47 protein-coding genes and 1 riboswitch are annotated in these 45,520 nt (G+C 32.5%); of the genes, 33 read left to right on the forward strand and 14 right to left on the reverse strand.

Annotated features, from left to right (window positions below; genetic code table 11):
* From LQ598_RS12230 to LQ598_RS12235, 3 genes are all read left to right on the forward strand, one after another.
* The coding region (locus tag LQ598_RS12230) for a YPDG domain-containing protein (RefSeq protein WP_239745625.1) at positions 1-2,128 on the forward strand (2,128 nt) is incomplete at its 5' end.
* Positions 2,129-2,151: 23 nt separating this feature from the next.
* On the forward strand, positions 2,152-2,208 hold the full coding sequence (locus LQ598_RS13960) for a hypothetical protein (protein ID WP_481817249.1): 57 nt from the start codon (positions 2,152-2,154) through the stop codon (positions 2,206-2,208).
* A gap of 34 nt (positions 2,209-2,242) precedes the next feature.
* Positions 2,243-3,841, forward strand: coding sequence for a poly(glycerol-phosphate) alpha-glucosyltransferase (locus tag LQ598_RS12235; protein WP_208165334.1), 1,599 nt, complete (start codon positions 2,243-2,245; stop codon positions 3,839-3,841).
* 110 nt (positions 3,842-3,951) lie between these two features.
* Here the strand turns inward: LQ598_RS12235 and LQ598_RS12240 are convergent, their stop codons facing one another.
* The gene (locus tag LQ598_RS12240; RefSeq protein WP_016911854.1) at positions 3,952-4,641 is read right to left on the reverse strand and encodes a queuosine precursor transporter; all 690 of its coding nucleotides are present in this window, start codon (positions 4,639-4,641) and stop codon (positions 3,952-3,954) included.
* A 152-nt stretch (positions 4,642-4,793) separates the two neighbouring features.
* Between LQ598_RS12240 and LQ598_RS12245 the strand changes: the two genes are divergently transcribed.
* The 4 genes from LQ598_RS12245 to LQ598_RS12260 are packed head-to-tail and all read left to right on the forward strand — an operon-like array spanning position 4,794 to position 7,370.
* On the forward strand, positions 4,794-4,988 hold the full coding sequence (locus LQ598_RS12245) for a zinc-finger domain-containing protein (RefSeq protein WP_083840520.1): 195 nt from the start codon (positions 4,794-4,796) through the stop codon (positions 4,986-4,988).
* A gap of 10 nt (positions 4,989-4,998) precedes the next feature.
* Entirely contained in the window at positions 4,999-6,123 is a 1,125-nt protein-coding gene (locus LQ598_RS12250; RefSeq protein ID WP_016911855.1) for a virulence factor, read from the forward strand.
* 4 nt (positions 6,124-6,127) lie between these two features.
* Positions 6,128-6,565 (forward strand): bacilliredoxin BrxA, encoded by a 438-nt coding sequence (brxA, locus tag LQ598_RS12255; protein ID WP_016911856.1) that lies wholly within the window; start codon positions 6,128-6,130, stop codon positions 6,563-6,565.
* The gene (locus LQ598_RS12260) at positions 6,549-7,370 is read left to right on the forward strand and encodes a class I SAM-dependent methyltransferase (RefSeq protein ID WP_107537417.1); all 822 of its coding nucleotides are present in this window, start codon (positions 6,549-6,551) and stop codon (positions 7,368-7,370) included. The genes brxA and LQ598_RS12260 overlap by 17 nt, the downstream gene beginning before the upstream one ends.
* Before the next feature lie 178 nt (positions 7,371-7,548).
* Here the strand turns inward: LQ598_RS12260 and LQ598_RS13835 are convergent, their stop codons facing one another.
* Complete coding sequence (locus LQ598_RS13835) at positions 7,549-7,671, reverse strand: hypothetical protein (protein WP_259340103.1); 123 nt, start codon at positions 7,669-7,671, stop codon at positions 7,549-7,551.
* 123 nt (positions 7,672-7,794) lie between these two features.
* On the opposite strand from LQ598_RS13835, the gene LQ598_RS12265 reads away from it, so the two are divergent.
* From LQ598_RS12265 to LQ598_RS12375, 23 genes are all read left to right on the forward strand, one after another.
* Positions 7,795-8,748, forward strand: a complete 954-nt coding sequence (locus LQ598_RS12265; protein WP_107537217.1) for a thymidylate synthase — start codon at positions 7,795-7,797, stop codon at positions 8,746-8,748.
* Positions 8,749-8,760: 12 nt separating this feature from the next.
* On the forward strand, positions 8,761-9,240 hold the full coding sequence (locus tag LQ598_RS12270) for a dihydrofolate reductase (RefSeq protein WP_107537216.1): 480 nt from the start codon (positions 8,761-8,763) through the stop codon (positions 9,238-9,240).
* Between the two features lies 1 nt (position 9,241).
* Complete coding sequence (locus LQ598_RS12275) at positions 9,242-9,991, forward strand: lysophospholipid acyltransferase family protein (protein WP_107537215.1); 750 nt, start codon at positions 9,242-9,244, stop codon at positions 9,989-9,991.
* Positions 9,978-10,820, forward strand: a complete 843-nt coding sequence (locus LQ598_RS12280) for a DegV family protein (RefSeq protein WP_107537214.1) — start codon at positions 9,978-9,980, stop codon at positions 10,818-10,820. Before LQ598_RS12275 ends, LQ598_RS12280 begins: the two co-directional genes overlap by 14 nt.
* The gene (locus tag LQ598_RS12285; protein ID WP_103323634.1) at positions 10,810-11,376 is read left to right on the forward strand and encodes a DUF2140 family protein; all 567 of its coding nucleotides are present in this window, start codon (positions 10,810-10,812) and stop codon (positions 11,374-11,376) included. Before LQ598_RS12280 ends, LQ598_RS12285 begins: the two co-directional genes overlap by 11 nt.
* 24 nt (positions 11,377-11,400) lie before the next feature.
* On the forward strand, positions 11,401-11,919 hold the full coding sequence (gene msrA, locus LQ598_RS12290; RefSeq protein WP_107537213.1) for a peptide-methionine (S)-S-oxide reductase MsrA: 519 nt from the start codon (positions 11,401-11,403) through the stop codon (positions 11,917-11,919).
* A 1-nt stretch (position 11,920) separates the two neighbouring features.
* Positions 11,921-12,349, forward strand: coding sequence for a peptide-methionine (R)-S-oxide reductase MsrB (gene msrB / locus LQ598_RS12295; protein ID WP_016911864.1), 429 nt, complete (start codon positions 11,921-11,923; stop codon positions 12,347-12,349).
* Positions 12,350-12,363: 14 nt separating this feature from the next.
* Positions 12,364-12,867 carry a PTS sugar transporter subunit IIA gene (locus LQ598_RS12300; RefSeq protein WP_016911865.1) on the forward strand — a complete coding sequence of 168 codons (504 nt, stop codon included), beginning with the start codon at positions 12,364-12,366 and terminating at the stop codon, positions 12,865-12,867.
* A complete protein-coding gene (locus LQ598_RS12305) occupies positions 12,868-13,089 on the forward strand; it encodes a YozE family protein (protein ID WP_016911866.1) in 222 nt (73 codons plus the stop codon). It abuts the gene before it with no gap.
* A 95-nt stretch (positions 13,090-13,184) separates the two neighbouring features.
* Positions 13,185-14,612, forward strand: a complete 1,428-nt coding sequence (locus LQ598_RS12310) for a S41 family peptidase (RefSeq protein ID WP_107537212.1) — start codon at positions 13,185-13,187, stop codon at positions 14,610-14,612.
* Positions 14,613-14,627: 15 nt separating this feature from the next.
* A complete protein-coding gene (locus LQ598_RS12315) occupies positions 14,628-15,143 on the forward strand; it encodes a GNAT family N-acetyltransferase (protein ID WP_236005708.1) in 516 nt (171 codons plus the stop codon).
* A 3-nt stretch (positions 15,144-15,146) separates the two neighbouring features.
* Entirely contained in the window at positions 15,147-16,214 is a 1,068-nt protein-coding gene (locus tag LQ598_RS12320; protein WP_016911869.1) for an undecaprenyldiphospho-muramoylpentapeptide beta-N-acetylglucosaminyltransferase, read from the forward strand.
* 13 nt (positions 16,215-16,227) lie between these two features.
* Positions 16,228-16,836, forward strand: a complete 609-nt coding sequence (locus LQ598_RS12325) for a phosphatase PAP2 family protein (protein WP_107537518.1) — start codon at positions 16,228-16,230, stop codon at positions 16,834-16,836.
* A 415-nt stretch (positions 16,837-17,251) separates the two neighbouring features.
* Positions 17,252-17,926: a response regulator transcription factor gene (locus tag LQ598_RS12330; protein ID WP_016911870.1), complete on the forward strand. Its 675-nt coding sequence runs from the start codon at positions 17,252-17,254 to the stop codon at positions 17,924-17,926.
* On the forward strand, positions 17,923-19,299 hold the full coding sequence (locus tag LQ598_RS12335) for a HAMP domain-containing sensor histidine kinase (protein WP_016911871.1): 1,377 nt from the start codon (positions 17,923-17,925) through the stop codon (positions 19,297-19,299). Before LQ598_RS12330 ends, LQ598_RS12335 begins: the two co-directional genes overlap by 4 nt.
* A gap of 92 nt (positions 19,300-19,391) precedes the next feature.
* Positions 19,392-22,178: a 2-oxoglutarate dehydrogenase E1 component gene (locus LQ598_RS12340; RefSeq protein ID WP_016911872.1), complete on the forward strand. Its 2,787-nt coding sequence runs from the start codon at positions 19,392-19,394 to the stop codon at positions 22,176-22,178.
* Between the two features lie 13 nt (positions 22,179-22,191).
* Entirely contained in the window at positions 22,192-23,457 is a 1,266-nt protein-coding gene (gene odhB / locus LQ598_RS12345; RefSeq protein WP_119595881.1) for a 2-oxoglutarate dehydrogenase complex dihydrolipoyllysine-residue succinyltransferase, read from the forward strand.
* A gap of 624 nt (positions 23,458-24,081) precedes the next feature.
* Entirely contained in the window at positions 24,082-24,897 is an 816-nt protein-coding gene (locus LQ598_RS12350) for a VOC family protein (RefSeq protein ID WP_107537321.1), read from the forward strand.
* A gap of 15 nt (positions 24,898-24,912) precedes the next feature.
* Positions 24,913-25,116, forward strand: a complete 204-nt coding sequence (locus tag LQ598_RS12355; protein WP_016912576.1) for a DUF6501 family protein — start codon at positions 24,913-24,915, stop codon at positions 25,114-25,116.
* Between the two features lie 95 nt (positions 25,117-25,211).
* Positions 25,212-26,009 carry an ATP-binding protein gene (locus LQ598_RS12360; protein ID WP_016912577.1) on the forward strand — a complete coding sequence of 266 codons (798 nt, stop codon included), beginning with the start codon at positions 25,212-25,214 and terminating at the stop codon, positions 26,007-26,009.
* Between the two features lie 10 nt (positions 26,010-26,019).
* On the forward strand, positions 26,020-27,906 hold the full coding sequence (locus LQ598_RS12365) for a vWA domain-containing protein (RefSeq protein ID WP_016912578.1): 1,887 nt from the start codon (positions 26,020-26,022) through the stop codon (positions 27,904-27,906).
* A 114-nt stretch (positions 27,907-28,020) separates the two neighbouring features.
* Entirely contained in the window at positions 28,021-29,358 is a 1,338-nt protein-coding gene (gene brnQ / locus LQ598_RS12370) for a branched-chain amino acid transport system II carrier protein (protein WP_107537273.1), read from the forward strand.
* A gap of 86 nt (positions 29,359-29,444) precedes the next feature.
* Positions 29,445-30,647, forward strand: coding sequence for a DUF819 family protein (locus LQ598_RS12375; protein ID WP_239745628.1), 1,203 nt, complete (start codon positions 29,445-29,447; stop codon positions 30,645-30,647).
* A gap of 60 nt (positions 30,648-30,707) precedes the next feature.
* On the opposite strand, the gene LQ598_RS12380 is transcribed toward LQ598_RS12375, so the two are convergent.
* Genes LQ598_RS12380 through LQ598_RS12390 form a run of 3 tightly spaced genes read right to left on the reverse strand, consistent with a single transcriptional unit; the run spans position 30,708 to position 32,901 of the window.
* Positions 30,708-31,910, reverse strand: coding sequence for a toxic anion resistance protein (locus LQ598_RS12380; protein WP_103322308.1), 1,203 nt, complete (start codon positions 31,908-31,910; stop codon positions 30,708-30,710).
* Complete coding sequence (locus LQ598_RS12385) at positions 31,903-32,616, reverse strand: 5-bromo-4-chloroindolyl phosphate hydrolysis family protein (protein ID WP_016912582.1); 714 nt, start codon at positions 32,614-32,616, stop codon at positions 31,903-31,905. Before LQ598_RS12385 ends, LQ598_RS12380 begins: the two co-directional genes overlap by 8 nt.
* Positions 32,617-32,631: 15 nt before the next feature.
* Positions 32,632-32,901, reverse strand: coding sequence for an acylphosphatase (locus LQ598_RS12390; protein ID WP_016912583.1), 270 nt, complete (start codon positions 32,899-32,901; stop codon positions 32,632-32,634).
* A 147-nt stretch (positions 32,902-33,048) separates the two neighbouring features.
* Here LQ598_RS12390 and LQ598_RS12395 point away from each other — a divergent pair, with 147 nt between their 5' ends.
* Together LQ598_RS12395 and cspA are read left to right on the forward strand one after the other, a co-directional pair.
* Positions 33,049-33,351, forward strand: coding sequence for a DUF1033 family protein (locus LQ598_RS12395; RefSeq protein ID WP_119596242.1), 303 nt, complete (start codon positions 33,049-33,051; stop codon positions 33,349-33,351).
* A 168-nt stretch (positions 33,352-33,519) separates the two neighbouring features.
* Positions 33,520-33,720, forward strand: a complete 201-nt coding sequence (gene cspA, locus LQ598_RS12400; RefSeq protein ID WP_016912585.1) for a cold shock protein CspA — start codon at positions 33,520-33,522, stop codon at positions 33,718-33,720.
* Positions 33,721-34,090: 370 nt separating this feature from the next.
* Here cspA and lysA read toward each other — a convergent pair whose 3' ends face one another.
* The 9 genes from lysA to LQ598_RS12445 all read right to left on the reverse strand — a co-directional run bounded on the left by lysA (position 34,091) and on the right by LQ598_RS12445 (position 44,275).
* Entirely contained in the window at positions 34,091-35,356 is a 1,266-nt protein-coding gene (gene lysA / locus LQ598_RS12405; RefSeq protein WP_103322310.1) for a diaminopimelate decarboxylase, read from the reverse strand.
* Positions 35,353-36,426: an alanine racemase gene (locus LQ598_RS12410; RefSeq protein WP_107537044.1), complete on the reverse strand. Its 1,074-nt coding sequence runs from the start codon at positions 36,424-36,426 to the stop codon at positions 35,353-35,355. Before LQ598_RS12410 ends, lysA begins: the two co-directional genes overlap by 4 nt.
* Entirely contained in the window at positions 36,426-37,574 is a 1,149-nt protein-coding gene (locus LQ598_RS12415) for a M20 metallopeptidase family protein (protein WP_107537045.1), read from the reverse strand. Before LQ598_RS12415 ends, LQ598_RS12410 begins: the two co-directional genes overlap by 1 nt.
* A gap of 70 nt (positions 37,575-37,644) precedes the next feature.
* Positions 37,645-38,361 carry a 2,3,4,5-tetrahydropyridine-2,6-dicarboxylate N-acetyltransferase gene (dapD, locus tag LQ598_RS12420; protein WP_016911451.1) on the reverse strand — a complete coding sequence of 239 codons (717 nt, stop codon included), beginning with the start codon at positions 38,359-38,361 and terminating at the stop codon, positions 37,645-37,647.
* Position 38,362: 1 nt separating this feature from the next.
* Positions 38,363-39,100 carry a 4-hydroxy-tetrahydrodipicolinate reductase gene (gene dapB, locus LQ598_RS12425; protein WP_016911452.1) on the reverse strand — a complete coding sequence of 246 codons (738 nt, stop codon included), beginning with the start codon at positions 39,098-39,100 and terminating at the stop codon, positions 38,363-38,365.
* The gene (gene dapA / locus LQ598_RS12430) at positions 39,097-39,987 is read right to left on the reverse strand and encodes a 4-hydroxy-tetrahydrodipicolinate synthase (RefSeq protein WP_016911453.1); all 891 of its coding nucleotides are present in this window, start codon (positions 39,985-39,987) and stop codon (positions 39,097-39,099) included. The genes dapB and dapA overlap by 4 nt, the downstream gene beginning before the upstream one ends.
* Positions 39,988-40,004: 17 nt before the next feature.
* On the reverse strand, positions 40,005-40,988 hold the full coding sequence (locus LQ598_RS12435) for an aspartate-semialdehyde dehydrogenase (protein WP_016911454.1): 984 nt from the start codon (positions 40,986-40,988) through the stop codon (positions 40,005-40,007).
* Positions 40,989-41,008: 20 nt separating this feature from the next.
* A complete protein-coding gene (locus LQ598_RS12440; RefSeq protein WP_107537047.1) occupies positions 41,009-42,211 on the reverse strand; it encodes an aspartate kinase in 1,203 nt (400 codons plus the stop codon).
* A gap of 87 nt (positions 42,212-42,298) precedes the next feature.
* A riboswitch (Lysine riboswitch) is annotated at positions 42,299-42,474 on the reverse strand.
* Positions 42,475-42,676: 202 nt separating this feature from the next.
* Complete coding sequence (locus tag LQ598_RS12445) at positions 42,677-44,275, reverse strand: ABC-F family ATP-binding cassette domain-containing protein (protein WP_016911456.1); 1,599 nt, start codon at positions 44,273-44,275, stop codon at positions 42,677-42,679.
* Between the two features lie 143 nt (positions 44,276-44,418).
* On the opposite strand from LQ598_RS12445, the gene LQ598_RS12450 reads away from it, so the two are divergent.
* Entirely contained in the window at positions 44,419-45,321 is a 903-nt protein-coding gene (locus LQ598_RS12450) for a CvfB family protein (RefSeq protein WP_016911457.1), read from the forward strand.
* Positions 45,322-45,520 lie beyond the last annotated feature (199 nt).

Consider the following 45,520-nt stretch of genomic DNA (forward strand, 5'->3'; position numbering starts at 1 on the left):
AACTAAACCTGTAATTTCTACAGATTTAACTGGTAAAGCTGGTACAACTGACCCAGTTGACGTGAATGCAGAGCCGGGGACTAAAGTAGAATTGTTTGATAAAGATGGCAACAAGTTAGGCGAAGGTGAAGCTGGTAAAGATGGCATTGCTCATATTACACCTACAAACCCAATACCAGAAGGTAACGTAACGGCTAAAGCGACAGATAAAGCAGAAACACCTAATACGTCTGATGCATCTGATCCAATTAAAGCAACAGATACTACTCCACCTGCGAAACCTGTTATTTCTACAGATTTAACTGGTAAAGCTGGTACAACAGATCCAGTTGATGTTCAAGCAGAGCCAGGAACTAAAGTAGAACTGTTCGATAAAGATGGTAATAAGTTAGGTGAAGCAGAGGCTGGTAAAGATGGTGTTGCACATGTTACACCTACAAGTCCAATACCAGAAGGTAATGTCACGGCGAAAGCGACAGATAAAGCAGAAACACCGAATACATCTGAAGCATCTGAACCAATTACAGCGACAGCAAAATTATCTGGAGTAAAATCTCCTGCTTATAATGAATTGATAGTAAAACCTGGAGTACCAACAAAAGTTAAACAAACTGGTGATAACAATCTACCACCAGGTACAAGATTTGAAATTATTGAAGATAATACGCCTAGTGACTGGGATGTAACTGTAGATCCTGACACTGGTGAAGTAACTGTAACATCTGCAGATGACTCTGAACCTGGCTCATCGGAGATGATTCCTGTAAATGTTATTTATCCAGATGGCTCTACTCAAGAGATTCCATTAGTAGTAACAATTCAAAAGAATCAAGCTCAAAGTAATGAACCTGGTTATGATCATACTGAAATCAAAGCTGGATTACCTAATACAATACAACAGACGAAAGATTTAGATTTACCAGTAGGTACTAAATTCGAACTAAAACAAGTAAATTTACCTAGAGAATGGCACGGAAAAATTAACACTGATACAGGTGAAGTAACTGTTATTCCAACTGAAAATACTCCAGTTGGCACTAAAGAAATTATCCCTGTAACAGTACGTTATCCAGACGGATCTAGCAAAGAAGTTGGAATTCCTGTAACTGTAGTATCTACAGATGGCCAATTAAACGATCCAAACTATGGAGATAATGAGAAGACTCTTAAACCAGGTAAAACAATTGAAATACCACAAACTGGTGATAATCAATTACCTCCTAATACGGTATTCGAAATTCCAGAAGGTAGTTTACCTGATGGTTGGACTGCGACTGTAGATCCTAATACTGGTACTGTGACGGTGAATTCTCCTGAAAGTGCTGTACCTAATGATAAAGTAACTATTCCAGTTAAGGTTAAGTATCCAGATGGTTCTAGTGATGATGCACCTGTTAAAGTTAGTGTTATTCCAAATGATGCTCAAAGCAATAATCCAACTTATGGAGATGCTCCAATTATTGTTACAGAAAGTGAACCAAAAGTAATTTCATTAATAGATAATAATAATTTACCTAACGGAACAACTTTTGAAGGACCAAATAACGATAATACACCTGATGGTTGGAAAGTTTCTGTTAATCCTAATACAGGTGAAGTAACTATAACTACACCTGAAACAGGCGAAAAACAGGATGATGTAACTATTCCAGTTAAAGTTAACTATCCAGATGGTTCTTCAGAACTAATACCTGTTAAAGTAAATGTCGTTCCTAAGGATACAGACAATGATGGTAAACCAGATAAATTTGATACTGATATCGACAACGACGGTGTAAACAATGAAGATGAAAAACTCATTGGTACAGATCCTAAGAAAGTAGATTCTGACAATAATGGTATATCTGATGGTAATGAAGATAAGGATAAAGACGGCATTAAGAACAGTGACGAATCTGATCCTGACTCTGATAAAGCAACTGATAAAGATGGCGATGGTAATGCAGATATAATTACTCCAAACGAATCTGACTCTGATTCCGACAGTGACTCAGATTCAGACAGCGACTCTGATTCAGACAGTGACTCAGACTCTGACAAAGATACAGATGGTGACGGCACACCGGACAAAGATGATAATGATATCGATGGCGACGGTGTAAACAATATACAGGTGAACAGCCTATAGAAAATACAACTTTATTTGGTAGTCTGTTTGCAGGACTTGGTTCATTATTCCTATTTGGTCGTCGTAAAGATGAAAAGTAAAATTAAATATGTATATGAAAGGATATATTAATAAATGGATATTAATTATCATATATGCGAAATTTTAAAGAATCATAAAAACTGTAAAAGGGTGTTTGTCAGCTTAGGTCATCCGTCTATGAAAGCCGTAATTAAAAATTTTAATTATGATCATGTTGATAGAAATGTACAAAAATTTATAGATAAGTATCGGAAGAAAAGTGGAAAACAGCCTACATGGATAAAAATAGATGTTGTAACGTATATAGAAAGCTTGCCGTATGAAAAGTTGAAAAATGATTTAATTCAAACACGTAGAAACTATGTGCAATATGGATTTTCATTACATGAAAATTGGAAACTCGCTTTCTTACCTGAAGAAATCAATGCAAATGCTTTTATAAGACCTACGAATAAAGAAAATCTTTTCATACTATCTGAAAAGAATATCACGCACTATATTAGAAGGTATAAAGATTTATTTATGGTTTATTTGCATAAAGACTATGAAAATAAACAAGTTTATAAATTCTATACTGAAAGCTATTTGATTGAAGGAAATGAAGTCATAAAGTTAGAATCAGAAGGATATAGAAAAGGATTGAGATTTATTGAGGATCTTAGCAGTGAAATAGATAGCATGATTGAAACAAGTACTGAATTTTTGAAAAATCAAATTCAAGATAGTGGTCAATATATTTATGGATACTTCCCACATTTTGATAAAGAAATAGATTTTTATAATAATTTAAGGCACAGTTCTTCAACTTATGCACTAATAGAAGGCTTAACGTACTTGAACAAAGATGTAAGTATTATTAGAAAACCTATAGATTATTTAATTAAAAACTATTTATATGAAGTGGATGATTTTGCTCATATTTATGATGATACAAATGGCGTTAATGAAATAAAATTAGGGCAAAATGCAACATTTATATTGGCGATTTGCGAGTATTTAAAATATGCACCAGACGATCAATCATATTTAGCAGCTGCACAAAAAGTAGCAAAAGGTATATTACAGATGATTGATAAAGATGCTCATACAGTTCATATATTAAATTATCCAGATTTAACTGTGAAAGAAAAGTTTAAAATTGTATATTATGATGGGGAAGCAGCTTTAGCATTATTAAGATTGTACCAATTAGATCATAATGAACAATGGCTTAACACAGTTAAAATGCTCTTCGAGACATTCATACAAGAACAATATTGGAAATATCATGACCATTGGCTTGGCTATTGTACAAACGAACTTGTACAAATTGACCCACAAGAAAAATATTATAAATTTGGTATACAAAACGTTTCTAGCTACTTAGATTATATACAGCAAAGGGAGACGACTTACCCGACATTTTTAGAAATGTTAATGGCGACATATCACTTAGTTGAAAAAGCTAAAAAAACCGGTTATTCCGAACTCGTCAAAGAAGATTTAGATGAAGAAAAATTCATTAAAACCATTCATATACGAGCTGATTATGAAAGAACGGGCTATTTCTATCCAGAAATTGCAATGTACTTTAAGAATCCAGCTAAAATATTGAATTCATTCTTTATTAAACACCATGGTTACCGAGTTAGAATTGATGATATTGAACATTATTTATCAGGTTACGTACAATATCAGAAAGTATTTAAATAGGTAATGATATTCAGAATTAAAAAATCACCCTTTCGTAGAATAAATTCTTCGGAAGGGTGATTTATATTGAGAAAGGATCGAAATCCAAACGCTTAAATATTTATTTTGCTCTATTCAGCAATTTTGCCTTTTCTATACATTGATTTTGCAATGTAGCCGAAAGGTACGTTAGATATTGTTGTAAGTAGTTTTAAGAAATATGTGGTGATGAAAATTTCGAACACAACACTATTTGGTAAGTTACCGTAAAATGCGATTAATACAAATATCGCTGTATCTACGATTGAACTGACTACTGTACTTCCATACGCTCTTATATAGAAAGTCTTATCAGATGAAAACTTTTTCTTAATTAAAGTAAATAATAATACATCTAAATGTTGACCAATAATATAAGCAATGATCGAACCTAAAGCGATTCTTGGTACAATATTAAATATTGTTTCGAGTGCTTGTTGTGAAACGTCATCTTGTGCTGGTATAAACGCCAATGAGCATTGTAGCAATATCACCATAACTATAACGGATGAAAATCCTAACCAAACTGCTTTTTTAGCTTGTTTTCTACCATAGATATCGTTTAATATATCTGTTGCAAGATAAATTGAAGCGAACATCACATTTCCGAGCGTTGCACTGACTGAAAATAGTTCTACTGTTTTAATAACCTGTATATTTGCTATAATAGTACCTATAGCAACCCAAACAAACAGACCAGTTTTTCCAAAAATTCGGTAAAGGACTAACATTAATATAAATGTAACGAAGAATGTGCCAATACCTATTAATTCATTATACATAACTTTGTTCCTCCTAAATTTTGATATAGCGGGTGTTTAGAAACCGCGATAATCGAACTTTCCTATTATAAGGCGCAAAGTTATAAAAATCAACAAGCTTTATCATAAACAATTCATATTATGAATGTTATAATAACGGTCTAAGTAAGGGAGTGACACTCATTTTAGTTCAAGAAGAAAAGTTAGCTATTAAACAAATAGATCAATTAATGGAAACATACTGCAAAGGGTGTTTGCTTAAGACGCATTATAGGGAATCAAAAGGCAAGCACCAAGCGCATCAATATTGTATATCTGAGTGTTCTATCGGTATACGAATAAAACAACTAGGCAACAAATTGCAATAAGGAGGATATTATGGAAATTGTTAGAGTTGAACCAACACCAAGTCCTAATACAATGAAGATCATTTTATCATTTAAAAAGGAAGACAGATCGTCAAAGACTTATACAGAAATTAATGATCATAATCCTGAATTCATTAACCGTATTTTACAATTAGAAGGTGTGAAATCTGTATTCCACGTGATGGATTTTATTGCTGTTGATAAACGTCCGAAAGAAAATTGGGACACTTTACTTAAAGATGTTACAGCTGCTATATCTGGCTCAGATCAAGATGGCGATTTAAATCAAAATCAAGTAAATGAACATTTTGGTGAAGTAAAAGCAGAAGTGTTAAAATTCAAAGGTATTCCTTACCAAATTAAATTGACAACACAAGATGAAGAAAAGAGAAAACAATTACCTGAAATTTATATCGATAGCATGTTAAAGGCAACAAAAGACTCTGATAATGTCGTCTTCTTAAGAAAATGGGATGATTTAGGTGTACGTTATGGTGAAGTTGAAGAAGTTCTTGAAACAGTTCAAGAAGAAATACTCGCTTTATATCCTAAATCAATTTTAGATGAACTTGTGGAAGAAGCTTTAACAAGTGATATTACAATACCTGAAAAGCAATTTGTTCATGTAGACAAAGAAACGTTTGAACAAGAACAAGATTGGAAAGTAAAATTAAGAATGTTAAACGACTTTCCAACACCTACTGAAGAGGATTATCCTTTATTAGAGGCAGCATTAAATGATGATAAGCCTCAAGTACGAAGAATGGCTATCGTGTTATTAGGTATGATAGAAACGAAAGAAACGTTACCATATTTATATAAAGGTATGAAAGACAAAGTCGTTTCAGTAAGAAGAACTGCTGGAGATTGTTTAAGTGACTTAGGCTTTAAAGAAGCTTTGCCTGTCATGATTGAAGCTCTTGAAGATCCTCAAAAAATTGTAAGATGGCGTGCAGCTATGTTTATTTTTGATGAAGGTGACGAAACAGCTCTAGAAGCATTGAAAAACAGACAAAATGATCCAGCATTTGACGTTAAATTGCAAGTAGAAATGGCAATTGAAAGAATTGAAAACGGTGAGGCAGCATTAGGCTCCGTTTGGAAACAAATGGCCAATAGAAAGAAAGAGGGATAATAAAATGAATGCATACGAACAATACATGAAAGAATTAGCACAACCAATGAGAACTGAATTGACTGGTCAAGGCTTTGAAAGTTTAGAAACAACTGACGCTGTTAAAGATTATATGGATAATGCAAAGCACGATGAAACAACATTTATCGTTGTAAACTCTGTATGTGGATGTGCTGCAGGCTTAGCACGTCCAGCAGCTGTCACTGTTGCTCAACAAAATGAAAAGAAACCATCTAGAACAGCTACTGTATTTGCTGGTCAAGATAAAGAAGCAACAGAAACAATGAGAGAATATATTGCTCAAGTACCATCAAGTCCATCTATGGCGTTATTTAAAGGTAGCGAACTTAAATACTTTATGCCTCGTGAACATATTGAAGGAAGAGATATCCAAGAAATTTGTATGGATATTAAAGACGCTTTTGATGAATACTGTGACTAATGTTAGGTTAACAACTGCCGTTAAATCAAATGCATCTCTCTACAAACAAGTAGAAGATGCATTTTCTATATTATCGGCATTAGATTTGGTCAATCATATAAACTTAATTAACCGCAAAAAATTAACCATTCGTCAATTATTCCAACGGGATACAACGCCGCTTATCGTATTTGAAAGTAGTGGGCCGAAACTGTATTTCACTGCTGAAACACCCATTTATTTTCATTTAGATACAGTAAAAGTGAAATTACAGTTGATGAAACAAAACAAACAACCTGTGCTCGTTGAAATGGTGGATTATATAGCTAAAGATTTACCTTCATTTAATTTTGTAGATGGAACGATGGGGTTTGGAAGAGACAGCTATTTAATACTCAAAACATTTAAACAAGCTACCATTTATGCCATAGAACAACATCCTTTAATACATTATGTGATATCAGAAGGCATGAAAAGATACTTAGACGAAGAAACATATAAACGCATTCATTTTATAAATGATGATTACAATAAATGGGTCAAAAGACATCCAGAAGTCGTGGATTTGCTTTACTTAGATAATATGTTTGCACGCACACTAGACGAAAACGATCGAATGGGTGAGTTATCTAAAATGACGGAAACCGATCAAGAAATAGTGTCCGTATCAGATTACAAATATTTAATCGTAAAAGCACATTATAAGAGTCCCACTTTCAAAAACTTAAAAGTCACGCAATGTATTCGAAAAAGTACCAAAACACATTACGGCTTGAAAATTAATCATAAAAGACTTGGACATCAATATTCTGCAAAACTAAAATAATAAAAATTAATGTAAAATACCACGCATATCACGCTATTCACTGAGATAAAAATCAGTAGCGTGATATGCTTTTTTGTTTTAATTTGTGATTATAAAGTACAGTGGATAATATATTTAGAACATAAAAATAACCACCATGGTTTACAAGTCCATGGTGGTTATTTACCCCTTAAGAGCACTATTCAGTAATACACATACTAATCATGTAGCTTAATAATAAGAAAAATCCTATAACAGCGAATATTTCATTCATTGAAATAGCCTCCTTTGAAATGATATCTCTTTGGTAATTTAATTCCATTATACATAATAATCATCAAAGTTTCTATATTTAATCGTGATCTATTTCTATTATATCAGTAGTAAAACAAACACTTTTTAGTTAATATAGATATGGAAGAATAAGAAAAAAAGAGGTGCACTAATGAATAACTTTGATAAAGCGTATCATGATTTATGTAACAAAGTATTAGAAGAAGGTGAAAGTAAAGACGATAGAACTGGTACAGGTACTATTTCTATTTTTGGTCACCAAATGAGATTTGACTTATCAGAAGGATTCCCTCTACTAACGACTAAAAAAGTTTCGTTTAAATTAATCGCAACTGAACTATTATGGTTTATAAAAGGCGATACGAATATTAGATATTTATTGCAATATAAAAATAACATTTGGAATGAGTGGGCTTTTAAAAAATGGATTGAAAGTGATGCTTATAAAGGGCCAGACATGACTGACTTTGGTCGCCGTGCTTTAGTCGATGATAAGTTTAATGAACAGTATAAAGCGCAATTAGCTATTTTTAAGGGTAAGATTCTTAACGATGATGAGTTCATGAAAACATACGGTGATTTAGGTAATGTATATGGTAAGCAATGGAGAGACTGGAATGATCAAGATGGTAAGCGTTTTGATCAGCTCAAGAGTTTAATTGATAACATTAAACAAAATCCAAACTCTCGTAGACATATTATATCTGCTTGGAATCCAACTGAAATTGATACGATGGCTTTGCCACCATGTCATACATTGTTCCAATTTTATGTTAAAGATGGCAAATTAAGTTGTCAATTATATCAAAGAAGTGCCGATATCTTTTTAGGTGTTCCTTTTAATATTGCGAGTTATAGTCTACTTACACATTTAATTGCAAAAGAATGTGGGCTTGAAGTAGGCGAGTTTGTTCATACTTTTGGTGACGCTCATATTTACAAGAACCACATCGAAGCCATTAATGAACAACTTTCTAGAGATTCATACGCTGCACCAAAACTTAAAATTAACACAAATAAATCATTATTCGATATAGAATATGAAGATTTAATAATTGAAGACTATCAATCACACCCAAGTATTAAAGCACCAATAGCAGTTTAAGAAGGAGCAAAAATAATGAAGTCAATTATAGTATGTCATGATCAAAATAGAGTAATCGGTTTAGACAACAAAATGCCATGGCATTTACCGAGTGATTTAAAGAGAGTAAAAGCCTTAACAACGGGTAATACTATTGTGATGGGTAGAAAGACATTTGAATCGTTAGGCAGACCATTGCCAAACAGAAGAAATGTCGTATTAACTTCTAATCGATCTTTTGAACATGAAGGGGTCGACGTCATTCATTCTTTGGATGAAATTGACGAATTAGAAGGACATGTATTTATTTTCGGAGGTCAAGGTTTATATGAACAAATGATGGACCGTGTAGATGATATGTACGTAACTGTTATTGAAGATAAATTCCAAGGTGATGCATTTTTTCCACCGTATGAATTTAAAGATTGGACAGTCACTTCATCTGAAGCAGGAACATTAGATGAAAAAAACACATTACCTCACACTTATATTCATTTGGAAAGGAAAAAATAGTATGTTAAGAACGGCTAAAACTATAGGTTATATCATTGGTTATGCAGCGTTAGTGTCTTCACAATTAAAGAAAGTGAAAATTAGAAAGACACAAATAGATGATGTACGTATACAAGATGAAATGGTTTATTTATATGCAAGAAGATGGGCTTCAAGAATATTAGATTCTGCTGGGGTCAAAACTCATGTTACAGGTAACACTGAACCGTTTGACGAACCTGTATTATACATTTCGAACCATGAAGGTAATTTTGATATTCCTGTGTTGATTAACAACTTGCCACAACCATTTGGCTTTATTTCAAAAAAAGAAGTCGAAAAAATCCCATTTTTAAAACCTTGGATGGAAGAGATGAACTGTATATATTTAGACCGCTCTAATAGAAGAGCAAGTTTACAAATGATTAAAGATGGTATTAATAAATTAAAAGAGCAACATTCACTACTTATCTTCCCAGAAGGAAGCCGAAGTAAAGGTGGAGAAATGCAAGAATTTAAAGCTGGCTCATTAAAATTGGCAAAATCTGCAAAAGTTAAAATCGTTCCAATCGCTATATATGGATCTTCTAATATTATGGAAAAGTATAATTCAAAGAAAATGGTTCCTGGAGATGTGTATGTTCACATATTAGACCCTATAGAACCAACTGTATTTGAAGATAAAACGATGCAAGAAGTTAGCCAATTTGTTCAAGGGAAGATTAGCAATACTGTTCAATCATTAAAGGAGAATCATTATGTCAAAAATTAAAATCGTTGTTGATTCAACAACAGACTTATCAGCAAGCTATTTAGAAGAGAACAATATCACCGTTGTGCCATTGAATATTTTAATCGATGGTGTTACGTACGAAGATCAGACTGAAATTAGTTCAACAGAGTTTCTTGAAAAAATGAGAGAAGCAAAAGAGCTACCTAAAACGAGCCAACCAGCAATAGGCAAGATAGTAGAAACTTACGATGCGTTAGGTAAAGACGGCTCTGAAATCCTCAGTATACACATGACTGCAGAATTATCAGGAACATTCAGTGCAGCTCAACAAGCTGCACAAATGACTGATAGTAAAGTTACCGTGATTGATAGTAATTTCATCTCTTTAGCTTATGGTTTCCAAATAGAAGAAGTTGTGAAAATGGTGAATGAGGGTAAGACGGTTGAAGAAATCATTGAACAACTTGAAATTATAAAAAACAACTTAAGATTATTTGTTGTGATAGGTAATATAGACAACCTTATTAAAGGCGGTAGAATCGGTAAAGCGAAAGGCTTACTTGGTTCATTAATGAACATTAAACCTATTGGTGAAGTGATTAACGGCAAAATTGAAATGATGCATAACGCGAGAACACAAAATGCAGTCATTAAATACCTTATGAAAGAGCTTGATGTCTTTTTAGAGAAAAAAGAAATTATAAAAATAGGTATAGCTGATGCAAACGCAGAACAATTGATGAATAAACTGATGAATACAATTAAAGAAAAGAAAAATATTCAACTGTTTGATACTGCTGTAACGACACCTGTTGTATCAACACATACTGGCGAAGGCGCTATAGGCGTGTTCTTCTATGGAAAATAAACATTGGATCAATCATAAGGCTTGGTTTTTTGCTTTCATTACTCTTATTATTTTAATCCTTTTAGCCTTGGTATATGTCTTTATATCTATATCAAATGATGACCAATATCCACATAGCAAGAATGAGCAAATCAATAAAGATTTTACGATTTCTTTTAATAATGCAGAACTTGAATCACTCATGAATGCTTCAATTGCACAGTATGATATTCAAACTAACATCACTAAAAAAGCATTATCCTTTGATACGCACACTAAAATCTTAGGAAAAGAAATCCCTATTAAGCTTAAAACTAAACCAGTAAAGTTAAATAACGATACGATAAAGTTTGACATACAAGCTATAGATATTGGCAAGTTGAATATTTCAAACCCATTTATTCTATCGCAAATCAAAAAGCATAGTGATCTTCCACCCTATATTCATGTAAACCCTAAAGATGAGTCTTTCTATCTCTCTTTAGACCAATTAGATATTGACAATGTTGAATCTATACAAATTCAAACATTAGATATTTCAGCAAAAAAATGGTACTTTGATATTAAGTTAAAGTAAACTATCATCAAGGGAGGTACAACTATGGCGTACGCAACATTAGCTGGGGGATGTTTTTGGTGTTTAGTCAAACCATTCAATGAATTTCCTGGTATTATTGAAGTAACTTCTGGTTATAGTGGTGGACACATTGAAAACCCTACTTACGAAGAAGTATGTACAAATCAAACTGGACATGTAGAAGCCGTTCAAATTGAATACGATGAAGAAGAAACGAATTTTGAAGCTATTTTAGATATATATTTTAAAACCTTTGATCCAACTGATAACAAAGGTCAGTTTTTCGATAGAGGGGAAAGTTACGAACCCGTCATTTTCTATCATGATGAAGAACAAAAAGAAACAGCATATCACAAAATAAATCAATTAAACGAGCAACAAATCTTTGATAAACCCGTTGTTACACCCGTTAAACCTTATAAGAACTTTTACCCTGCGGAAGCACATCATCAAGATTATTACTTAAAGAACCCCGCACATTATCAAGGTTATCAACAAGGTTCTGGACGTAAAGCATTTATAGAAAAGTATTGGGGGCGTTAAAATGCTTAAAAAAAGTAAAAACGAATTAAATGAAATGGAATATTTAGTAACACAACAAAATGGCACAGAACCACCATTCCAAAATGAATATTGGAACCATTTTGATAAAGGAATTTATGTAGATAAATTATCTGGTAAACCACTATTTACTTCAGAAGAGAAATTCGAATCTGATTGTGGTTGGCCAAGCTTCTCAAAAGCGTTAGATGACCAAGAAGTTATTGAACTTGTAGATAAAACTCATGGTATGATAAGAACTGAAGTACGCTCTGATGATTCTGATAGCCATCTAGGACACGTTTTTAATGATGGTCCTAAAGAATCAGGTGGTTTAAGATATTGTATTAATTCAGCTGCTGTACAATTTATACCTTACGATAAGTTAGAAGATTTAGGGTATGGAGAATTAGTAAATCATTTTAATGACTAGAGGAGAAGATACTTATGTTTAAAAAATTATTCGGCGGTAAAAAATCAAAAGATTCAAATGTTGAAGTATTTGCACCAATTTCAGGTGAATATGTAGCAATTGAAGATATTCCAGATCCAGTTTTCGCTCAAAAAATGATGGGTGAAGGTTTTGGAATCAAACCTTCTGAAGGTATAGTAGTCGCACCATTCGACGGCGAAGTAGTAAACGTATTTAAACCTTCAAATCACGCGGTTGGTATTAAAGCGTCTAACGGTTTAGAAGTTCTTATTCACGTTGGTCTTGAAACAGTGCAATTAGGCGGAGAAGGTTTTGAAGCACTCGTTAACACGGGTGATGTCGTAACTAAAGGTGACGAATTATTAAAATTCGACATCGAAACAATCGAAGCTAAAGTTAAATCTGTTATCAGCCCTGTTATTATTACAAATACTGATGATGCAGAAGATATTAATATTGAATCATTAGAAAGCTTAGTTAAGGGTGAAACTAAGGCTATTGATGTGAAAATGAAATAAATGAAACAATATTCTTTCTATCAATATGCACTAACAAAGCGTAATGAGAATAGCGAAGTTGGAGAATTAGCTGATTTAATTTTCCAGGACTTATCATTTCCAAAGTTTACAAATGATTATCATACACTTTCTGATTATTTAGAAACAGAAGCGATGTTTACAAAGCCCATGAGTGTTTTCGATGATTTATTTGATTCTTATGAAGAATGGTTGAAGTTCTAACTGATTAACACTTTGGTGTCTAGTGCACCAAAGTGTTTTTCTTTGTAAGGATTAACTGTTAAAATAAATTATATTTTCAAGAAAGATGTGAGTAAATGAAACCATTTAAAAATAAGCAAAAAAAACAAATTACAATGCCTCTATATAAGTTGTTCATTATATTATTTGTTACGGTACTCTTAACATCAGTCGTAACATTTGCTTCTTATAAGTTTGGGTTATACTTTGGGAATGACAAGCAAAAAAGTTTAAATAAAATAGAAGAGGCATATAAACAAATAGATGATGACTATTACAAAGATGTTGATGATGAAAAATTAACACAAGGTGCTATTGACGGTATGATCAAATCACTAGATGATCCTTATAGTGAATACATATCTTCTAAAGACACGACGACATATAACGAAGAAATTTCCGGTGACTTTGTAGGTATCGGAGCAGAGATGGAAGTACATAAAGGTTATGTAAGAATTACGAGTCCAATGAAAGATTCTCCTGCAGAAAAAGCAGGTATTAAACCATTAGATGTCGTAACTAAAGTAGATAACCAATCAATCAAAAATAAATCATTAAATGAAATTGTAAGTAAAGTTCGTGGTAAAGAAGGAACAACCGTTAATTTAACGATTAAAAGAGAAGGCAAAGAGCCTTTCGATGTAAAAATTAAACGTGATAAAATCCACCTTACAAGTGTTGATTATACGAAAAAGAATGACACTGGTATCATTTCAATTTCTAAGTTCCAAAATAAGACAACAAAAGAATTAAAATCAGCACTAAAACAAGCTAAAAAAGATAACGTTAAACATGTTGTATTAGACTTGAGAAATAATCCTGGTGGTTTATTAGACGAAGTTGTCACAAGCGTTAACTTATTTGTCGATAAAGGTAAACCTGTTATTTATTTAGAAACGAAAGGTGACAAACCTCAAGCTGTAGAAACTGAAAATGATAAAATGGCCGGAATAGATGATATGGATTACTCTGTATTAGTTAATAAAGGCTCAGCAAGCGCTGCGGAGATATTCGCAGGGGCATTACAAGATTATAAAATTGCCGACGTTCTAGGTACTACTACGTTCGGTAAAGGAATAGGCCAAGTTCATAAAGAGTTTAATGATTCTAGTATTCTGAAGTATACAAACATGAGATGGTTAACACCTAACAAATCGTATATCCATAAAAAAGGTATCAAACCTGACAAAACAATCTCTGCACCTAAATACGAAGGTATTGAAATTATTGATCCAACTAAATCTTATGAACTAGGTGATAAATCAAAAGAGATTAAGTCAATTAAGATTGGTTTAGACGCTTTAGGGTATAATACTAGCAACGAAAATGAAACTTTTGATGCGCAATTAGAAAGCAACGTTAAAGCATTCCAAAGCGAACATAAATTAGAGCCAAATGGTGTGTTCACAGATGAAACGACTAAGAAATTTATCGAATTATTACGTAAAAAAATTCGTGCTGAAGATAAACAATTAGACGAAGCGATCGATTATATTCATAAGTAAATGGAGGTAAGCATTTTGAGAAAAGCAACACGAGCAGATATACATCACATTAATAAACTTACTGAGATGGCTAAATCCATTATGGCAGCCGACCAAAATCCACAATGGGATCATCGCTATCCTCTAGAAAAAGATTTCTACCAAGATATTGATAATGGACATTTATACTTATACGAAACGAACGATGATATTATAGGTTACATTTGCATTAACCAACTGCAAGCAGAGTGGTATCAACAATTTGAGTGGCCATTAAGTATTGAGCATGCTTTTGTTATTCATAGAATGGCAGCTAATCCTGAATATAAAGGGATTGCGCAAGAAATGATGCAATTTGCTATTGATATTACTACAGAAGCGAACATACCCATTTTATTAACAGATACTTTTTCTCTTAATTCAAGAGCGCAACGTCTGTTTGAAAAATTTAACTTTAAAAAAATTGGCGAATATGAAACAGATGAGTTTCCATTTGACAAAGATGCCCCATTTTATGCATATTATAAATTGATAAATAACAAGGAGAAATAAATCATGAAAAAAATAGCCTTTACCGGTGGTGGTACGATAGGGCATGTAGCTGTAAACTTAGCCCTTATACCAGAAGCCCAAAAACGCAATATTGAAACAATATATATAGGTTCTAAAGACGGTATTGAAAAAGAAATGATAACTGACTCAGCTAAAGATACTAAATATATTTCAATATCTAGCGGCAAGCTTCGAAGATATTTATCTTTTGAAAATTTAAAAGATATTTTTAAAGTTATGAAAGGTGTTTTCGATGCACGTAAAGTATTAAAAAAAGAAAAACCGGATCTAGTATTTTCAAAAGGAGGTTTCGTCAGTGTACCTGTCATCATTGCAGCTAAATCTTTGAAAATACCAACTATCGTTCACGAATCAGATGTTACGCCTGGTTTAGCAAATAAAATCGCGATGAAATTTGCAACTAGAATGTATACGACTTTTGAAGAAACATTAAAATATGTTCCAAATGAAAAATCAGATTATATCGGTGCCATTATAAGAGAAGATTTAAGAGGCGGTTCTAAAGAAGAAGGTTATAAATTAACAGGGTTTAATTCAAAACTTCCGGTACTATTAATTATGGGAGGAAGTTTAGGTTCTAAAGTACTTAATGAATCAATTAGAGCAAACCTTAACTATTTAACTAAAAAGTACCAAATTATTCACTTAACAGGTAAAGGTCATCTTGATAATACAATCAAAAATGAAAATTATGTTCAATATGAATTTGTGTCAAACGAACTTATGCACTTTTATGCTATAACAAGCACTGTGATAAGCAGAGCTGGCGCAAACGCAATTTATGAATTTGCAACATTAAAACTACCTATGTTATTGATACCACTAGGATTAGATCAATCCAGAGGTGACCAAATCGATAATGCTAAAATCTTCGAGAAAAATGGTTATGCAAAAGTATTGCAAGAAAAAGAAGTTAATCAATCAAATCTAGTTAGACAATTAGATCAATTAGAAAATGAAAGAACTGATATCATTGACAAAATGTCCAACTTCAAAGAAAGTTATACTAAAGAAACATTGTTCAACAAAATTGAAGAAGATATAAAGTAAAGGGGGGAATCGGATGAGCCAAGCTAATCGTACATTATTGATACTTATCTTCAGTTTGATTTTTGGTGTAATTGCATTTTTCCATGAATCAAGACTCGGTAAGTGGATTGATAATGAAGTCTATAACTTTATTTATTCAACTGAAAGCTTTATTACAACTTCTATTATGCTTGGTTATACAAAATTAGGTGAAGTTTGGGCCATGATTGCATTATCATTGATGGTTATATGTTATTTAAAACTCAAAAAGTATCACATTGAAACATTATTTTTTGCTATTACAATGATATTATCAGGCACATTAAATCCACTTCTCAAAAATGTATTCGATAGAGAAAGACCCACATTACTAAGACTTATTGATATAACAGGTTTCAGCTTTCCTAGTGGACACGCAATGGGATCGACCGCCTTTTTCGGTTCATTAATATATGTTATTTATAGAGTGGCAAACAAATCTATAAGACCATACTTAATCGGAATATGCGTCATATGTATTGCAATGATATCATCTTCCCGTGTCTATCTTGGCGTACATTATCCAACAGATATTATAGCTGGTATAATCGGCGGCGTAATTTGTATTCTATTAACACAAAGCATGCTGAAAAATAAAATATAAAACGTACGATATTATAATTTATATTCACAACGACATAAACATTACAAAAAAACACCCTAGTGATTTGGACAGAATCACTAGGGTGTTTTACTTTTATGGGCATAAAAGGGGGTTATAGAAAATGTTCAATCCATACTTAGAGGGGGAACTCTTATATTTGATTGATAATCACTTTCAATTACTATTATAACCAATTGAGAATGAATGTCAATTAGTTATTCAAAAAAATTACTATTTTAAATGATAAAATAGTTCTGCTCATATATAATGAACATGTTAAACTCGAAAATGTTATCTTTTACTAGAGGGGGGAACTCTTTCATTGATAATCATTTTCAATTACTATTATACCTAAATGAGAATCATTGTCAATTAAAATAAAGAAAATTTTTACAAATTATTACGAGGTGTCGTTATGAAAAGAATACTCATCATAGAAGATGAACAAAATTTAGCTAGATTTATAGAATTAGAACTTAAGCATGAGGATTATGAAGTTGAAATATGTAATGATGGAGAAAGTGGACTTAAGCAAGCTTTGTCTGATGATTACAATTGTATTTTACTTGATCTCATGCTACCAAAAATGAATGGTTTAGAAGTTTGTAGACGTGTACGCCGAGAGAAGGATACACCCATTATTATGATTACTGCAAAAGGCGACACTTACGATAAAGTTATTGGTTTAGATTATGGAGCAGATGACTATATTGTTAAACCTTTTGATATAGAAGAATTATTAGCAAGAATCCGTGTGATTATTAGAAGGAATTTATCAACTGAAGTAGAAAGTCACACAATTACAGTCAATGATTTATCGATTGATAAAAATGCATTTTCAGTTTCAATTCATGGTGAAACAATCGATTTAACAAAAACTGAATATGAATTATTGTTATTACTTGCTGAAAACCAAAATTTTGTACTTCAAAGAGAGCAAATTTTAAATCATGTTTGGGGTTATGAGTCTGAAGTAGAAACAAATGTCGTAGATGTTTATATTCGTTATTTACGTAATAAGCTTAAGCCTTACAAAAAAGAAAACATCATTGAAACGGTTAGAGGAGTGGGGTACGTGATTAGATCATGAGACAACAATCTTTAAAAACAAAATGGATGATGCTCACTACGACGATTACATTTATTATTTTCGCATTATTTAGTATGTTCATTATTTATTTCATCAGCTTGTACTTAAAAGATCAAGAGACAAGCACAGCTACTAGAAGTGCTTATGACACAGTTAATTTATTGAAATCCAAAACATTAGGTCAAATTACTTCTACTGATATCAATGCTACGATTACTGATACTCAGAAACTTGTTCTCTTTGATAAATTTGGAAAACCAATTTTTGAAGAAACGCATAACAATAATTTGGAATATACACCAAAGTTCGAAAGAGTAAATCAGCTTAAAATTTTTGAAACAAGTCAAAACAATAAATCTTATATCGTTGTGTATACGCCAGTTAACACGAGTTATTTTAGTGGGTATGAAGCTGTTATCCATCCATTGGATAATTATGATGCCATTATTAAATTTATGATTATTTTAGCCACTGTATTCGGATTAACTGCATTATTTTTAATAGCTATTATCAGTTATATATTCTCATCTCAAATTACAAAACCTATTACAATTTTATCTGATAAAATGAAACAAATTCGAAGAGACGGTTTCCAAGAAAAACTTGAAGTACCAACAAATTATGAAGAAACAGATGATATGATTCAAACCTTTAATAATATGATGGAACAATTAGAAGTTTCTTTTGATCAGCAAAAGCAATTTGTTGAAGATGCTTCACACGAATTGAGAACGCCCCTGCAAATTATTCAAGGGCATTTAAATCTTATTCAAAGATGGGGTAAAAATAATCCTGAAGTATTAGAAGAATCATTAGATATATCTATAGAAGAAATGACTCGCATTACAAAGCTCGTAGAAGAATTACTTCTATTATCTAAAGATGCTCGTTCTAGCACTGGTGACGAGATTGATATTGTTGATATCAATTACGAAATACAATCTAGAATCAAATCATTAAAAAAATTACACCCAGAATATACATTTAATTTCGAATCGAATTTCAATGCAATAAGAATGAACATTAATCGATTTCACTTTGAACAGATGTTATTAATCTTTATCGATAACGCAATGAAATACGATACAAAAAATAAAAATATAGAAATTAACACAAATCTTAAAAATAGAAACATAACAATTGATATAATTGACCACGGAATGGGTATACCTAAAAAAGACTTAGAATTTATATTTGATCGTTTTTATAGAGTTGATAAGTCACGATCAAGAAAAGAAGGTGGAAACGGTTTAGGGCTATCAATTGCAAAGAAATTAGTGAATTTTTACGACGGCACTGTAAAGGTAGACAGTGTTGTAAATGAGTACACTAAAATCTCAGTTGTATTTAAAGATTCTTTTATAAATAAATAAGTGTGATTATTGTCAAATTAGCCTTTAACTCAAAACTGTTAAGTGCTAAAATGGAAATGTAAACGGTTTATAATTTTCTTGGAGGGTGGAACATGAAGAATGATAATCATGTCGAAGCACCTGTAAGATTTGGAACTAACTTAGGGTTAATGTTAGAGATGTATGATAATTACGTTAATGATCCAGAGTCAGTACCAGAAGACTTACAAGTGTTATTCGATGAATTAACTAGTAGCAACACAGGCGCTGGCCTACAATCAAGTACTGGAGTGGACAACTCAAGTGTCAAGCGTGTAATGCGTTTAATTGATAATATCAGACAGTATGGACATTTAACTGCAGATATTTATCCAGTGTACCGTCCAGAAAGAAAAAATGTACCTAAATTAACACATCAAGACTTTGGACTATCTAAGGAAACACTTGAAAAGCTTCCAGCTGTAATCGTATCAGACCATTTCGATGGTGAATTTAATAACGCATACGAAGCAATTGAATATATGACATCATGTTACCAAGGTCCTATAGCTTTTGAATATACGCATATTAATAATAATGAAGAGCGTGTATGGTTAAAAAGATATATAGAATCAACTAAAACAATTGAAATTACTAATGAAGAAAAAATTGAATTATTAAAAAGCTTAGCTGAAGTAGAAGGCTTTGAAAAATATATCCACAAAAACTTTGTAGGTGCAAAGCGTTTCTCAATAGAAGGTGTGGACACATTAGTACCTATGTTGCAGCGCGTTTTAAAACGTACAAATGCATCAAATATTCCAAACATCCAAATTGGTATGGCACATAGAGGTAGATTAAATGTGCTAACACATGTACTCGAGAAACCATATGAAATGATGCTTTCTGAGTTTATGCACAAAAATCCTTTAATTTTCTTACCTAAGGATGGTTCTTTAGAAATAACTGCTGGTTGGACTGGAGATGTTAAATATCATCTCGGTGGTACTAAAACAACGAGTAAATACGGAATTGAACAATATATTACGTTAGCTAATAACCCAAGTCATCTTGAAATTGTTTCACCAGTTGTTCTCGGTAAAGCAAGAGCAAACCAAGATGCGACTATAGATGCTGGTAGACCAAGTCAAGATGTTAATCGATCACTTGCTGTATTAATACATGGTGACGCTGCTTTCCCTGGTCAAGGTATTAACTTCGAATCAATGAACTTAAGTAATTTAGATGGATACACGACTGGTGGTTCTTTACACATCATTACTAACAATAGAATAGGTTTCACAACTGAATCTACAGATGCACGTTCAACAACTTATTCAACTGATGTTGCTAAAGGTTATGATTTACCAATCATTCATGTAAATGCAGATGACGTTGAAGCGACTGTTAAAGCTATCGAAATGGCGATGGACTTTAGAGAAAAATTCAACAAAGATTTCGTAATTGATTTAGTAGGTTACAGACGTTACGGGCATAATGAAATGGATGAACCTTCAATTACGAACCCAATGATGTATAAAGCCATTAAAGAACATCCATCTATTGAAATATTGTATGGTAAGAAACTTGTTGAAGATGGCATTATTTCTGAAGAAGAAATGAACAACATCTTTGATGACGTAACTAAAAGATTAAGAACTGCACACGATAAAATAGATAAAGATGCTCAAATGGACAATCCAGAAATGACTTTACCTGATAAAATTAGCGAAGGTCAAGATTATGAATTGCAAAATGCTACTTACGAAGAATTAAAAGCCATCAATGATGCAATGTTTGATTATCCAGAAGATTTCACAGTCTTTAAAAAGTTAAACAAAGTATTAGATAGACGCCGTGAACCATTTGAAAAAGATGGTTTAGTAGATTGGGCTCATGCAGAACAATTAGCATTTGCTACAATATTGCAAACTGGCACGCCTATTCGTTTAACTGGTCAAGATTCTGAACGTGGTACATTTGCTCAAAGACACGCTGTTTTACATGATGAAAAGGATGGTAAGTTATTTATACCGCTACATCATGTACCAAATGGTAAAGCATCATTTGATATCCATAACTCACCGTTATCAGAAGCTGCTGTTGTTGGTTTTGAATATGGTTATAACGTAGAAAATCCACATTCATTTAATATTTGGGAAGCTCAATATGGAGACTTTGCAAATATGGCGCAGATGATCTTCGATAACTTTATGTCTAACAGTAATGCTAAGTGGGGCGAAAAAAGTGGTTTAGCGCTATTCTTGCCACATAGTAATGAAGGACAAGGACCTGAGCATTCATCAGCAAGATTAGAGAGATTTTTACAATTAGCTGGTGAAAATAATATGACAATTGCAAACTTGACAAGTGCATCTAACTATTATCACTTATTAAGAAGACATGCTAAATATTTAAACACTGATAAGATGAGACCGTTAGTTTTAATGTCACCTAAGAGCTTGTTAAGAAACAAAATTGTTTCAAGACCAATTGAAGAATTTACTAAAGGTCAATTTGAACCTATATTAGTAGAACCTTACAAAAAGACTAAAGTTAAAAAAGTTATTATTTCATCAGGTAAAATGTTTATAGACTTAAAAACTGAATTGCAAAAAAATCCTAACGATGAACTTTGTTTAATTGCTTTAGAACAACTTTATCCATTCCCTAAAGAAGAGATAAATAATGTTCTATCTGAATTTAGAAATCTAGAAACGGTTCGCTGGGTGCAAGAAGAAGCGAAGAACCAAGGTGCTTGGTCGTTTGTTAGCTTAAAACTACAAAGTATTCTAGAAGACCGTAAAGTAAATCTTGAATATCACGGTCGTCAAGTTCGTTCTTCAACTGCAGAAGGTGATGGCGAAATTTATAAAATTCTACAAAGCAAAGTAATCGAAGAAGCTTTAAAACATAATTAGGGGGAAAAGAATAATGTCAGAGGTAAAAGTACCAGAATTAGCAGAATCAATTACAGAAGGAACAATTGCAGAGTGGCTTAAATCTGTTGGTGATCAAGTTGAAAAAGGTGAAAACATCGTTGAACTTGAAACTGACAAAGTGAATGTTGAAGTCATTTCTGAAGTTTCAGGTGTCCTATCTGAAATAAAAGCTGAAGAAGGCGAAACTGTTGAAGTAGGGTCTGTAATTGCAGTAGTTTCAGATGGTGAATCACAATCAACATCTAATGACTCTAAAGAAACAGAAAAACAAGAAGAACCACCAAAAGAAGATGCTGCTAAAACAGAAGCGCCATCTCCTAAACAAGAAGAAAAAGAAGAGTCAGAAACTTCATCAAACGAGAGAGTACAAGCTACACCTTCAGCACGTAAATTAGCGCGTGAAAAAGGTATAGACTTAAGTAAAGTTAAGACTCAAGCCGGTGATGTTATTAGACCTGAAGATGTTGAAAATGCAGCTAAACCAGCACAACAACCAGCTAAACCAGCTCAGCAAAGTCAACCAGCACAAGCTAAATCAAATGACAATCCTTCTAAACCTGTTGTACGCGAAAAATTATCACGTAGACGTCAAACGATTGCTAAAAAATTATTAGAAGTATCTAATAATACAGCTATGTTAACAACATTTAACGAAGTAGATATGACAAATGTTATGGAATTACGTAAACGTAAAAAAGACAAATTCCAAGAAGATCATAATGGTACACGTTTAGGTTTCATGTCATTCTTCACTAAAGCATCAGTAGCTGCTTTGAAAAAATATCCAGACGTAAATGCTGAAATAGACGGTACTGACTTAATCTTAAAACAATTCTATGATATCGGTGTCGCTGTTTCTACAGAAGAAGGTTTAGTTGTTCCTATCGTTAGAGATTGTGACAAGAAAAACTTCGCTGAAATCGAACAAGACATTGTAGATTTAGCAGTTAAAGCTAAAGATAAAAAATTAGGATTAGACGATATGATGGGCGGATCATTCACAATCACTAATGGTGGTGTATTCGGATCATTAATGTCGACTCCAATTATGAATGGTACACAAGCTGCAATTCTTGGTATGCACTCAATCGTAACAAGACCTGTTGCAATCGATAAAGAACGCATGGAAAATAGACCTATGATGTATCTTGCATTAAGCTATGACCATAGAATTATCGATGGTAAACAAGCAGTAGGATTCTTAAAAACAATTAAAGAATTAATCGAGAACCCAGAAGACTTATTATTAGAAAGTTAATTTTAAAAGATGCTGAGACATTAACATCTTAGATTAATATAAAAAAGCGCAAATTCTTATTTCGAAGAATTTGCGCTTTTTTTAGTTTATCTGCTGAGTCGTTGAATTTATCAAGTCAGGGCTCACATGATAAATAGAACCATTGAATTTATCAAGTCGAGGTCCACATGATAAATAGAGCCTTTGAATTTATCAAGTCAGGCTTCACATGATAAATAGAGCCGTTGAATTTATCAAGTCAGGCTTCACATGATAAATAGAGCCGTTGAATTTATCAAGTCAGGGCTCACATGATAAATAGAAATAAATTTTTATAATATTCCTCACGATTTTGCAAAGTGCTGACGCCCGGGGGGAATAGTATGAGTGAGAGACTACAGGCTCGAACCATACCCCAGGCAAGCATGCACTTTCAAAATCGTAAGATTTTAAAACATATCACGCTATTTACTAAAAAAGTAGTATGTGAGAGACTACAGGCTCGAACCATACCCCTAGGCAAGGATGCACTTTCAAAATCGTAAGATTGTAAAATTAATTCACGCTTATAACTTGATTGATTTGTCATTGTTTCAACTTATTTGTTATAATTTATTAGACTTCATATATGGGAGAGAGTTATTCATGAATGGACTTAGAAGTGTGACATTATGGACTTATGATTTAAAGGAAACAGAATCATTTTATAAAAATATTTTAGGGCTTAATACTTTGATGAACCATGATACGAATATCTTACATATCGGGGATGCAAATATTGCTCCTGGTACGAGACTTATTTTCAAACAATATCAAGGTGATCAAGAAAAGATAGATTCTCATTTTCATGGTATTGCATTACGTGTACCGACTGACTTAGCATTGTATGAATACAAACAACAATTTGATAAGCATGAAGTGGCATATGAATCTGTTCAGCAACTTAACGGTAAGAATCTATTTAAGTTTCATGATAATAATGGTCATGCTTTCCATATTATCTCTGATGAACTAAATGCTGGTGTGCCACTTGGTACTGCTTATGACGATGGTCCAATTAGTCCTATTCATCAAATTCAAGGAATAGGGCCAGTTATGATTAAATCACCTGAAACACAAGCTACAGGCTCACTTTTAAAGAATATTTTTGAGTTGCAATTATTTGCAGAATACAAGACAATAGATGATGAGTCGGCTTTAGTCTTTAAAGTAGGTGCAGGTGGAAATGGTGGAGAATTACATTTAATAGATTATCCAAAAGCTATTGAATCTTTAAATCCACCTATTGAAAGAGTAGCAATCTCAATCGATGATATTGAACATTTTGAAAATATCGTAAATCACGTGAAAGAAATAGAAATGGAACATCACATTATTCAACATGAAGCAGGTTTGATTTCACTATTTATCCGTGATTTAACAGGTATTATTATTACAATTACTTTTGATACAGTGAACTAAAGGAGCGTTTTATTTATGTTACATGAAACTTGGAAAGACAATCACGTTATTAAAAATGTCGAAGTTACCCATACTGATGCAGAAAAATTCAAAGTATCTGATATGTTAACAGTAGGGAAAGTATACGACGTAGTGAATGAAACTGAAGAGTATTATCAAATTATTGATAATTCTGGACATGTGGGCGGATACTACAAAACATACTTTAAAGAAGTTTAACGTGAAAAAATATTAAAAATTAGAGAAAAGCTCTATATTAATTATAGAACTTTTCTCTTTTTAGGTTTATTAATTGTGAATTAAAGGAGAACACTATGGCAAATTTCAATAAATATATGAATAATGATGAAACAATATACGATGATGCATTATCCATGATAAAACTTAATAAAAATATACTTTTAAAAGGACCAACTGGTTCAGGTAAGACTAAATTAGCAGAAACACTCGCACTTGATTTAAATAAACCTATGCATTCGGTAAACTGTTCAGTAGATTTAGATGCTGAAAGTTTATTAGGCTTTAAAACTATAGAAACTAATGAACAAGGTCATCAAGAAATCGTCTTTATCGATGGTCCCGTTATTAAAGCTATGAAAAATGGTGACATTTTATATATTGATGAAATTAATATGGCAAAACCTGAAACTTTACCTATTTTAAATGGTGTTTTGGACTTCAGAAGAGCATTGACTAATCCTTTTACTGGTGAAGTTGTGCAAGCTAAAGAAGGTTTCTCAGTTATAGCAGCTATTAACGTTGGTTATATTGGTACGTTACCAATGAACGAAGCGCTAAAAAATAGATTTGTCGTTCTAGATATTGATTATATAGATGGCGAAACGTTAAAAATGATTATAAAAGAACAAAGTCAATTAAAAGATGACGAAATAATTGATTCAATCATTCAATTTAATAAAGATTTGCGCATCATGTCTAGCCAAGGACAAATTTCTGAAGAATCAGCAAGTATAAGAGCTTTAATTGACCTTGCCGACTTAACTACAGTTATACCTGTTAGACGTGCAATTAAACGCGCAATTATCGACAAAATAGACGATGAAAGAGAACAACAAGCCATACAAAATGCGATTGAATTAATTTTCGAGTAAGGAGCATAACATGAGTGATCGTTTTATATTATTTAATGATGAACAAATCGATGCACAACAAATTATGATGTTAACAGATCTAGCAAAATTATTACTTGAAGATCCTAACGTTAAAGTCTCGTTTCAAAAATTCCAACATTATGACCCTATACAAAATACTTGTAATGTCAGTTTCAATTGGTTGCATCGTCCTGAACATATAACAAGAGCAGGACTAAAATCTGACATTATGTTAGATACAATCGGATTTAAGCACATTGACCCTTCAATTTACAAAGAAGTATTAGATGAGTCATTTGAACATATGAACTTTTTCAAACAATTATTTATGCTCATTGAAGAATATAGACTATCTCATATCATCATAAATAAAAGACCCGTAACGAAAAAATTATTTAAGCATAGATTAAATGTGAAAATTAAACAAAACAATAGTCAAATCCATGTATATCAAACTAAAACAACTTATACTGATTTACTATTTTTAGCCATTGAACATGCTATCTTAAATGAGAACTTTATAAATAACATTACAATACACGAAGATTTTGATGATGTGCTCGTACAAGTCTTCAATAGATTAACTCAAATTTTCAATTTACAAACTTCAGAAGATAGTTATGATTTAGCCGTTAGTATTATGATTTTAGTGGACTATTTATTAAAAGAAGATATGTTAAATCAGTATTATCATATACCTGAACGTATTTATCGATCATATGAAGAAGAGTGGACATTAGAAGATTTAAAAAGACAAGATGCTGCTCAAACAGATCAAAGTAATGAACAAGAACATGACCAAGAAGATGTTACGACTGAAGACGCTGAAACAAAAACAGCTGACAGTAAAGCTGATAGTGATTCATATTTAGAGATGGAATTACATGAAGGTGAAAATAGTGATGTCCTTTCAGATAATGAACGTGAAGGTGATGCATCAGATGATATGACCGACATGATGGAGAAAAAAGGTAAAGGTTCTAACGACACGATAGATGATGAAGAAGGTGGGGCTCAAGGTTTAAACAATCCTTACAATTTTAAGGGCGTAAACCAAAATGTGTCACTGTCATTCAATAAACCTGAAATTACACCAGACGATGTAGTGGCTTATAAAGAAGCTGTCGATAGTGTTCAGTTTGAAATTAAAGATTTAACGAGCATTATTCAAAAATCTATGAATCATCAATATAGTGATATTAGAGAGAATTTAACTAAAGGTAGACTTCAAAAGAACTTATTAAACTGGTTTATCGATGATCAATACAAATTATTCTTTAAAAAAGATGCGTTTAGTAGAAAACTAGATGCAACATTCACTTTATTAGTTGATGCGTCAGCAAGCATGCACGATAAAATGGAAGAAACTAAAAAAGGTGTCGTGTTGTTCCATGAAACGCTTAAAAATCTTGATATTAAACATGAAATATTAGGTTTTAGCGAAGATGCATTTGAAGCTGATAAATTAAATCAACCAAATACGATAGACGAACTGATTTTGTATAATGAATCTACACTTAAACAAAATGACGCGAGAATTATGACGCTTGAACCTCAAGATGACAATCGTGATGGCGTAGCTTTAAGAGTTGCTACACAGCACTTGCTACAAAGATCCGAGTCACAAAAATTCTTGATTGTGTTCTCTGATGGTGAACCATCAGCATTTGATTATGCAGAAGATGGTATTATTGATACACATGAAGCCGTAATTGAAGCTGATAAACAAGGCGTATATGTCTTTAATGTCTTTCTTAATCAAGATGTAATTGATGAAAGTACGAAGAGAACCGTTCATAATATTTACGGTAAACAAAGCTTGTTTGTAGAAGGTGTTGAAAACTTACCATACCAGCTTGCTCCTTTACTTAAAAAATTATTATTGCAATCTATATAATTAAATTTGAAAATTTTTACATTATTTTTTAAATTTTCAGAAATTTCATATGGACGAAAACTATCTCCAATGATAAAATATAAATTATTGTATGACCTAAAAGGAGTAAAATATATGAACAAGAATATTTTTGTAGTTGGATTTATGTTATTTGCGATATTCTTTGGGGCAGGGAATTTAATTTTCCCACCAGCACTTGGATTATCGAGTGGCCATTTCTTCTGGCCAGCTATATTTGGATTTGTTATTACGGGAATTGGTTTACCATTAGTTGGTGTAATTGCTGGTTCAATTGAAGAAAAGGGATATAGAGTATCATTAGGGAAAATACATCCTGTATTTGCAATTGTATTATTAGTTGCCATTTCTTTAACAATCGGACCGCTATTTGCAATACCACGTACTGCAGCAACTTCATTCGAGATGGGAATTACGCCAATATTTGAAACAACAAGTTCAATGGCTTTATTTATTTTCTCACTGATTTACTTTGTAATCGTATTTTACTTAAGTTTTAACTCAAGTAAAATGGTCGATAAAGTTGGCGCGATTTTAACGCCATTATTGTTAATTTCAATCACTGCTTTGATCATCAAAGCGTTCTTCACTTTAGGAGGACAACCAGCTGGAGCAGGGGATCTTGAGGTTTATAGCAGTGGTGGAACAAGCTTTGGTAAAGGTTTTGTAGAAGGGTACTTAACGATGGATGCCATTGCTGCCATTGCATTCTCAATGATTGTAATTACTGCAATTAAGAGTAAAGGCGTTACGAAAGAAACTGGTTTATTTAAACAAACTATTTTAGCTGGCGTTATTGCGGCTATCGCACTAGGCTTTATTTATGTTTCGTTAGGCTGGATAGGAAACCATATGAATGTTTCAGCTGAAACAATTAAAGAATTAAATGATAACGGACAAAATATCGGAACATATTTACTGACAACTGCAGCACATTTAGCATTTGGTGAATTTGGTAAATATTTAATAGGTATTATTGTTGCTTTAGCTTGTTTAACAACAGCTACAGGCTTAATCGTATCAGTAAGTGAATTCTTCCATGAATTAATACCTAAAATTTCATACAAATGGTTTGTGGCAATCTTCACTATAATTAGTTTTATACTTTCAAATCAAGGTTTAACAACAGTTATTAAAGGTTCACTACCTGTATTACTCGTATTATATCCAATTGCGATTACATCGGTATTGTTAATCTTATTAGCTAAATATGTTAATACACCACCAATTGCACAGCAGTTGTCTGTAGCATTTGTTACCATCATTTCATTTATATCAGTATTTAATCATTCAGGATGGGCAACAATTGGTTTTATTAATAAATTACCGTTAGCACCATATCAAATGGAATGGATTCCATTTGCAATCGTTGGATTTATTATTGGCTTTATTATAGGTAAAGTTAAAAACCAACCACCAATTGAATATAGTTAAATAAAAGATGGAATCTTCAAATTTATTTTGAAGATTCTTCTTTTTTATGTCATCATAATTATAAATATAGCAAAGGGGATGTTGTTATGTATTTAAATGCATTTATTAATAAAGATGAAACATGGCTTTTATGGGCCATTTTAGTGAGTATTGCAGCACTCAGCATTTATTTAGAACAAAGGTACGCTTTTGCTTCTAAAATAACCGGTGCCATCATTGCTTTAATTGGTTCTATGATATTATCTAACTTGAATATTATTCCAATAGAGTCACCGGTGTACGATCAAGTCTGGAATTATGTTATCCCTTTAGCAATTCCATTACTGTTATTTAGATCAAACATATTTAAAATATGGAAAGAAAGTAGACGACTGTTATTTATTTTCTTAATCAGTTCTATTGGCACGGTAGTAGGGATAGCAGTCGCATTTTTATTACTGCATCAATTTATACCGGAACTAGATAAAATAGGTGCTATGATGACAGGTAGCTATATTGGAGGCGGTGTAAACTTTGCTGCACTCAGTACTAAATTTCAAACACCTGGAGAACTCGTGTCAGCTACTGTAGTTGCAGATAATAGTGTCATGGCTTTTTATTTCATCGTACTCATTACATTACCTAACTTAAAATTTATTAAGAAACATTTCAAAAGACTACATACTGAAAATAATCAATCAGAAGGGAACAACGCTGAAGCATATTGGAAAAGAAATGAAATTAGTTTAAAAGATATTGCTTATTCATTTGCGATTGCATTTTCTTTAGTAGCTATAAGTTTTAAAATTTCTGAAACCGTAAACAGCGTCGTACCTAAAAGCAATCCGTTTATGGAAATTTTAGTTAGTATTATAGGCGATCAATTTTTATTATTAACAACGTTAACACTGATTATCGTAGCGATATTTAGTCGATTTTTCGAAAAATTAAATGCATCTGATGAGCTCGGTACATTTTTAATCTATATTTTCTTCGTTGTAATAGGGGTCCCAGCTTCAATTCCAATCATTATTAAGACGGCACCGTTATTATTTATTTTCGTAGCAATTATATTAATCTTCAATTTAGGCATAACACTTTCTTTCGGAAAACTATTTAAATTCAATATTGAAGAAATGTTACTCGCTAGTAATGCTAATGCTGGTGGACCAACAACGGCAGCTGCTTTAGCAATTTCTAATGGTTGGCATAGCCTAGTTGGACCAATATTGATTATCGGCACATTAGGATATGTTATTGGTAACTATGTCGGTACAATGATGGGATATTACTTAAGTCAATTTATGTAGAATATGCATTACTTATAGTTAAATAAAAAATGGAACTTCGATATCGAAGTTCCATTTTTATTATGATTTAAACGTATTTCTTAATTGGTGTTGTTCATCTTTAAGTTGTAAAAGCTTTGTTTTTAAATCTTGTTCTAATGTTTGTAATTCTTGTTCAGCTTGTTGACGTTTACGTGTACCGTCTTCTTGTATACGAAGTGTTTCTTGTATTGTATCTACAATATTTGTTTGTGTCGTCTTCAATGTTTCAATATCTACTATACCGCGTTCATTTTCTTCAGCAGTTCTTACAGCATTTTGTTTCAACATTTCAGAGTTCTTTAATAATAATTCGTTTGTAGTATCCGTAACTTTTTTCTGTGCTTCTGAAGCACCTTGTTGTCTTAATAAAGTTAATGCGATAGCCATTTGGTTTTTCCATAATGGGATACTCGTTAAAATAGAACTTTGAATTTTCTCTGCTAATGTTTGGTTAATGTTTTGGATCATTCTAATTTGTGGTGCAGATTGTAATGTGATTTGTCGAGATAGTTGTAAATCATAAATTCTCTTCTCAAGACGATTAATATATTGTTGTAAATCTGCTAATTCTTGAACATCCATTTGATTATTAGAAGACTTAACTTTGTTTTCAAGCTCAACGAGGTCATTTTGTTTCAATTCGTCTCGTTTCTTTTCTGCTGCAGCAATATAAATATTTAATGCATCAAAATAAGCTTTGTTTTCTTCATACAATTGATCTAATAAGCCAACATCTTTCATTAGCATATTTTGAGATTTTTGTAATTCAACTGATATACGGTCAACTTGTGCACCAACTGATTGATATTTACTGAACATTTCATTTACAGAACGTTCTGCTCTTCTAAAAATTCTCTTTAATCTAGATTTATTTTGCTTCTGTAATTCATCAGGATTCACTTCTTTTAATTTATTCATTAAATTTCTTAAAGAAGAACCAATTGGACCAACGTCTTTAGATTGGACTTGCGTTAGCATCTGATGAGAGAACTGAGATAACTTACTTTGAGCTTGCTGTCCGTATAGCAATAAACCATCATTATCTAAAGGTTTAATTTGTTTAGCAATTTCATTAATCTTGCGTTGATCTTCATCAGAAAACGATTTTTCATAAGTTGACGTCACATCAGATTTCGTTTGTTGTTCAGTTACTTCTGATTTTTGTGCTGCTAATTCATTAGATGAATCTTTAAAAGGGTCATCAATGAGATCATCAAATAAGTTTTTATTCGTTTCAGTCATCTTTACGCTCCATTTCATATTCGTATTTTTTTGCATTCTTTTTTAAATTTACTTTTTCTTTAGTTGATTCTGGTATTGCTTGTCTATAACTATTTCTATCTTTAGCTATATCAGCAAGTTCCATTTCAATATCTAATTGATGATAGCTAGATTCGTTGAGTTGTTTCAAATCTGCTACTAGCGTTCTTTTGTTCTCATCAATTGTAAGTTTAGTTTGTTTTAATTTTGCCTTTTCTTCTTTAGACTTATTAGGCATGCGTTGTAGCATTGTATAATTATCAATTAAATTTACAGTATTATCTAAATGTGAGTAGAAGAAACTTTCAACTGCGTAGAACTTTTCAGGTGATTGTTTAACTGTATTATAGATAGTACGGGCCAATTTAGCGACTTCATTTAAATTTTTAAATTCGCTATATGATCTTACACGCATATAATTCTTGTAAAGACGTTTCAACTTTGGTTGAGCGTCGTTTAATTGTTTTCTAATAAAATGAAATTCACGACGCGTCAAACCCATTTCTTTTAAATATTTTCTAGAACTATACCATTGAATAGGTAAAAAGCTAAATACATACGATCCCGCAAAAACAGCCGTATCAATCATAAAATGTAAATCCAATTGAAAAACACTAAATAAAAATGCGATAAATGCGATAGGTACAGACAGAAGTGCACCTAATACATATGATAAATTATATTTCATTGTCATCTTCCTAATTTATAACGTTTTGAAGTGCTTTGTTTTTTCGTCTAACGTCGTTTCTTCAACTGTATAATTTTCAACAACTGAAGCAGGCGCCACGCCTTGTATAACACCATTTGTAAATTTTTCTAAATCATCATTTTCGCCACTAGCATATATTTCTACATAATCGCTAACATTTTCAACGCTACCTATAATGTTATACTTTTTAGCGAGTTGTGCTGTAAAAAATCTAAAACCGACACCTTGTACGCGGCCAAAAACTTTAATATGTTTTCCGTTCATATTTATCACCTCATATATCCATTATAAAGGGTTACGTTTAAAAAAACTAATAATTAGGAACATAGGCATAAGCTATTCTCTTGATTTAATTTCTAATAAGATTTAAATTAATTCTAGGGCAATTTTCTAAACAGGGGAGTTTTTTAGATGTACAAAATCGTAACAATCCGAACAGATTATGAGGGTTGGTGGCTGTTTGATGGTTGGAAGGATAATATTATTAAAGAAATAGAATGTCACGATTATGATGAAATGGTTAAGCAGTATCAAAACTTACTTGAAAATTATCAAACTAAGTTTACAAACGAAGTTATAGGTAAACATAATATTCATGCCTTTTATAATAATTGTGATTTATCATATTGCGAAGACTGTGAAGAAGATTTACAAATTTTTTATAGTATTCTTATATTAAATGACAATTCTATTTATACACCTTTACCAAATTAATAAAATCTGAAAATATCTCAAATAGTATTGCATTTGGATATTGAGTAACGTATAATAAGTAATAGCAATATCGTTATTCCATATTGCAAATAACATTAATGATTCATTGTGTTTTTTGTAATATGCGAATATCGCATATTGAATTTTAGTCTTGGAGGTTTCACAATTATGAAACAAGGTACAGTAAAATGGTTTAACGCAGAAAAAGGATTTGGCTTTATTGAAATTGAAGGAGAAAATGACGTATTCGTACATTTCTCAGCAATTAACCAAGAAGGTTACAAATCTTTAGAAGAAGGTCAAGCAGTAGAATTCGAAGTAGTAGAAGGCGACCGTGGCCCACAAGCTGCAAACGTTGTAAAACTATAATATAAATGAATTTGAAAGACTAGAAAGAAACCCTAACAATGTTAGGGTTTCTTTCTGCTTTGAGATAATAATATTATTTGATAATGAATGATACTTATATCATTAAGAAGCGCAAAGATCTCTTCATTAGGTTATAGCCTAGTGAAGAGATCTTTTTTATTTTTAAATTTACGATTTTGCTATTTATCAAGTGGACCTCAACTTGATAATTTCAATGGCTCTATTTATCATGTGAGTCCTGACTTGATAAATTCACGGCCAAATCGCACGAAGACTCATAAGATAAACTAAAAAAGAGCACAAATTCTTCAAATAACAAGAATTTGCGCTCTTTTCTATTAATCTAGCATGTTAATGTCCTAGACTATTTTTATTTTACATCGTTCATAATTAATTGTTTTAATGATTGTCTTTTAATAACTTCTCTTGCTTTACCATCTTTAACAAATAGAACTGAAGGTTTTAACATTTGATTATAGTTAGAACTCATTGAGTAATGATAAGCTCCGGTAGACAATACTGCTATATAATCACCAATTTTTGTCGATTTAGGTAATTTCATGTCTCTTCCTATTAAATCTCCGGATTCACACAATTTACCTGCAATTGTTACTTCGTGCGTATCCTCATCATTTCTATTTACAAGTAATGCTTCATACTGTGCATCATACAGAGCTGTTCTAATATGATCACTCATACCACCATCTATTGATACATAAGTATTCACGTTCGGTATTTCTTTAATTGTACCGACTTGATATAACGTAACACCCGCTTCACCAACTATTGAGCGACCTGGTTCTATTGATATTTCTGGTATTGCCATTTCGTATTTCTTACTATTTTCTTTAATAGCGTCAGTTATAAGCTTAATACCATCTTCAATAGGGTAACTTTTATCTGCTTCTGTATATTGAATGCTAAATCCGCCACCTAAATTCAAGATATCAATTTCAATATCATGCGCTTTTAACCATTCGAATACGATTTGAATGGTATTAATTGTGCCATCTGCTTCAAATATTTGTGAGCCAATATGGAAGTGAATACCTTTAAAGTCTATTTTATCTGACGCTTGTAAAGCACGTACACCTTCTAATGCGGTACCATGTTTAATTGACAAGCCAAATTTGCTATCTTCTTGGCCAGTTTGAATAAATTCGTGTGTATGTGCTTCAACACCTGGATTAACTCTTAAAACAGCTTTAATTGGCTTAGAGGCAACGCGATTAATACGTTCGATTTCATCTAAAGAATCAATGACAAAGTATTCTACGCCACTTTCTATAGCATACTCTATTTCTTCATTTGTTTTGTTGTTACCATGGAAGTGTATTTTGCTCGGATTGAAGCCACTTGCTAAAGCTGTATATAATTCACCTTCAGAAACAACATCTAATCCCATTTGTTCTTCATCCATTAATTTAAATAACTGTATACTACTAAAAGCTTTAGATGCATAAGAAATATTATAAGACAATCCACTTTCTTTAAAAGCTTCATGAAATCTTCTACATTGATTTCTAATTTGTTCTTCATCATATACGATAGTAGGGGTACCAAAGCTTGCAGCTATTGTTTTTAACGACACATTCCCCATTGTTAGAACACCTTGCTCGTTATATTTTACTGTCATGATATAATCTCCTTTATTAATGAATGATGGTTCAAAGCACTAATTTGTTCAGAATTTGCGCCAACACCTTTAAATGTAAATTCATCTATCCTTATTTCATCACTATACATTGTGACGATATCTCCACTTTGTACAGAATCATCTACTTCGACAAACATGTGACTCATCATTAGACCGCGTATTGGATAACGCTTTTGATTGATCAACGCATCATATTTGGCTCTTGTCTTAAGTATGCCGTCACCATAACCAATATCAACTACAGCTATATTGCAGTCTTGCTCAGCAGTATATTGAAAGCTATATCCACACGTTTCTCCTTTTTTTATAGGACGAACTTGTATGACATTTGCAGTTATAGAAAAATTTTGTTCGGTAAGTGTAGTAGGTAAGGTGCTATACGGCCTAGAACCATATAATATGATGCCTAATCGTGCATGTGTATGTTTGTCTAATAATCCATCTTCACGGACATAACTCGCGCTATTTTGAGAGTGTATAAATTTAAATTTATAGCCCGCGTTTAAAATATGCGTTAAACAGTTATTCCATGCTGTTCTTTCAGTTTCATATTCATCACCATCAAATTCGTCAGCATAGCCAAAATGCGTCCAAATCCCTTCAATAATTGATTGATGCTCTGTAGGGAGGCTTGCATTATGTTCTAATGCTTCTATCATTTCATATTGATCCTTTAACCCTGAACGGTGTAATAAATTTTCTAGCTCTAAATGTAATTTAATACCTGCTAAAGATTCTATGTGCTCATAGAAGAACTTTAAAGAGGGCAATGTCATTGCAATATTATAGGTTTTTAACGTTTCAAATTCTACTGATGGATTCATGAGAAATATGTTCACATTTTGATTTAAGTTGCGTATTCTAATCGCTTCATGCAAAGAAGTCGTACTAAAAGTATGAATGCCTGCTTTTATAAAAGATTGGACAGCAAATTCTAAACCGAAATGATAAGCATCGTTTTTTACAACTGCCATAACATCATTATCGTGAATGACATTTTTTACATTATTAATAAATTTTTGTTCTTCAATTTTTATACGTGCTACCATTAAACGACCTCTCCTTGAGTTAATAAAGCTGTGTAATAATCAGCGATACTTATCAATATTTCTTCATCAAAATTCAATCTATTTGTGTGAAGACCATATACATAATCTTTTTCTATATTTCGTGTTCCGAAAAAGACAAAGTAACTTGGTGCTAAATTTCTATAAAAACTAAAGTCTTCTCCGAATAAATAAGGCTTTTCAAGTTCATGTTGTGTTAAATTAACTTCAGATAACGCATTTGTTACGCCTTCATAAAGACTGGCATCATTTATAGTAGGTGGATATCCTTCTGCGAATTTAAGTGTGCACGTTACATTAAATAATAATTCAACACTTGCTGCTATTTTTTGCATTTGATCTTTAACTATTTGAAGGTCATTCGTATCATAAGTTCTAATTGTACCTTCTAAATAGCCGTTTTGAGGAACGGTATTAATCGCTTCACCAACATTAAATTGGCCAACGTGTATGATATTACGATTGAGACCATTTAAATGAAATTGCTGTATTTGTGTAACTTGAGATAATACGTGCATCATTGCTTCAGAGGCCGCTTTACCTTCTTCTTTACTTGCCACATGACTAGACAAACCATCTAAATAGAACCTATACTCGGTCGCACTCGCTGTAATTTCGTCATTTTTAAACGCAACAGTTCCTGCATCTTCAAAAGGCATAATATGCACACCATATATCTTTTCGATATTATGTTTATCAAACACTTTCGATTGTATCAATTGATTAGCGCCAGCTTCTGTTTCTTCAGAAGGTTGATAAATAAATACAACATTATGAGGTAATTGATCTTTATCATATAAATCTTTACAACGTTTTGTAAAAAGCATAAGTGCTGTCGTATGGCCGTCATGCCCACATGCATGCATAACGTTATCGACCGTACTTTTATATGAAATATCGTTCACTTCTTGAATAGGTAAGGCATCAATATCTGCTCTATATGCAATTGTATGATTTGAATTACCCTTTAAATAGCCAATAATACCTGTTTGAATAGGGCGTTCATATGGAATTTCAAGTTCTTTTAAAAACGATTCAATAAATGCTGTTGTTTCATACTCTTGCATACTCAACTCAGGATGTTGATGCAAGTATCTTCTTGTATTTTGAACAAATTCTAATTCAGACATTAAACTCAGTCCCTTTATAGTATGTATAGAAAACGCCAATCAATATGATTGGCGCATTCATGTTATATAATTAATTTAAATTACGTAATGCAGATACAATTTCTTTTTTACCATCTTGAACATCTGCTGATTGTTTAATTACTTTAGCAGGTGTACCAGCAACGACTGCACCTTCAGGAACATCTTTCGTTACAATAGCACCAGCTGCTACAATTGCGCCTTTACCAATTCTTACACCTTCAAGAATAACTGCATTTGCACCAATTAATACATCGTCTTCAACAATAACAGGAGAAGCACTTGGTGGTTCAATTACGCCAGCTAATACTGCACCAGCACCAACATGAACATTTTTACCTGTTGTAGCACGGCCACCTAAAGTAGCATTCATATCTATCATAGTGCCTTCACCGACTACTGCACCAATATTAATTGTTGCACCCATCATAACTACAGCGCCATCTTCAATCACAGCATGTTCTCTAATGAAAGCACCTGGCTCAATACGTGCATTTGTATTTGTTAAATCTTTTAATGGAATTGCTGAATTACGACGATCATGTTCAATTTCTACATCAGTAAATGAAGATTTGTTGTTCTCATAAAAGCTCGTCCAATCATTCGCATCACAAAAAATTGTTTTTGATGATTCTGAACCAAATACTTTAAATGACTCTGGGAACTCAACATTTTCAAATTGCCCATTTACATAAACTTTTAATGGCGTTACTTTCTCCGCCTCACTAATATATTGAATAATTTCTTCTGCTGTAAAATCTTTAACCATGTTAAATTCTCTCCTCATTTAAGTTATTGTATGTGTAATATCCATTTTCTTTATTTACTAAAACATCAGCTACATTAATAGCGCCGTTTGCAAAGATATCTTTAGATTGTGCACGGTGAGTAATTTCAATTGTCTCATCGTGTCCTGCAAACAATACTTGATGTTCTCCAACAATTGTACCACCTCGTTGAGAGCTAATTCCAATTTCTGCTGCTTCACGTTTAGATGAAGACTCATGTCTATCATAAACGGGCACTGACTGTTCTCTTTTTTCTTTAATCGCATCATATAGTTGTACAAGTGTACCACTAGGTGCATCTACTTTTTTATTATGATGTTTTTCAATCATTTCAATATCAAAGTCTTCCAGTAATGGGACAGCATATTGAATAATTTCTTTAAGTATGTGAACACCATAACTCATATTAGCACTGAAGAATACAGGCATATGAGCAGATTTTTCTTTTAGTTTTTCAATCACTTTTTCTTTTTCACCAGTTGTTGCTATGACTAAAGGTAACGTAAAATCTTCTTCTAACAACGGTAATAACAGTTCAGGATTTGAAAAATCGATCGCAACATCCGCTTCCGGTGCTTTAGAAATTGAATTGAAAGCAGGGTAGGGATATTGTTTAGACGGATCCTTTACAATTACACCTACAATTTCGTTATCTCTTTCTTCAGCTAATCTTGCGACGCGTTCATTCATAGCGCCGTAACCAATTAATAATATTCTCATTGTTTTACACCATCTTTGAAAGTATTAAATGCTTCACTTAAAATAGTTCTTTCTTTTTCCTCTAAAGTTACAAGTGGTAATCTCACTTCATATTGCCCAAATCCTAATTCAGAAGTGAGTAACTTAATTGGTACTGGATTAACATCGACACTTAAGTGATTTAATAAAGTCACAATTTCTGCATTTAAAGCAGTAGCTTGTTCTAATTGATCATTTGAAACGTAATCATATAATTGTTGTGTTTCAAATGGTATCGCGTTAGCAACTACGGAAATAAGTCCATCGCCACCTAGACGATAATAATCGTACATATTGTCATCATTGCCACTATATAAAGCAAAATCACTTGGTAATTTACTTTTTAAAGTTTTTGCATATTCTAAATCGCCAGTTGCATCTTTAAGTGCAACGATATATGGATTTTCACTTAATTTAAGCACCGTATCAATTTCTATCGTCATGTTCGTTCTTGAAGGCACATTGTATAGAACGACTGGCAATGCAATTTCATTAGCAATTTTAGTGAAATGCGCAATTAAACCTCGTTGACTTGTTTTATTATAGTAAGGTGTAATTAACATAATTGCATCTGCACCTAATTCTTTTGCTTTAATAGAAGCCTCAATTGAAGCTTGTGTATTATTTGTACCTGTTCCTGCAATAACAGGCACACGGCCATTCACTTTTTTAATACCGCATTCTAATAAAGCGTTTCTTTCTTCAGCTGTCAAGGTTGGGTTCTCAGCTGTTGTACCGTTGATAATAATACTTTTAACGCCATTCTCTATTAAAAATTCTATATGATTTTCAAATGCTTCGTAGTCTACATCCTCGTTTGTAAATGGTGTTGTTAGGGCAACGCCCACACCCGTAAAAATATGTGACATACTTAACACTCCTCATTTTATTTATTTAATTGCATAACTTGTTCTAACACTTGAACTGCATTTAAACTTGCACCTTTTAGTAAATTATCTGAAGTACACCAAATATGGAAAGTATTATCTAAAGAATCATCTTTACGAATTCTTCCAACAAATACTTCATCTTTACCAGTAGAGTGTATAGCTAATGGGTATTCGTTATTTTCAACATTATCTACTAATACAACTCGATCATCTTCTTTAAATAAGTTCTTGATGTCTTCAACTGTTGCTTCTTTATCTAATGTTACGTTCATGTGGACACTGTGGCTATCTTGTACAGGTACACGCACACAAGTCGCTGTAACATTTAGAGACGGTTGATCTAAAATTTTTCTCGTTTCTTCAATCATCTTTTGTTCTTCTTTTGTATAACCATCTTCTAAAAATACATCTATATGTGGTAACACGTTATTATATATTGGGTGAGGATAGTTCTTAGGTGCTTCACCTTTTTCACCATTAGACAAATCTTCACGACCAGCAAGTCCCGAACCTGATACTGCTTGGTAAGTTGTATAAGCAACTCTTTTTAAACCAAATGTATCTAATAAAGGTTTCAATGGCACGACTGATTGAATAGTTGAACAGTTCGGATTCGCAATGATTTTACGATCTAATTTCGGTTCGTTAACTTCTGGAACGATTAAATCAATACCTTCATGCATTCTCCATTGACTAGAATTATCTATAACAATAGCGCCATGTTTTTCAAATAGTGGTGCGAATGCTTTACTTGTTCCGCCACCAGCGCTCATAATCACATAATCAAATTGACCATCTGTTTTTTCTTCCGTTAAAGCTTCAACAGTATATGTTTTTCCTTGAAATTCAACTTCTTTACCTGCTGATCTTGGTGATGAAAATAGTACTAGTTCATCAAATGGTATATTCTTTCTATCTAATACTTCTAATACTTTTTCTCCTACTAAACCTGTTGCACCTACAACTGCTAATTTTGTCATTTTTTTCACTCCATCATCAATTATATATTAAACGCTTCACTTAAAGTTCGAACGGCAGTTTCACCTAAATCACGATCAACGACATAAGAAATACTAATTTCTGAAGTCGTTGTTTGATAAAAGCGTATGTCATGACTAATTAAAGTACGAAAAGCTTTTGAAGCTATTCCAGACATATCTCTCATACCAGTTCCGATTACAGAAAGTTTCGCGTAATTATCTTTCATTTTGTAACGCAGGTGAGGATAATCCTCAGTTAAGCTTTCAATAATTTGTTCGATTTGTACAACTTCTGAGTCTTTAATCGTAAATGAAAGCTGTAATCCTTGTTGATTTTCAATTTGTGAAATCATATCAACATTCATTGCTTGTTCTTCTAAAGCATCAAACAAATTTTGTAATAATGCGAAGTTTTGCATTGGATAAGTTAAAGTAACATGAATCATATGTTTATCTAATGCGACTCCTGTGACTGCTTTTTTCTCTAAAATCTCTGTTTGTGGCATAATCCATGTTCCTTTCACGTTCGATAATGTTCTACCAAGATAAAGAGGTGTATTGTAATTTTTAGCGATTTCGACACTTCTTGATTCTAATACACCTGCACCTAGAGCGCTCATTTCCATCATTTCTTCATAAGAAACTTCATTTAATAACTTCGCTTCTTTATAAATTCTAGGATCAGTACCATATACACCTTCGACATCTGTATAGATTTCACATGATGTATCGATACTCGCTGCAATCGCAACTGCTGTTGTATCAGAACCACCACGACCTAAAGTGGTAATTTCTAAATGATCATTTACACCTTGAAATCCTGCAACAACGAGTATGTCATTCGTTTCAAAAGCTGTTTCAAATCGCAACGCATCAATTTCTGCGATTTTACTTTTCAAATGATGACCAACCGTTTTAATACCAGCTTGATAACCCGTCATTGCTTTCGTTTGAACACCTATATCATTTAATACCATAGAAAGATATGAAATAGTCTGTTGTTCTCCAGTTGTTAAAAGCATAGCTAAATGTTCATCTTTAGGTCGAGAGGTTAGTGCGCTAATATTCTCAAGTAAAGAATCTGTCGTTTTACCCATAGCGCTAACCACTACTACTAATTGTTCTCCATTATCAACGCGTGATTTCAACATATACGCGATGTTTTTAATCTTGTTAAAATCACCGACGGACGTACCGCCAAACTTTAATACACTTTGCTTCAAAATAATTCCTCCTATAAATCGGGAGGTCAACGCCGTAATATAAATAAAAAAACAAGCTCGGCATCCGAACTTGTTTTAATTTATATATACAAGTGATGCACTCCATTATTCCTAAGATAATGACAGACAACTAGCTCTTAACCTAAATGTCCAACATAATATTTCTGCAAAAATATAATGTTTCGGCATCGCACCCTTTCGCTCCTTAAAGATTGCAGTCTAATAGGGGAGTTACTAATGATTGATGCGCCTCATCAAAAACATATTCAATTGGTATGCATTCATTATACATAGAAAGAATATTGATGTAAAGAGAGAAAACAGATAAATTCAAAAGTTCTAACTATTTCAACAATTGTTGGAAAAACATGGATACTATGGAGATTCATTCATATTATCTTTTGACATAAAAAAAGCTTCAATCCAACTATAAGTGGATTGAAGCTTCTCTATATATCATATTAATTATAAAAGACCTGAATCTTTCAAGTATTCTTCATAAGTGATTTCTTTAGAAATAACACCGTCTTCTTTAATATCTATAACTCTATTTGCAATTGTGTTAATAAACTCGAAGTCAAATGATGTGAAAATTAAAGAACCTTTGAAATTCTTCAATCCATCATTTACTGCAGTAATACTTTCTAAGTCTAAGTGGTTAGTTGGCTCGTCTAATAATAATACGTTAGAGCTTGACAACATCATTTTACTTAACATACATCTTACTTTTTCTCCACCTGAAAGTACGTTTGCTTTTTTCTTAACTTCTTCACCACTAAATAACATACGTCCTAAGAATCCTCTTAAGAATGTTTCTGTTTGTTCTTCTGGTGGTGCATATTGTCTTAACCAATCAACTAAGTTCAAATTAACACCTTCAAAGAACTCTGAGTTATCTTTTGGTAAATAAGACTGACTTGTCGTAACGCCCCATTTAACTGTTCCTTCATCAGGTTCAAGTTCTCCAGCTAAAATACGTAGTAGGGTAGTTTTAGCAATTTCACTTTCTCCTATTAATACTGCTTTATCATTAGGATTCATCGTGAACGATACATTGCTTAATACTTTTTTACCGTCAATTGTTTTAGAAACACCTTGAACTTGTAATAATTCGTTACCAACATCTCTATCCATAGTGAAATTAACGTATGGGTAACGTCTTGATGATGGTTGAATATCATCAAGTTCAATTTTATCTAACATTTTCTTACGACTTGTTGCTTGTTTAGATTTAGAAGCGTTAGCGCTAAATCGAGCAATAAAGTCTTCTAATTCTTTAATACGTTCTTCTTTTTTCTTGTTTTGATCTTGAGCCATTTGAGAAACAAGTTGACTTGATTGATACCAGAAGTCGTAGTTCCCAACAAATAATTTAATTTTACCGTAATCTAAGTCAGCAATATGCGTACATACGTTGTTTAAAAAGTGTCTATCATGTGATACGACAATAACAGTATTCTCAAAATTAAATAAGAAATCTTCTAACCAAGCAATTGCCTTAATATCTAAACCGTTTGTAGGTTCATCTAGTAATAGAACATCTGGATCACCAAATAAACTTTGTGCAAGTAACACTTTAACTTTTTGATTGTTTTCTAACTCAGACATTTGTTTGTCATGCAACTCATCTTTAATACCTAAACCTGAAAGTAAAACAGATGCATCCGCTTCAGCGTTCCATCCATTCATTTCACCAAATTCACCTTCAAGCTCTGCTGCACGCATACCGTCTTCATCAGAGAAATCTGGTTTCATATAAATTTCATTCTTTTCAGTCATAACTTGCCATAATTTTTCATGACCTTTTAATACAACATCGATTACTTTTTCATCTTCATGTGAAAAGTGATCTTGTTTTAATACTGCTAAACGTTCATCTTTACCAAGTGAAACGTGGCCTGATTGAGAATCCAATTCCCCAGATAAGACTTTTAAGAACGTTGATTTTCCTGCGCCATTAGCGCCAATAAGTCCGTAACAGTTTCCTGGTATGAACTTAATACTTACATCTTCAAATAGCTTACGATCGCCAAATCGCAAACTTACATTAGTGACTTGTAACATTAAATGACTCCTTTTCATTAATACTTCTATCGATGAATTATATCATAAATCAAACAAAAAAGGGCAAGAGATTGAACAGTCGTTACACGAAGAAAAATACATGTTATAATGAATAAACGAAAAAGATAAGAATGGAGAATGACATGGCAAATGATACAGAGACACTTGTAGGTCGCATAGACTTTTTAAAAGTGGATAGATTAGAAGGTTCAACATACCATTTACTTGGACCAAATAGTGAAAGAATTAAAATGAATGCTTCAGAAGTAGGCGAAGATGATCAGTTAGAAATAGGCGAAGATTATAGTTTCTTCGTATATCCAAGTCGATCAGGAGAATTATTCGCTACTCAAAACATGCCTTCAATAACAAAAGACCGTTATGATTGGGTAAAAGTATTAAGAGTAGACAGAGATGGCGCATCAGTAGATGTAGGATTACCAAGAGAAGTATCAATACCTTGGGAAGATTTACCAAAAGTAGAAGAATTGTGGCCACAAAATGGTGACATGATTTTCTGTACACTTAGAATAGATAGTCATAGTCAAATGTTTGCGAGGTTAGCAACTGAAACAATCGTTGACACAATGTTTAAAGTCGCAGAAGAATCAATATTACATCAACACGTTACAGCTAGACCTTATAGATTATTAAGAGTAGGTACTTTCTTATTATCTAAAGAAGGCTACAAAATATTTGTACACGAATCAGAACGTAGACATGAACCAAGACTTGGTGAAGAAATGGACGTTAGAATCATCGGCGTAAAAGAAAACGGTGAACTAAACGGATCATTCTTACCATTAGCTCATGAAAGATTAGACGAAGATGGCCAAGTTATATTCGATTTACTCGTAGAATATGATGGAGAACTGCCATTTTGGGATAAATCAAATCCAGAAGCTATAAAAGAAGTATTTAATATGAGTAAAGCTAGCTTTAAACGAGCAATCGGTAGATTATACAAACAAAAGCTCATCACAATAGAGACAGGTAAAATCACCATCACTCAAAAAGGCTGGTCTCAAGTTAAAAAAGAAGATTAATCAAGAATAAATAAAACATACTAAGATTAGCTATGAAGAAATCTATGACGATAGATTTTTTCATAGCTATTTTTTATAGTTATAGAGAGGAGTAGACTGTGCGATCTCTTGGGTTTGAAATCCGTAAAAAAAACTAGTCAGCTTTACTCTCGCCTTTTGAAATTCGATTGTAGTATGTTGGGTTCTTGAAACCGTGTAT

It is taken from the genome of Mammaliicoccus sp. F-M27, assembly GCF_022387115.1.
Lineage (GTDB): Bacteria > Bacillota > Bacilli > Staphylococcales > Staphylococcaceae > Mammaliicoccus > Mammaliicoccus vitulinus.

Coding starts and splice junctions, on each gene's coding strand:
- LQ598_RS12375 (WP_239745628.1), top strand. CDS start 29,445: ATGTATTTAAATGCATTTATTAATAAAGATGAAACATGGCTTTTATGG.
- lysA (WP_103322310.1), bottom strand. CDS start 35,356: ATGACAGTAAAATATAACGAGCAAGGTGTTCTAACAATGGGGAATGTG.
- LQ598_RS12435 (WP_016911454.1), bottom strand. CDS start 40,988: ATGACAAAATTAGCAGTTGTAGGTGCAACAGGTTTAGTAGGAGAAAAA.
- odhB (WP_119595881.1), top strand. CDS start 22,192: ATGTCAGAGGTAAAAGTACCAGAATTAGCAGAATCAATTACAGAAGGA.
- brnQ (WP_107537273.1), top strand. CDS start 28,021: ATGAACAAGAATATTTTTGTAGTTGGATTTATGTTATTTGCGATATTC.
- LQ598_RS12380 (WP_103322308.1), bottom strand. CDS start 31,910: ATGACTGAAACGAATAAAAACTTATTTGATGATCTCATTGATGACCCT.
- LQ598_RS12335 (WP_016911871.1), top strand. CDS start 17,923: ATGAGACAACAATCTTTAAAAACAAAATGGATGATGCTCACTACGACG.
- LQ598_RS12355 (WP_016912576.1), top strand. CDS start 24,913: ATGTTACATGAAACTTGGAAAGACAATCACGTTATTAAAAATGTCGAA.
- LQ598_RS12340 (WP_016911872.1), top strand. CDS start 19,392: ATGAAGAATGATAATCATGTCGAAGCACCTGTAAGATTTGGAACTAAC.
- LQ598_RS12450 (WP_016911457.1), top strand. CDS start 44,419: ATGGCAAATGATACAGAGACACTTGTAGGTCGCATAGACTTTTTAAAA.
- msrB (WP_016911864.1), top strand. CDS start 11,921: ATGCTTAAAAAAAGTAAAAACGAATTAAATGAAATGGAATATTTAGTA.
- LQ598_RS12305 (WP_016911866.1), top strand. CDS start 12,868: ATGAAACAATATTCTTTCTATCAATATGCACTAACAAAGCGTAATGAG.
- LQ598_RS12300 (WP_016911865.1), top strand. CDS start 12,364: ATGTTTAAAAAATTATTCGGCGGTAAAAAATCAAAAGATTCAAATGTT.
- LQ598_RS12275 (WP_107537215.1), top strand. CDS start 9,242: ATGTTAAGAACGGCTAAAACTATAGGTTATATCATTGGTTATGCAGCG.
- LQ598_RS12260 (WP_107537417.1), top strand. CDS start 6,549: ATGAATACTGTGACTAATGTTAGGTTAACAACTGCCGTTAAATCAAAT.
- LQ598_RS12410 (WP_107537044.1), bottom strand. CDS start 36,426: ATGGTAGCACGTATAAAAATTGAAGAACAAAAATTTATTAATAATGTA.
- LQ598_RS12360 (WP_016912577.1), top strand. CDS start 25,212: ATGGCAAATTTCAATAAATATATGAATAATGATGAAACAATATACGAT.
- dapB (WP_016911452.1), bottom strand. CDS start 39,100: ATGAGAATATTATTAATTGGTTACGGCGCTATGAATGAACGCGTCGCA.
- cspA (WP_016912585.1), top strand. CDS start 33,520: ATGAAACAAGGTACAGTAAAATGGTTTAACGCAGAAAAAGGATTTGGC.
- LQ598_RS12415 (WP_107537045.1), bottom strand. CDS start 37,574: ATGTCTGAATTAGAATTTGTTCAAAATACAAGAAGATACTTGCATCAA.
- LQ598_RS12265 (WP_107537217.1), top strand. CDS start 7,795: ATGAATAACTTTGATAAAGCGTATCATGATTTATGTAACAAAGTATTA.
- dapD (WP_016911451.1), bottom strand. CDS start 38,361: ATGGTTAAAGATTTTACAGCAGAAGAAATTATTCAATATATTAGTGAG.
- LQ598_RS12395 (WP_119596242.1), top strand. CDS start 33,049: ATGTACAAAATCGTAACAATCCGAACAGATTATGAGGGTTGGTGGCTG.
- LQ598_RS12280 (WP_107537214.1), top strand. CDS start 9,978: ATGTCAAAAATTAAAATCGTTGTTGATTCAACAACAGACTTATCAGCA.
- LQ598_RS12285 (WP_103323634.1), top strand. CDS start 10,810: ATGGAAAATAAACATTGGATCAATCATAAGGCTTGGTTTTTTGCTTTC.
- brxA (WP_016911856.1), top strand. CDS start 6,128: ATGAATGCATACGAACAATACATGAAAGAATTAGCACAACCAATGAGA.
- LQ598_RS12235 (WP_208165334.1), top strand. CDS start 2,243: ATGGATATTAATTATCATATATGCGAAATTTTAAAGAATCATAAAAAC.
- LQ598_RS12310 (WP_107537212.1), top strand. CDS start 13,185: ATGAAACCATTTAAAAATAAGCAAAAAAAACAAATTACAATGCCTCTA.
- LQ598_RS12350 (WP_107537321.1), top strand. CDS start 24,082: ATGAATGGACTTAGAAGTGTGACATTATGGACTTATGATTTAAAGGAA.
- LQ598_RS12320 (WP_016911869.1), top strand. CDS start 15,147: ATGAAAAAAATAGCCTTTACCGGTGGTGGTACGATAGGGCATGTAGCT.
- LQ598_RS12240 (WP_016911854.1), bottom strand. CDS start 4,641: ATGTATAATGAATTAATAGGTATTGGCACATTCTTCGTTACATTTATA.
- LQ598_RS12445 (WP_016911456.1), bottom strand. CDS start 44,275: ATGTTACAAGTCACTAATGTAAGTTTGCGATTTGGCGATCGTAAGCTA.
- LQ598_RS12330 (WP_016911870.1), top strand. CDS start 17,252: ATGAAAAGAATACTCATCATAGAAGATGAACAAAATTTAGCTAGATTT.
- LQ598_RS12385 (WP_016912582.1), bottom strand. CDS start 32,616: ATGAAATATAATTTATCATATGTATTAGGTGCACTTCTGTCTGTACCT.
- LQ598_RS12250 (WP_016911855.1), top strand. CDS start 4,999: ATGGAAATTGTTAGAGTTGAACCAACACCAAGTCCTAATACAATGAAG.
- LQ598_RS13835 (WP_259340103.1), bottom strand. CDS start 7,671: ATGGAATTAAATTACCAAAGAGATATCATTTCAAAGGAGGCTATTTCA.
- LQ598_RS12365 (WP_016912578.1), top strand. CDS start 26,020: ATGAGTGATCGTTTTATATTATTTAATGATGAACAAATCGATGCACAA.
- dapA (WP_016911453.1), bottom strand. CDS start 39,987: ATGTCACATATTTTTACGGGTGTGGGCGTTGCCCTAACAACACCATTT.
- LQ598_RS12325 (WP_107537518.1), top strand. CDS start 16,228: ATGAGCCAAGCTAATCGTACATTATTGATACTTATCTTCAGTTTGATT.
- msrA (WP_107537213.1), top strand. CDS start 11,401: ATGGCGTACGCAACATTAGCTGGGGGATGTTTTTGGTGTTTAGTCAAA.
- LQ598_RS12390 (WP_016912583.1), bottom strand. CDS start 32,901: ATGAACGGAAAACATATTAAAGTTTTTGGCCGCGTACAAGGTGTCGGT.